The 41083-nt window shown below is 73.3% G+C and carries 41 protein-coding genes; 23 read left to right on the top strand and 18 right to left on the bottom strand.

What is annotated here, in order from left to right; genetic code table 11:
* A partial coding sequence (locus ACFUC1_RS08460) for an IS3 family transposase (RefSeq protein ID WP_379118598.1) occupies nucleotides 1–1143 on the top strand: 1143 nt, incomplete at its 5' end.
* On the opposite strand, the gene ACFUC1_RS08465 is transcribed toward ACFUC1_RS08460, so the two are convergent.
* Together ACFUC1_RS08465 and ACFUC1_RS08470 are read right to left on the bottom strand one after the other, a co-directional pair.
* Complete coding sequence (locus ACFUC1_RS08465) at nucleotides 1057–1467, bottom strand: hypothetical protein (RefSeq protein ID WP_379118600.1); 411 nt, start codon at nucleotides 1465–1467, stop codon at nucleotides 1057–1059. The two genes, ACFUC1_RS08460 and ACFUC1_RS08465, sit on opposite strands and share 87 nt — an antisense overlap.
* A 42-nt stretch (nucleotides 1468–1509) precedes the next feature.
* Nucleotides 1510–1881 (bottom strand): amidase domain-containing protein, encoded by a 372-nt coding sequence (locus ACFUC1_RS08470; RefSeq protein ID WP_379118602.1) that lies wholly within the window; start codon nucleotides 1879–1881, stop codon nucleotides 1510–1512.
* A 284-nt stretch (nucleotides 1882–2165) separates the two neighbouring features.
* On the opposite strand from ACFUC1_RS08470, the gene ACFUC1_RS08475 reads away from it, so the two are divergent.
* Nucleotides 2166–2720 (top strand): GNAT family N-acetyltransferase, encoded by a 555-nt coding sequence (locus ACFUC1_RS08475; protein WP_379118604.1) that lies wholly within the window; start codon nucleotides 2166–2168, stop codon nucleotides 2718–2720.
* 620 nt (nucleotides 2721–3340) lie between these two features.
* Here ACFUC1_RS08475 and ACFUC1_RS08480 read toward each other — a convergent pair.
* Nucleotides 3341–4240, bottom strand: coding sequence for a DUF429 domain-containing protein (locus ACFUC1_RS08480; RefSeq protein ID WP_379118606.1), 900 nt, complete (start codon nucleotides 4238–4240; stop codon nucleotides 3341–3343).
* A gap of 49 nt (nucleotides 4241–4289) precedes the next feature.
* On the opposite strand from ACFUC1_RS08480, the gene ACFUC1_RS08485 reads away from it, so the two are divergent.
* The gene (locus ACFUC1_RS08485) at nucleotides 4290–5522 is read left to right on the top strand and encodes a cysteine desulfurase-like protein (RefSeq protein ID WP_379118608.1); all 1233 of its coding nucleotides are present in this window, start codon (nucleotides 4290–4292) and stop codon (nucleotides 5520–5522) included.
* A gap of 28 nt (nucleotides 5523–5550) precedes the next feature.
* On the opposite strand, the gene ACFUC1_RS08490 is transcribed toward ACFUC1_RS08485, so the two are convergent.
* The 3 genes from ACFUC1_RS08490 to ACFUC1_RS08500 all read right to left on the bottom strand — a co-directional run bounded on the left by ACFUC1_RS08490 (nucleotide 5551) and on the right by ACFUC1_RS08500 (nucleotide 8145).
* On the bottom strand, nucleotides 5551–6930 hold the full coding sequence (locus ACFUC1_RS08490) for an NAD(P)-binding protein (protein WP_379118610.1): 1380 nt from the start codon (nucleotides 6928–6930) through the stop codon (nucleotides 5551–5553).
* Between the two features lie 112 nt (nucleotides 6931–7042).
* The gene (locus ACFUC1_RS08495) at nucleotides 7043–7405 is read right to left on the bottom strand and encodes a bleomycin resistance protein (RefSeq protein WP_379118612.1); all 363 of its coding nucleotides are present in this window, start codon (nucleotides 7403–7405) and stop codon (nucleotides 7043–7045) included.
* 29 nt (nucleotides 7406–7434) lie between these two features.
* Complete coding sequence (locus ACFUC1_RS08500) at nucleotides 7435–8145, bottom strand: DUF4386 domain-containing protein (RefSeq protein WP_379118614.1); 711 nt, start codon at nucleotides 8143–8145, stop codon at nucleotides 7435–7437.
* Between the two features lie 149 nt (nucleotides 8146–8294).
* On the opposite strand from ACFUC1_RS08500, the gene ACFUC1_RS08505 reads away from it, so the two are divergent.
* The 4 genes from ACFUC1_RS08505 (at nucleotide 8295) to ACFUC1_RS08520 (ending at nucleotide 14396) form a co-directional block, all read left to right on the top strand.
* Entirely contained in the window at nucleotides 8295–8996 is a 702-nt protein-coding gene (locus ACFUC1_RS08505) for a TetR/AcrR family transcriptional regulator (RefSeq protein WP_379118616.1), read from the top strand.
* A 151-nt stretch (nucleotides 8997–9147) separates the two neighbouring features.
* Nucleotides 9148–10107 carry an ABC transporter ATP-binding protein gene (locus ACFUC1_RS08510; RefSeq protein ID WP_379118618.1) on the top strand — a complete coding sequence of 320 codons (960 nt, stop codon included), beginning with the start codon at nucleotides 9148–9150 and terminating at the stop codon, nucleotides 10105–10107.
* On the top strand, nucleotides 10108–11592 hold the full coding sequence (locus ACFUC1_RS08515) for an ABC transporter permease (protein WP_379118620.1): 1485 nt from the start codon (nucleotides 10108–10110) through the stop codon (nucleotides 11590–11592). It abuts the gene before it with no gap.
* 2 nt (nucleotides 11593–11594) lie between these two features.
* On the top strand, nucleotides 11595–14396 hold the full coding sequence (locus ACFUC1_RS08520) for a bifunctional YncE family protein/alkaline phosphatase family protein (RefSeq protein WP_379118622.1): 2802 nt from the start codon (nucleotides 11595–11597) through the stop codon (nucleotides 14394–14396).
* 156 nt (nucleotides 14397–14552) lie between these two features.
* On the opposite strand, the gene ACFUC1_RS08525 is transcribed toward ACFUC1_RS08520, so the two are convergent.
* Nucleotides 14553–15446, bottom strand: coding sequence for a hypothetical protein (locus ACFUC1_RS08525; protein ID WP_379118624.1), 894 nt, complete (start codon nucleotides 15444–15446; stop codon nucleotides 14553–14555).
* Nucleotides 15447–15470: 24 nt separating this feature from the next.
* Complete coding sequence (locus ACFUC1_RS08530) at nucleotides 15471–15908, bottom strand: PPOX class F420-dependent oxidoreductase (RefSeq protein ID WP_379118626.1); 438 nt, start codon at nucleotides 15906–15908, stop codon at nucleotides 15471–15473.
* Nucleotides 15909–15965: 57 nt separating this feature from the next.
* Between ACFUC1_RS08530 and ACFUC1_RS08535 the strand changes: the two genes are divergently transcribed.
* The 5 genes from ACFUC1_RS08535 to ACFUC1_RS08555 all read left to right on the top strand — a co-directional run bounded on the left by ACFUC1_RS08535 (nucleotide 15966) and on the right by ACFUC1_RS08555 (nucleotide 20502).
* Nucleotides 15966–16943, top strand: a complete 978-nt coding sequence (locus tag ACFUC1_RS08535; RefSeq protein ID WP_379118627.1) for a DUF3626 domain-containing protein — start codon at nucleotides 15966–15968, stop codon at nucleotides 16941–16943.
* A gap of 138 nt (nucleotides 16944–17081) precedes the next feature.
* Nucleotides 17082–17831, top strand: coding sequence for a dienelactone hydrolase family protein (locus ACFUC1_RS08540; protein ID WP_379118629.1), 750 nt, complete (start codon nucleotides 17082–17084; stop codon nucleotides 17829–17831).
* 171 nt (nucleotides 17832–18002) lie between these two features.
* Nucleotides 18003–18926: a hypothetical protein gene (locus ACFUC1_RS08545; RefSeq protein ID WP_379118631.1), complete on the top strand. Its 924-nt coding sequence runs from the start codon at nucleotides 18003–18005 to the stop codon at nucleotides 18924–18926.
* Between the two features lie 13 nt (nucleotides 18927–18939).
* Entirely contained in the window at nucleotides 18940–19500 is a 561-nt protein-coding gene (locus tag ACFUC1_RS08550; protein ID WP_379118633.1) for a DinB family protein, read from the top strand.
* A gap of 9 nt (nucleotides 19501–19509) precedes the next feature.
* Nucleotides 19510–20502 (top strand): GTP pyrophosphokinase family protein, encoded by a 993-nt coding sequence (locus ACFUC1_RS08555; RefSeq protein WP_379118635.1) that lies wholly within the window; start codon nucleotides 19510–19512, stop codon nucleotides 20500–20502.
* Between the two features lie 11 nt (nucleotides 20503–20513).
* Here the strand turns inward: ACFUC1_RS08555 and ACFUC1_RS08560 are convergent, their stop codons facing one another.
* Entirely contained in the window at nucleotides 20514–21359 is an 846-nt protein-coding gene (locus tag ACFUC1_RS08560) for a class I SAM-dependent methyltransferase (RefSeq protein WP_379118637.1), read from the bottom strand.
* A 159-nt stretch (nucleotides 21360–21518) separates the two neighbouring features.
* Between ACFUC1_RS08560 and ACFUC1_RS08565 the strand changes: the two genes are divergently transcribed.
* Nucleotides 21519–22193, top strand: coding sequence for a winged helix-turn-helix transcriptional regulator (locus ACFUC1_RS08565; RefSeq protein WP_379118639.1), 675 nt, complete (start codon nucleotides 21519–21521; stop codon nucleotides 22191–22193).
* A gap of 125 nt (nucleotides 22194–22318) precedes the next feature.
* Here ACFUC1_RS08565 and ACFUC1_RS08570 read toward each other — a convergent pair whose 3' ends face one another.
* From ACFUC1_RS08570 to ACFUC1_RS08580, 3 genes are all read right to left on the bottom strand, one after another.
* Nucleotides 22319–24562 carry an FG-GAP-like repeat-containing protein gene (locus tag ACFUC1_RS08570; RefSeq protein ID WP_379118641.1) on the bottom strand — a complete coding sequence of 748 codons (2244 nt, stop codon included), beginning with the start codon at nucleotides 24560–24562 and terminating at the stop codon, nucleotides 22319–22321.
* Nucleotides 24563–24681: 119 nt separating this feature from the next.
* Nucleotides 24682–25233, bottom strand: a complete 552-nt coding sequence (locus ACFUC1_RS08575; protein WP_379118643.1) for an AAA family ATPase — start codon at nucleotides 25231–25233, stop codon at nucleotides 24682–24684.
* A 27-nt stretch (nucleotides 25234–25260) separates the two neighbouring features.
* A complete protein-coding gene (locus tag ACFUC1_RS08580; RefSeq protein ID WP_379118645.1) occupies nucleotides 25261–26451 on the bottom strand; it encodes a RimK family alpha-L-glutamate ligase in 1191 nt (396 codons plus the stop codon).
* 26 nt (nucleotides 26452–26477) lie between these two features.
* On the opposite strand from ACFUC1_RS08580, the gene ACFUC1_RS08585 reads away from it, so the two are divergent.
* The 4 genes from ACFUC1_RS08585 to ACFUC1_RS08600 all read left to right on the top strand — a co-directional run bounded on the left by ACFUC1_RS08585 (nucleotide 26478) and on the right by ACFUC1_RS08600 (nucleotide 28940).
* Entirely contained in the window at nucleotides 26478–26954 is a 477-nt protein-coding gene (locus tag ACFUC1_RS08585) for an ATP-dependent zinc protease (RefSeq protein ID WP_379118647.1), read from the top strand.
* Nucleotides 26954–27901, top strand: a complete 948-nt coding sequence (locus ACFUC1_RS08590; RefSeq protein ID WP_379118648.1) for a succinylglutamate desuccinylase/aspartoacylase family protein — start codon at nucleotides 26954–26956, stop codon at nucleotides 27899–27901. The genes ACFUC1_RS08585 and ACFUC1_RS08590 overlap by 1 nt, the downstream gene beginning before the upstream one ends.
* Nucleotides 27902–27915: 14 nt before the next feature.
* Nucleotides 27916–28425 carry a 2'-5' RNA ligase family protein gene (locus ACFUC1_RS08595; protein ID WP_379118650.1) on the top strand — a complete coding sequence of 170 codons (510 nt, stop codon included), beginning with the start codon at nucleotides 27916–27918 and terminating at the stop codon, nucleotides 28423–28425.
* 86 nt (nucleotides 28426–28511) lie between these two features.
* Nucleotides 28512–28940 (top strand): VOC family protein, encoded by a 429-nt coding sequence (locus ACFUC1_RS08600; protein ID WP_379118651.1) that lies wholly within the window; start codon nucleotides 28512–28514, stop codon nucleotides 28938–28940.
* Between the two features lie 5 nt (nucleotides 28941–28945).
* Here ACFUC1_RS08600 and ACFUC1_RS08605 read toward each other — a convergent pair whose 3' ends face one another.
* The 3 genes from ACFUC1_RS08605 to ACFUC1_RS08615 all read right to left on the bottom strand — a co-directional run bounded on the left by ACFUC1_RS08605 (nucleotide 28946) and on the right by ACFUC1_RS08615 (nucleotide 32387).
* Nucleotides 28946–29761: an SDR family NAD(P)-dependent oxidoreductase gene (locus tag ACFUC1_RS08605; RefSeq protein ID WP_379118653.1), complete on the bottom strand. Its 816-nt coding sequence runs from the start codon at nucleotides 29759–29761 to the stop codon at nucleotides 28946–28948.
* Entirely contained in the window at nucleotides 29758–30690 is a 933-nt protein-coding gene (locus ACFUC1_RS08610) for a phosphotransferase enzyme family protein (RefSeq protein ID WP_379118655.1), read from the bottom strand. Before ACFUC1_RS08610 ends, ACFUC1_RS08605 begins: the two co-directional genes overlap by 4 nt.
* A 68-nt stretch (nucleotides 30691–30758) precedes the next feature.
* The gene (locus tag ACFUC1_RS08615; protein ID WP_379118657.1) at nucleotides 30759–32387 is read right to left on the bottom strand and encodes a DHA2 family efflux MFS transporter permease subunit; all 1629 of its coding nucleotides are present in this window, start codon (nucleotides 32385–32387) and stop codon (nucleotides 30759–30761) included.
* A 263-nt stretch (nucleotides 32388–32650) separates the two neighbouring features.
* On the opposite strand from ACFUC1_RS08615, the gene ACFUC1_RS08620 reads away from it, so the two are divergent.
* The 3 genes from ACFUC1_RS08620 to ACFUC1_RS08630 are packed head-to-tail and all read left to right on the top strand — an operon-like array spanning nucleotide 32651 to nucleotide 35054.
* On the top strand, nucleotides 32651–33082 hold the full coding sequence (locus ACFUC1_RS08620; RefSeq protein ID WP_379118659.1) for an SRPBCC family protein: 432 nt from the start codon (nucleotides 32651–32653) through the stop codon (nucleotides 33080–33082).
* A 54-nt stretch (nucleotides 33083–33136) separates the two neighbouring features.
* Nucleotides 33137–34090, top strand: a complete 954-nt coding sequence (locus ACFUC1_RS08625; RefSeq protein ID WP_379118660.1) for an amidohydrolase family protein — start codon at nucleotides 33137–33139, stop codon at nucleotides 34088–34090.
* Nucleotides 34083–35054: a hypothetical protein gene (locus ACFUC1_RS08630; RefSeq protein WP_379118662.1), complete on the top strand. Its 972-nt coding sequence runs from the start codon at nucleotides 34083–34085 to the stop codon at nucleotides 35052–35054. Before ACFUC1_RS08625 ends, ACFUC1_RS08630 begins: the two co-directional genes overlap by 8 nt.
* A 65-nt stretch (nucleotides 35055–35119) precedes the next feature.
* Here the strand turns inward: ACFUC1_RS08630 and ACFUC1_RS08635 are convergent, their stop codons facing one another.
* A complete protein-coding gene (locus ACFUC1_RS08635; protein WP_379118664.1) occupies nucleotides 35120–35617 on the bottom strand; it encodes a DUF427 domain-containing protein in 498 nt (165 codons plus the stop codon).
* Between the two features lie 69 nt (nucleotides 35618–35686).
* Here ACFUC1_RS08635 and ACFUC1_RS08640 point away from each other — a divergent pair, with 69 nt between their 5' ends.
* The 3 genes from ACFUC1_RS08640 to ACFUC1_RS08650 all read left to right on the top strand — a co-directional run bounded on the left by ACFUC1_RS08640 (nucleotide 35687) and on the right by ACFUC1_RS08650 (nucleotide 37722).
* On the top strand, nucleotides 35687–36052 hold the full coding sequence (locus ACFUC1_RS08640) for a UBP-type zinc finger domain-containing protein (protein ID WP_379118666.1): 366 nt from the start codon (nucleotides 35687–35689) through the stop codon (nucleotides 36050–36052).
* Nucleotides 36053–36213: 161 nt separating this feature from the next.
* Nucleotides 36214–37317: a YbhN family protein gene (locus tag ACFUC1_RS08645; RefSeq protein WP_379118668.1), complete on the top strand. Its 1104-nt coding sequence runs from the start codon at nucleotides 36214–36216 to the stop codon at nucleotides 37315–37317.
* A gap of 69 nt (nucleotides 37318–37386) precedes the next feature.
* Nucleotides 37387–37722: a TraR/DksA C4-type zinc finger protein gene (locus ACFUC1_RS08650; protein WP_379118675.1), complete on the top strand. Its 336-nt coding sequence runs from the start codon at nucleotides 37387–37389 to the stop codon at nucleotides 37720–37722.
* 93 nt (nucleotides 37723–37815) lie between these two features.
* Here the strand turns inward: ACFUC1_RS08650 and ACFUC1_RS08655 are convergent, their stop codons facing one another.
* Nucleotides 37816–40146: a heavy metal translocating P-type ATPase gene (locus ACFUC1_RS08655; protein ID WP_379118670.1), complete on the bottom strand. Its 2331-nt coding sequence runs from the start codon at nucleotides 40144–40146 to the stop codon at nucleotides 37816–37818.
* The coding region (locus ACFUC1_RS08660; protein ID WP_379118672.1) for a hypothetical protein at nucleotides 40136–41083 on the bottom strand (948 nt) is incomplete at its 5' end. The genes ACFUC1_RS08660 and ACFUC1_RS08655, both read right to left, overlap by 11 nt.

Below are 41083 nucleotides of genomic sequence, written 5' to 3' on the forward strand. Positions count from 1 at the left end.
GGAGAACGTCCTCCCAAAACACTGATCCCGCTGGTCCAAGAGCTGGCCGCCGACACTGTTCCCGTCGCGGTGACCTGCCGGGTGCTGAACCTGCCGCGTTCGACGTATTACGACGCCTTGGGGCGGTCACCCTCTGCCCGGTCGGTGGCTGACGCGGAGCTGACCGCCACGATCACCGCGGTGCACGCCGAGTCCCGCGGCACCTACGGCGCACCGAGGGTGCATGCCGAGCTGACCCTGGGTCTGGAAGTGCGGTGTGGCCGCAAACGGGTCGCCAGGCTGATGCGGGCGGCCGGCATCGCCGGGGTCTGCCACCAGCGCAAACACCGGCACCGCCCGGCACCGGCCACCCATGAGGACCTGGTGCGGCGGGACTTCACGGCCACCGGTCCGGACCGGGTGTGGTTCACCGACGTCACCCAACACCGTGCGGCCGACGGGTGGGTGTACTGCTGCGCCGTGATCGACGCGTACTCCCGCCGGGTGGTGGGCTGGGCCATCGCCGACCACATCCGATCCGAGCTGGTCGTCGACGCCCTCGACATGGCCCGCTGGCAACGACGACCCGCTCCTGGGACCGTCGTGCACTCCGACCGAGGAAGCACCTACACGTCGTGGGTCTTCGGCCACGGGCTGCGCCAGGCCGGGCTACTGGGCTCCATGGGCCGGGTCGCCTCCAGCGTCGACAATGCGCTGATCGAGTCGTTCTGGTCGACCATGCAACGCGAGCTCCTCGACCGCCAGTCATGGTCAACGCGAGTGCAACTCGCCTCGGCGATCTTCGAGTGGATCGAAGGCTGGTACAACCCCCGCCGCCGCCACACCAGCCTGGGCAACCTGTCCCCAGCACGAGTTCGAAGCCCTTCACACCGTCACGCTGACAGCGGCATGATCACCACACCAAAACTGTCCGGGAAACCGGGGCAGGCTCCGTTCAGGTCGCAGGTCAACTTCTTCATCGCCCTGCACTTCATCCTCTTCATCATCCACCACACCCTGTCCGGTGGTGCTGACGGGACGGCCGAGCGGGCAAACGTGTCCGGTCGGCCTGTGTCTCTATCCGGCCTGGTTCAGGGGGCCGACCGGGTTGAACATCACATGCCAGCCGTCCTTCCAACCCAGCACCGTCCCGCCCGTCTGTGACAGGTACACCTTCGTCGCGAACGGCCGCCCATCCAGTGTTCCCTGCAGGCTTGCCCGAGGTGGAGAGTCCGGGTCGGAGGCCACGGAAACCTTGGTGATCGCGAGGGTGTGACCGCGCAGTTGGCGCAAGTCATCAGCGATGACATGGTCGATATCGGGCGTGGAGAAACCGGCGATCGCCCGCAACTGCGACTCCGATTGGGCGGCGAGCCCAGCCGCGTACGCCTGTGCCGCGGCCTGCGCTGTCTTCGTGCCCGGGTGCCGCCCTGTCACGTAGATGCCGACCAGCACCAAGGCGGGGACGATCACCCAGATGGCTGCCATGACCGGAAGTAGTGGCCGAGACTTCATGCCCGTATCCGCCTTTCAGGTCCGCATGGCGCTGTGCCACGCGTTGCTCGCCGACGATCCCGCAGTCAGGATCTCAGACAGTGGCTTGTTGAAGTAGCCGCCGGTGTGCTGGGTCATCAACTGCGTGTACGGGGAGTACCCGCTGTTGAATCCCGAGACCATCTGCCAGTGGTCGATCGCTCCGTCATGGCCGTAGTCATACCCGAGAAGATCGGCAGTGCTCATGTACGAGATGTAAGACAGGTAGGAGCAGCGACCGCTTCCCGTCGTCGCAAAGTCCTTGAAGTTGTTCGCCCCACCCCAAGAGTAGGTCGTGTCATAGGAGTAGCCGCCCGCATACCAGTTGGAGATCGAGGCGACCGGCCGCTCCGGCGAACTTGCGAACACTTCCTCGACTTCCTCAGCACCCCTTCCGAAACGCTCGCTGGGGCGTGAACCGGTTGCCCACCGACAGCGGCCGTGAGAAGACGCTCGTTGTTCGAGGCCAAGAAGTTCAATGCCGGTCCAGCGTCGATGATGAACGGTGGTGGCTCAGCCACGCTCGCCCTCGTCACTGGTGAGGGCGGACCAGTCGAAGTTGTCCGAGATCGTCTCCACGGGGCCGTCGCCGCTTGGCGCGATCCCAGCCTCGTCCAGTTCGGCCTGGACCACCTCGCGATACGGTCACCGTCGTGACCAACCCCATCTGGGACAACATCGCGCGCGGCCAAAGCGTTGACCTCGCGCGCTTTCAATCGACGGACTTCGAGGCGGTCCACGCCTTCGCGTCGAACCCTCGCGTGTGCCGATTCACGACATGGGGCCCCAACACCGAGGACGACACACGCCAGTTCCTGCGCGAAGCCACAGACACGGAGCCCACTGATGACGGGTACATGCTCGCGGTCCTCCGCGAGGGCGCGGTCATCGGCTCAGCCGCAGTCTGGACCACCAGCGGCGAAGACCGAAGCGGAGAGATGGGATACACCCTCCACCCGGACTACTGGGGCCGCGGATATGGAACAGACGTCGCCACCCTGCTGCTCCAACTCGGCTTCAACGCGCTCGGCCTAGAGCGGATCACCGCGACCTGTGACCCGCAGAACCTGGCTTCCGTTCGGGTCTTGGAGAAGGCGGGCCTGCGGCAGGAAGGCATCCTTCGAGGGCACCTCCTCGCGCGGGGAGCACGTCGGGACTCACTACTCTTCGCGCGCCTGATGACCGACGAATGGCCTGTGGATAAGTGACACGAGGTGTCACCGGGGACACCTCCTGTCGTCAGCGGTGACATCTCCGTGTCGCTGCACAACAACACAGTGAGAAGTTCTGGTCCACCGGTTGGCGGGCCAGGGTCTCGGCCCAAACCGGGTCGGGAACGAAGCCGGGGCGAGCGCTCCAACGCCCGCCCCGACTGAGGTCCTAGAGAACCTCGGTGATGCGCGGTCAAGTCTAGGACCTCTCTGTCGAGGGCCCCAAGGGGTCCGCAGAAGGAGAAGTTCATATGGATGCACGTCGTTGTCGCGTGAAACTCGTCGGTCGGTGGTGCGCCGGTCACGAGCTCTGCGCGGGCGTCCAGCGAGGCGTACCACCCGAGTTGCGCTGCGCTAGCGAACAGGCGGCGGGCTACGGGGTGGGAGGCGGTGTCTCGTGCGGATGTCGCACATCCCCGGACCTGATGGCACAGGTCGAGCGGGAGTTGCGGGACAACCTCGCCGCCTGCCGTCGACAGGGGTATGTCCTCGTCTCGGCTGCCTGAGGTTGGTGCCGGCTCAGGTTCTGGGCCGGCACCAGCTCCCTCGCGATCTGTCACCGTGCATGTAGCGACCCAAGCAGCGCCGCGTCCGGCTCGTCAGGCGTGCCCCCCGAGTCACACCCAGATGGCCGCCGGTATGCCGTCCGAGAAGGTCTCCGGGGGATCCGGCAGCGGGCGGGCCTCGCCGTTCACCCACCGGGCCGCTGTCCACGCGGCGGCGCAGGCGTCGAGGACGTCGTCCGCGGCATACCCGCTGCCCGAGAGGACCGACGGCGACGCGAGACCGGCGGCGCGCAGGGCGGCGAGGCGCGCGGCCCGGCCCTCGTCCGTCTTCTTGCCTGCGGTGATCGGAGCGCCGGCCATGGTGGCGAAGGAGAGCTCGGGGTGCGCCTCGATCACCCAGACCGTCGGGCGGCTGCGCACCCAGGCGTCGACCTCGAGGATCTTGGCGCGCAGCCCGAACGCCTGCGCCCCCACGCCCTGACCGGTCAGCGCGCGGCTCACCGGGTCGGCGGCGGACCGGGTCGACTCACCGTAGGCGGCGCGGGTCAGCGTCGTGAAGACCGAGGACGCCTTGCCCCGCAACGCTTTTCGTGCCAGGGCATCGGCCCTCCGGGTTGTCGAGTCGGGCAACCCGATCGGGATGTCGATCGCCACCGCCTGGATCGCCAGTGACCGGCGGACCGTCTCCACCAGCGCCCCGATGGTTGCCGCCACGGCGATCCGCGGGCGAGGGGTGCCGGGCTCGAGGATCGCCCCGACCCAACCGGCCTTGCACGCGTCGACGCCCAGCACGGGTGCCGACACGGTGAGCGGCGGCAGCGGCTGCGGCCGGGTGCCAGCGCTCGCGAGGGCCACGCTCGTCTCGAGCTCCGTCAGCGTGGAGCCCGCCTCCGCCAGCGCGGCCTCGACGGTGGCCGGATCGGGGGAGTCCGTCTCGAGCAGGCCCGCGAGTGCGGCTGCCTGGTCGGCCAGCTGCCGCGAGAGCTCACGAGCGTCCCGACCACCCGCCATGCAGATCCCGCCTCCCGTCGGACCGTCGATGGGTGAAACAGTGCCAGACATGCAGGGAACCCCCGAGCCCCAGGCTGCGCCCACCTTCGACGTCGAGGCGCTGCGGGCGCAGTTCCCGGCGTTGCAGGGAGGCGCGGCGCACTTCGACGGACCGGGCGGCTCACAGGTCCCGCAGGCCGTCGCCGACGCCATCTCGCGGCAGCTGACCAGCCCGATGTCCACCCGCGGTCAGGTGACGGAGGCCGAGCGGAACTCCGAGGCGGCCGTGCTGGGCGCACGTCAGGCGCTCGGCGACCTGATGGGCACCGACCCGCGTGGCGTGGTGTTCGGGCAAAGCATGACGGCGCTGACCTTCGACCTGGCCCGCACCCTGGCCCAGGACTGGGGGCCCGGCGACGAGGTCGTCGTCAGCCGGCTCGACCACGACGCGAACATCCGGCCGTGGGTGCTCGCCGCAGAGCGGGTCGGGGCGACGGTGCGGTGGGCCGAGTTCGACCCGACGACCGGCGAGCTGGCCCCCGACGCCGTCGGCGCCGTCGTCACGGACCGCACCCGGCTGGTCGCGGTCACCGCCGCGTCGAACCTGATCGGCACCAGGCCCGACCTCCCGGCCATCGCGGCACTCGCCCACGACCGGGGCGCGCTGCTGTTCGTGGATGCCGTCCACCTCGCGCCGCACGGGCTCGTCGACCGGGTGTCGATGGGGGCCGACCTGGTGACCTGCTCGCCGTACAAGTTCTTCGGGCCGCACTGCGGCGCCCTGGCCGCCGCGCCCGAGCTGCTCGAGTCGCTGCACCCGGACAAGCTGGTGCCGTCGTCCGACGCCGTGCCCGAACGGTTCGAGCTCGGCACGCTGCCCTACGAGCTGATGGCCGGCGTCACCGCCGCCATCGACGTGATCGCGGGCATCGTGCCCGGGGACGGCTCCCGCCGGGACCGGCTCACCGCGTCCCTCGCGGGGGTCGCCGCCCACGAGCTGCGGCTGCGCGAGGACCTCGAGCCACGACTGGCCGAGCTCCCGGGCGCCACGCTCCACTCCCGGGCCGGGGAGCGCACGCCCACGATCCTGGTGACCTTCGAGGGCCACGACAGCAAGGACGTCTCGCGCCAGCTCGCCGCCCGCGGTGTCAACGCGCCCGCCGGCCACTTCTACGCGCTCGAGGCGTCCCGGGCCCTCGGCCTCGGCGACACCGGCGGGCTTCGCATCGGCCTCGCCTCCTACACCGATGCCGGCGACCTCGAGCGCCTCCTGACCGGTCTGGGCGAGGTCGTCGCACGCTGAGGACGAGTCATCGGGCGGAGGGCCCAGGTCAGGTGGAGGCGGACAGCCGGGCCAGGGCGGCCAGGCCGCGGTCGGTGTGGGCGGCGAAGCGCTGGCGGGCGTCGTCGAGGAGGGCTGACCCGGCATACCCCGGCGGAACGCGCGTCGGGTTGAGCGCGACGCCGCTCTGCCACTCGGCGATGTCGGGCTCGGCGGAGAAGGTGAGCGTGTTCCGCAGACCGACGTGGTTCATGCCGGCCCACTGCTGCAACGAGTTGCCGAAGAAGGACGGCCGGCAGACGCGGTTCTTCTCCGCGTCGTCCTCCCGCGTCGCCTCGACGTAGCCGGTGAGGGCGGCGCCGAAGCAGGGGAACCCGGTCCGGACCGGCTGCAGCGTGATCGCCTCGGGCCGCCACACGGGCACCACCGGCGGGTTCTTGAGGCCGTCGGCGGCGCAGTGCACGACCACGGCGTCGTCGGCCACGGCGACCGAGCCGTCGTCGAGGACCAGCCGCCCCCGCTCGACCGATCGCAGGTGGCCCCGCCGGACGACGTCCTCGATGGTGCGCAGCTCTTCCAGCTCCCAGGTGGCGAGGGTCGGACCCTTGGCCATCGTCGGCCGCACCTCGCGGTCGATGCGCAGCAGGACGCCGGTGTCCTCGAGCCTGAGGAAGAAGTCGTCCAGGGAGCCCGCCTCGTGGGCCGCCTGCAGGATGTCGGCGGACGTGCCGAGGTAGGTGCCCGGGTCGGGCTGGACGACGGCCCGGTTGAGCATCCACGGTTCGCGGGGCCGCACCCAGCAGATCGCACCCGGGTCGACCCCCCGTGACAGCAGCCAGATGCAGGCGTCGGTCGCGGTCTTGCCCGACCCGACGACGACGTACTGGCTGGGTGCGTCCTCGAGCCGGGCCAGCGCGTTGACGGGCACCACGCGGGCGTCGTCGGCGACGTCGAACGGCGGCGGGGTCTCGGCCGGGATCGACGGCGCCAGGTAGCGGGCGTCGACCACGCGGCACTCGGGGCGGACCTCGAGGCGCCGGCCGGAGACGTGGGAGACGACGGTGCGGTCACCGAGGTACTCGCTGTTCGGGAGGAGCTCCACCCTGCCGGTGTCGACGAGGCGCTCGAGCACGCCGGCGTAGTAGGCGCAGATCTCGGGCTGCGCGGCGCGCTCCTGCAGGCCCTTCTCGGGGCCGCGCTGCTGCAGCCGGCCACCGCCGAGCTGGGTGGAGGCCACGCCGTAGAAGCTGGAGGACTGGTGCAGCCGCACGAATGGGTAGGCCTCCAGCCAGTGGCCGCCGACGCCGTGTCGCCGGTCGACCACGACGACGCGCGCCCGGTCGTCGTGGTCCACGAGCGCATCGGTGAACGCCATCCCCATGGCGCCCGCGCCCACCACGAGGTAGTCGGCGTCGAGGATCTGCGTCACGCGGTCACTGTGTCACCGAAGCGGTCCCGCGTCCTCCGGCCCGCGCCGTACCGCGGACCGCGACGGCCATCCCGGACGCAGCAGCCCCGGGTCGTGTGCCCTGCCGCCCCGGTCACTGGTTCTGGACGAGGCGGAGCAGCGTGCCGTCGGGGTCCACGAGGTAGCCGATGCGCACGCCCGAGTGCTCCAGCCGCGGTGGGTGCAGGCGCGGCCACCCGCGGTCGGTCTCCGGGATGCCCGTCGTGCGACACGTCTCGTAGAAGCCGTCGACGTCGTCGAGGCGCAGGCAGCAGCTGAACGAGCTCGTGGCCGGGTCGAGCCCCGGGTACAGGAAGAACTCGACCGTCACGTCGTGGCCCGTGAGGATCAGCCAGCCCTCGTCGCGGTACGCCGGCTCGAACCCCAGCTCGGCGTAGAACTCCGTCGTCGCGTCGAAGTCGCGGGACGGCAGGTTGGGGGTCGCCAGGTTGCCCATCCGGTCCTCCTTGGTCGTGCCGCCAGTCTTCAACCGCCGGCGCCGCGAAGGAAGGGCCCGATGGCCCTTGCCGAACGCTCGGGCCGCCGCGCCTCGCCCCCGTCGGCCGTCGGGATGCCGCGCAGCGCCAGGACCGAGGCGAGGCAGATCTCCCAGGCGAACAGCGGCACGGCCAGCGCGGGCCGCGGGGTCGTGACCCCGAACATCACCCCGATGTTCATCGCCGCGACGAGGACGGCGCCCACGATGCCGAGCAGTGGCACGAACCGCGGCACGAGCCGGCGGCGCAGGAGCAGGACCGCGAGCACGACCGCGTTGACGGGGTTGACCAGTCCCGGGCCGACCAGGAACGTCCAGTCGTGCACGAGGTGCAGCCCGGCCACGACGCCCGGGTCCAGCGCGGGCGGGGCCGTCGAGGCGGGTCTGGCCACCGCGGGGAGGATGGCGACCACCCCCGCGAGGATGACCGTCGCCTCGAGGGTGCGCAGCACGGCATACCCCAACGCGGCGCCGGGCCCGTGCGGGCTCAGCAGCGGGTACAGGGCGAGCGCGGTCCCCACGACGGCGAGGGCCAGGACGACCTCGAGCAGCCCGGCGGTCAGCACGGATCCCCGCCCGGCGAGGCCAGCGCCGGCGTCGAACGCCGAGCCTCCGTAGAGCGGCACGGCGGCGACCGAGGTCACCCAGGTGACGAGGTACAGCGCTGCGGCGCCGAGGGCGAGCCGGCGGGGTGCGGTCATGGTTCCTCCAGGTCGAATCGGAGGTGTACGGCGTACACCTCGATGGAGGGAACCGTAGGTGTACGCTGTACACCGCGTCAACCCCGAGCCCCTCGACCCCGAGCCCTGTCAACTCCGAAGCCCCGTCGACACCACCCCTGGAGGGCCGTATGCCGCGTGCCGGCCGGGAGTCCCTGTCCCGCACCAAGGTCCTGCGTGCCGCGGTCGAGCTCGCGGACGCCGAGGGCCTCGATGCCGTGACGATGCGGCGGCTGGCCGAGGTGCTCGAGGTCGTGCCCATGGCGCTGTACAAGCACGTGACGGACAAGGACGACCTCCTCGCCGGGATGGTCGACGTCCTCGTCGAGGACATGGCCGTGCCGCCACCGGCCGCGGCGACGCAGTGGCGCGACGGCGTCCGGGAGGCGCTGCACGGAGCCCGCCGGGTGGTGCAGGCCCACCCCTGGGCGCGCCGGGCGATCGAGTCCAGGACGGTGCGCACGCCGGCCGTGCTCGGCCACATGGAGCGGGTCAGCGCGGTCTTCCACGCCGGCGGCTTCACGCCGGACCAGACGCACCACGTCATGCACCTGCTGGGCAACCGGATCTGGGGGTTCAGCCCCGAGCTGTTCACGGGAGCGCCGGAGGCGAGCGGGTCCTCGGCACGTGCCCGCCGGGGTCGGGGGGCCGAGCCGGACCCGGCGGACTACCCGACCATCGTGGCCATCGCGACCGATGCGCGGGCGCGGCGGCCCGAGGCCACGAGCTGCGACGAGGACTTCGAGTTCGACTTCGCCCTCGACCTGCTCCTCGACGGCATCGAGCGACTGCGCCGGGCCCGCTGGTCGTCACCGAACCGGAGCCGCGGGTAGTCCTCGCCCCGAGGTCGTCGGTGCCTCTTGGCCTTGTCCCAGCCGGTTAACACCTCCTGACCCAACGTTTGCCGGCCGTTCTCCTCGGTGATGCCCGGGTGCCGGGGGTGCTCCCTAACGTCGCCGAGGTGATGAGGCAGAAGGCTTTCCGGTGACCGCGCACGCGGTCCGCGCACGCGGGATGACGACCACCTACGGCGACGTCGTGGCCCTCGACGGGGTGGACCTCGACATCTCGGAGGGCGGGATCCACGGGCTCGTCGGACCCAACGGAGCCGGCAAGACCACCCTGCTCGGGTCGCTGCTCGGGCTGTCGGTCCCCGACCGCGGTGAGCTCGAGGTGCTCGGCGTCCCGGTGTCCCGGGCCCTGGGGGTGCCGGCCGGGGTGACCGGCTTCGTGGACGCCCCGTCCCTCTACCCCTCCCTCACCGCACGCCAGAACCTCACCGCGGTCGCCGCGCTGCGCGGCGCCGGTCCCGCCGCCGTTCCCGCCGCCGAGGTCGACCGCGTCCTCGCCGAGGTGGGGCTCACCGACGTGGCCGACGACCGGTTGCGCGGGTTCTCCCTCGGGATGCGGCAACGGCTCGGGCTCGCCGCCGCGCTGCTCGGCCGGCCCCGACTGCTCGTCCTCGACGAGCCTACCAACGGCCTCGACCCGGCCGGTCGCCGCGGCATCCAGCGCATCCTCACCCGCCTCGCCGAGCATGGGGCGACCGTCGTCGTGTCGAGCCACCAGATGGGAGACCTCGCGGCGCTGTGCGACGAGGTCAGCATCCTGTCGGCGGGCCGGGTCGTCTTCACCGGGCCGGTGGCCGCGCTCACCCCGGGCACCGAGTGGCTCGAGCACCGGCTCGTCACCTCCGACGCGAAGGCCGCCCGGAGTCTCGCCCTCGAGGTCCGCGGCCTGTGGGTCGCGGCCGATGTCGCCGGCCAGCGTCCGCGTCCCGGCGAGCTCGTCGTGGGCGCGTCCGAGGCGGTCATGGACGAGCTCGTGGCCAGGCTGGTCCGGGCCGGCATCGCGATCCGCGAGCTGACGCCGGTCACCCCTCCGCTCGAGGCGGCCTTCCTCGCCCTGACCGAGGGCGAGCCGCGACCTGGGGAGGTGGCCTGAGTGAGGACCACCGACGCCTCCGTCGCCACGCCGCCCGAGGTGCGCCGGGGACCTGTGCGGCCCGAAGCCGCCTGGCCCGCGGTCGCCGCCCGCGGGCCCTCGCAGGCGGCAGCCGCCGGCCCGCCACCGGATGACGGGTCGTCCGCAGCGCGTCCACCTGCAGGACCCGCACCACTGGGCCACGCGCTGCGGTTCGAGCTGGTCAAGCTCCTCGCCCAGTGGCGGGTGCGGGGCGCGCTCGCGGCCTGCTGGATCGTGCCCGCCGTCTTCGTCCTGGCGGTCGGCCGGCAGACCCAGCTGCCCGCCGACACGGTGTTCGGGCGGTGGATGCACGCGAGCGGGTGGGCAGGGTCACTGGTCGTGCTGGGCTTCTGCTGCACGTGGGCGCTGCCCCTGCTGACCGCGCTCGTGGCGGGCGACACGTTCGCGGCGGAGGACAGGCTCGGCACCTGGCGACACCTGCTCCTCGTCGTCCGCTCGGCCCGGACCATCTTCGCGGCCAAGGCGCTGTCGGCGGTCGCGGTCGTGGTCCTCATGGTCGTGGGGCTGACGTCGTCGAGCATCGCCGGCGGGCTGCTCGCCGGTGCCGGTCGCACCCTCGTCGGGCTGTCGGGCCAGCCGGTGCCGGCCGGTCGCGCCGCGCTGCTCGTCCTGCTCGCCTGGGGCTGTGCCCTGCTCGGCGCCCTCGTGTATGCCGCGGTCGGCCTCCTCGGGTCGGTCGCCCTCGGGCGCTCGCCGATGGGCCTGGCGGCTCCCGCCCTCCTCGCCGTCGCGCTCCAAGGGGCCCAGCTCTTCCCCCTGCCGGCCGTCGTGCGGCTCGCCCTTCCCAGCCAGGTGCTGCTGGCGTGGCGCGGCCTGTTCACGGCGCCGACGCAGACCGGGCCGCTGGTCGCCGGCCTGCTCACGGCGCTGGCGTGGACGGCCGTGGCGACCGCCGCGGCATACCTCCTGTTCGTCCGGCGCGACTTCGCGAACCCGACCGACGACGGCACCGGTCGCCGCGCGGTCCTGCTGGGCGTGGCACCCCTCGCCGGCCTCCTCGCTGCCTCCACCGTCGTCGTCGCCGTCGCGACGCCCGCCCGCGGCTCGGGGGTCGAGCAGGCGCAGGTCGAGCGCGCCGTGGCCACGTCCTTCGCCCACCTCTACCGGCTGCAGACCGACGAGCTCCACCGGCCGCCCGTGACCGAGCAGCAGCTGGCCACCCGCGCGACGTGCGACCGCGCCGGGGGCCGGTATGCCGCGCAGGGACCGGGCAACGACTGGCGCTGCATCGTGACCTGGCACCTCCCCGGTGCGCAGGCAGTCGGCTCGGCCGTCTACCAGCTCGACGTCGCGGCCGACGGGCGGTTCGTCGCGGACGGCGACGGCCCCAAGGAGGTCAACGGCTACTTCGCCGTCCGCACCCCCTACGGGGACCAGGCCAACCCCCTCTGGCAGGTCGACGGCCTCGTCGACCTCATGGCTCCACCCCCCTCGAAAGGATGATCATGCAGGTCACTCGACAGCGCCGGCACCCCGCCGGCGCACCCTCCGCCCGCCCCGGGCGGGGGAGCCGCCGGCTGCGGTTCGCCGTCGCCGGCACCGCGGTGCTCACCGTGGTCGGCGGCGCGATCGCCCACGCCGACACCGGCGTCTTCGGCACCCGTACCGTGGGCACGCAGTACGCCGACGGGCTCCAGGTCTCCGACAACCAGGTCATCAAGCCGATCGGTGACCGCGTCATGACCGAGTACGGCAAGTTCATGGGCTCGACCCTGAGCCCCGACCACCGGTTCCTCGCCGCCAGCAGCATGGACAAGGGCGTGGCCCTGCAGGTGTTCGACCTGACCACGCGCAAGCTCGTCTACCGCGTCGGCAAGGCCAAGGGCGTCGACCAGGTGCTGTCCGACGGCACGGTGGGCCAGGAGGGCCCGACGTACTCGCCCGACGGCAAGTTCCTCTGGCTGCCGCAGCGCGACGCCATGACCCGCTTCCCCGTCAACCCCGACGGGACGCTCGGCGCGGCCACGCGCTTCGCCCTGCCGCAGGTGGCCGGCAACTCGGCGCTGCCCGCCGGCTCGCTCTACTCCCCGGACGGCTCGACCCTGTGGGTCGCGGCGAACGGGCAGAACTCCGTGCTCGCCCTCGACCCCGCGACCGGGGTCGTCCGGCAGACCTGGAAGGTCGGCACCGCCCCAAGGGCCCTGCACCTGGTCGGTGGCCGGCTCTACGTGAGCAACGAGGGCGGCCGTCCCGCCCAGCCCGGCGAGCCCACGATGAACTCCTACGGCACCGACGTCCCCGCCGACACCTACCTCGGGACCTCCACCACGGGCACCCTCAGCGTCATCGACCCGTCCAGCGCGTCGGCGCCCGTCGGCTCGATCGCCGTGGGCCTGCACCCGACCGCGCTGTATGCCGCGGGGTCGGCCCTGTTCGTGGCCAACACCGGCAGCGACACGGTCTCCGTCGTCGACACCCGCAAGGGCGCCGTCGTGCAGACCATCGCCACCCAACCGTACAGCGGGTCCTCGGTCGGGTACGCCCCCACCGGGATCGCCCTCACGAAGTCCGGCCGGCTGCTCGTGAGCCTCGGCCGGGCCAACGCCCTCGCCGTCTACAGCTGGTCGGGCGACCCGCAGGACCCGGTGGCCTACCGCGGCCTGCTGCCGACCGACTACTACCCCGAGGACGTCGCCACGGTCGGCGACCAGGTCGTCGTGACCAACACCCGCGGCATCGACGCGCGGGGCCCGGCCATCACGACCGACAAGGGCTACGGCGTCCCGGTCGTGAGCGGGCACGACACGCACAGCACCACCGCGTCCCTCACCAGCTTCACCATGCCGGCGGACTCCAGCCTGGGCCGGTACACCGCCGAGGTGTTCCACCAGAACGCCTGGGGCAACCACGACGTCCAGCAGGCCCAGGGGTCACGCGTCGCGGCCGTGCCGGTGCCGCGGCGGATCGGCGACCCGTCGACCATCAAGCACGTGTTCGTGCTGGTCAAGGAGAACCGGACCTACGACCAGGTCTACGGCGACGACACCCGCGGCAACGGCGACGCCTCGCTCGCCCAGTTCGGCAAGGACGTCACGCCGAACCAGCACGCGCTCGCGAAGCAGTTCGGCCTGTACGACAACGTGTACGACATCGGGACCAACTCGGCCGAGGGCCACAACTGGCTGATGCAGGGCGACGACCCGGAGTACACCGAGTCCAGCGCGGGCGAGTACGTCCGCAGCTACGACACCGAGGACGACGTCCTGGGCCACCAGCGGTCCGGCTTCCTGTGGACCTCGGTCGAGTCGGCCCACCACAGCGCCCTCAACTACGGCGAGTTCACGCAGTTCCTCACCAAGCCGGCGGGCGCCACGTGGCAGCAGTACTACTGCACCACCAAGGCCGTGGAGGGCGGGGCCGACCCCAGCACCCTCACCGACCCGAGCGTGAAGTCCGACACCGAGTCGCCCATCCCGTCGCTCAACGCGATCACCGTGCACGACTACCCGAAGTTCGACGTCAACATCCCCGACACCTACCGGTACCAGGTCTGGAAGCAGGACTTCGAGAAGAAGGGCCCGGCGGACTTCAACATGCTGTGGCTCTCCAGCGACCACACCGGTGGTGCGCCGGACGCCCGCGCGCAGGTGGCCGACGGGGACCTCGCCGTCGGTCGCGTCGTCGACGAGATCTCGCACAGCAGGTGGTGGAAGGACTCGGCGATCTTCGTGGTCGAGGACGACAGCCAGGACGGTGCGGACCACGTGGACGGCCACCGCGCCCCGGTGCAGGTGATCAGCCCGTATGCCGCCCACGGCAAGGTCGTGCACACCTACTACTCGCAGATCAACATGGTGCGGACGATCCAGCAGATCCTCGGCGCGCAGCCGCTGAACCAGAAGCTGGCCGCGGCGACGCCGATGTTCGACGCCTTCCAGGACAAGCCGGACCTCACGCCCTTCACCCAGGTGGCCAACCGGATCCCGCTCACCGAGGGCGTCACCCCGGCGCCCGCGTGCGGGGTCGACGCCCCGGCAGGAGCGGCAACCGCCGCGCCGTCGGCCCAGCCCGGCGCCACCGCCGTCGCACCGTCGATGAAGGGCGTGGCTGCGCAGTGGGAGCACTGGCGCGCGGCCCAGGCCTTCAGCGGCCCCAACGCGGTCCCGGACTCGGCCGGCCCGGAGCAGATGAACCGCTTCACCTGGTACCAGGCGCACGGCTTCGCGGTGCCGTACCCGGGTGACTCGAAGGTGTACGCACCGAACGACGTCCCGGGTGCCTACCTGCGGACCGAGGACGGTCGCTGACCGGAGGGACCACCCGTGCCCGCCAGGGCTCCCGGTCCGTGACACCTCCACCGGACCGGGTGGGACGGGGGCGGCGCCGAACCACGGCGCCGCCCCTGTCCGCCCCGCCGGGCAGGCCCACCCGGGACCGGGGCCGGCACGCGGCGGCCGGTGACGTCAGCGGGCGGAGTCTCGGACCTGTCGGCGCACCCAGTGCACGGTGTCGGCCACCTCGGGGCGCACGCGGGCGGGGTCGGTGAGCCAGTCGACCAGGACGTGGTCGTCCGGGGTCACCCCGGACAGCACGTCCGCGGTGGCCGCGGCGAGGAGGGCCCCGGTGCGCGGCACGGGGAGCTCGTCCCCCATGGAGTCGTCGGCCCAGCCGTCGGCCAGGGCCAGGAGGTCGTCGTCGACGTGCCGGCGCCGGGCGGTGGCCACGGCCTCGGCCGCGGCCGGCAGCGCGCCCACGGCCCCTTCGCCCGAGACCGCCCGGACCTCGGCCACGAGCTCGTCGAGGTGCAGCTCCATGAGCCAGGACGGCATGCCGCGGCCGGCGAGCACCCGGCAGAGCCAGGCGACCTGGCGCGTGGCCCGCTCCTCGCCGAGGTGGGCGAGGGAGATGAGCCAGGCCGAGTCGGTGCTGGCGAAGCGCGACCCGCGCTCGCCGTAGCGCAGCCCGTAGTACGGCATCGCGTCGAGCGACCGCTGCGCCGCCCGCACCGCGGCCCGCACGAGCGTGGCGTCCGTCGTCACCTCGTACGCGCCGGCGTCGGGGTTCACGAGGGCGGCGTCGACCCCGTGGCGGCCGGCCCGGCGCACGAGCCCGGCGGCCACGTGCCGCTCGCCCTCGGCGACGAGGCTCGCGACGTCCGAGCCGTGGGGGTGGCCCGGCAGCCGGCCCTCCAGCGCCGCGCGGAGCACCTCGGGGTCGGTCGAGCCCGTCGCGACGACGAGGCGCTCGACGCCGACCACCGCCGCGAACAACGCCGGGTCCTCCAGCGGCCCGGTGACCGCGCGGTCGACGTTCGCGAGGAGGAGCTGTCGTGCCTCGTCGGCACCGGCGTCGGTCATCCGGGCATTGTGTCGTGTCGCACGTCAGCCGCCGGACGGCGCCCAGCCGTACACGCGCTCCACGCGCAGGGTCACGAGCAGCCGGCGCTCGCGCACCATGGCGGTCCGGAAGTCGTCCCAGTCCGGGTGCTCGCCGTTGAGGGCGCGGTAGTGGGTCACCAGGGCGTCGACCGCCCCGTCTTCCCGGGCCGCAGCCACGGGGCCGAGCTCGGCGGTGGCCTCGGCCACGGCATACGCCCCCAGGTCCGGCGTCGTCACCATGAGGCTGGCGCGCGGGTCGCGGTGCAGGTTGCGGGTCTTGGCCCGGTCGTCGGTGACCGACACGAGCGCGGTGCGCGCCGCGGGGTCCCAGAGGTATCCGACGTTCGACAGCTGCGGGCGCCCGTTGCCGCGGATGGTGGCGAGGACCGCCCGCCTCGTCGTGCCGAGCAGGTCCCAGAGCGGCTGGTCGTCGGTGCTCACCCGGTCACCGTGCCACAGCGGGCGCCGGCGTGCCGGGCGGTGCGCCACAATGCCGCCATGACGCAGGGGGAGGCGCACGGGACCGTGCCCCGGAGCGCGGCACGCTCCGCGCCGGAGACCGACGAGACCGACTGGCCCGCCGGGGCCTCGGGAGCCGTGAGGGCGGTCGGGGCGAGCCGCTGGGCCAGGGCGGCGGTCGCCCACGTCGACGGTCTCGCGCAGGGTCCACCGCTCGACCGGAGCCTGCGGGTGACGGTGAACTTCCACCCCGACCGGGTCTCCCACGGGCTGACGGTGCTGGAGCACCTGGCCCGGGACGGCGTCTACCGGTCGCAGTTCGAGACCGGGACCAGCAACGGCGGCCTCACCGCCCACCCCGGGGGCGACCGGTGGCGGTGGGAGCAGCGGATCTTCGGGCACGCCTACGACGACGCCCCAGCCGCCGAGCGCCCCCGGTACGGCGCGCTCAACCACCGGCGCCGGAGCACCGGCGGCTCGCTGCGGTTCGGGTCGGCACACCTGCGGCTGGCCGAGCACGTGCTGGACCGGACGACGTTCTGCTTCCCCGACTCGGTGTTCGAGCCGGTCGACTTCGGGACCGCCCGGCGGTTCGACCTGCTGCGCCTCGCCGACGAGTTCGACGCCCGGCCGCTCACGGATGCCGTCGAGCTCAGCGAGGGCGGGATCCTCGACGACTACGTCGAGGCGCACGTGCACGGCCCGGTGGCGCTCGCGACCGACGTCGAGGCGCTCGTCCTCGACCCGGCCCACCGCGGGACGGCGACCGAGGCGCAGGCGCAGGCCCTCGGCACACCCGTCGAGTGGCACGAGGGACGGCGGCTCACCGTCGAGGAGCTCGAGCGGCACCCCGACTTCCGCGGACCGCGCGTCGTGGAGGTCGGGCGCCGGGTGGCCCGTGACGGCGTCCTGGACGCGGCGGTGGTCGGCGACGCCGCGCGCGCCGGTGGGGAGGACCCGCAGGACCTCAAGAAGGTGTGGCACCACGTCGCCCGGTTCGGCTCACCGGTGGCCTGACCGCCCGCGTCCGCATGGGCCGTCGTCGCGTCTCGCCCGCCACCCCGGCCGCGCGCCACCGCCGGTGGCTGCGGTCCTGGGCCCGCAGGACCGGAGGCCGATCGGCGCGTCCCGGGTTCGCGGGTTAACGTGCGGCCCATGGACCTTGTCACGATCGACGCCCCCGACGGACCGGCCGAGGCGTACATCGCCCGCCCCGAGGGCGGCAGCGGCCCCGGTGTGCTCTTCTTCATCGACGCGATCGGGCTGCGGCCGCGGATCGCCGAGATGGCCGACCGGATCGCCTCGTGGGGCTACGTCGTGCTCGCCCCCAACGTGCTCTACCGCAGCGGCACCGCCGCCGAGACGAGCCCCACCACCGACCTGCGCCAGCCCGGAGCGCGCGAGGCCTTCTTCGCGCACACCGGCCCGCGCATCGAGGCGATCACCGCCCCCCGCGCCGAGGCCGACATCCGCGTCTGGACCGACACCCTGGCCGGGCTCGAGGGCATGGACCCCGACGGCCCGTTCGGGACCGTCGGCTTCTGCATGGGGGCGCGGCTCGCCATCCGCGCGTCCGGCCTGGACCAGCGGTATGCCGCGGTCGGCGGCTTCCACGGCGGCGCCCTGGCGACCGACGCCCCGGACAGCCCGCACCTGTCCCTGGCGACGGCCCGCGCCGAGTACGTCTTCGGGCACGCCGACAACGACGGCTCGATGCCGCCCGAGCAGGTCGAGAAGCTCGGGGCGGCGCTGTCCGACGCGGGCCTCACCGCGAGCAACGAGATCTACCCGGGGGCGGCGCACGGCTACTCGATGTCGGACACGTCGATGTACGACGAGGCCGCGACCGAGCGCATGTTCACCGAGCTCGAGGCGCTCTTCGCCCGGACCCTCAAGTCGACCTGAGGCACCAGCCCCTGTCCGGGCGCGCGCCCGGCATACGCCACAGCCGCCTGCTGGCCCCCCAAAACGGCAGTTGCTGACGTGAAACGGCAGTCCCGGAGTCCCGTTTCATGCACGCAACTGCCGTTTTGCGCGCAGGCCCCGCGGGGTGGGCGGGGCGTCTATCGTCGTCGGATGCGTCGCACGCTCTGGCTCGGGCTGGTCCTCGTCCTCGTGACGGGGTGCGCCCAGGCGACCGACGGGGCGTCCCGCACCCCGTCGAGCAGCCCGACCACCCCGGACGGCACGACGAGCGCGACCTCCCCCACCACGACGACTGCGACCCCAGCGACGACCTCCACCACCGCCACGACCACCAGGCCCGAAGCCGGCCCGAGTGCCGGGCCGAGCTCCCGGCCGACGGCCGCAGTGCCCTCCTCGACCGGCCTGACCAGCCTGCGCGGCAACACCCGCAACGCGATCGCCTGGGCGCCGCTCTCGAACCCCTCGGACGTCCACGTCGAGGGATCGGTCCCCAGCTCCCGCGCCTGGTCGACGTCCAAGGTCCTCGTCGTCGCCGCGTACCTGGACACCGTCGTCGACGGCGACCCGAGCCGGATCCCGGCCAGGGAGCGCAGCTGGATCAGGGCCGCACTCACCGCCTCCGACGGCGACGCCGTCGTGGCCATCCGGGACGAGATCCCCGGCCGGCCCGGCCCCGCCATCGACCGCGTCCTGCGCAGCATCGGTGACACCACGACGTCCGCGCCCGACACCTCGCAGGGCTCGATGCAGTGGACCCTGCGCCAGCAGCTGCGCTTCATGGCCGCCCTGCACGCCGGCCGGGTCGTCTCCGCGGAGGCCAGTGCCTTCCTGCTCGGCCAGATGCACCCGATCGCCGCCCACGGGTGGGGGCTCGGCCGGATCGGGGCCTCCTCGTTCAAGGGCGGCTGGCTGCGCGCCGACACCGAGACCCGCCAGATGGGCATCGTCGGTGGGTATGCCGTGGCCATCATCACCGCGGGCGACGGCCCGGCGGTGCTCCAGAGCGACGGCGACTCCGCGCACGTGCAGCAGATGGACCGGCTGGCCGCCCTCCTCGCGACCCGCCTGCGCTGAGAGGATGCCGCGCATGGTTTCCGAGGCGAAGAAGTTCCCCGACCTGTGGGTCGACCCCGAGGACGACCCCAGGGCGTCGGCCGGCAGCTCGGCGACCGACGAGCGCAGTGTCCTCGTCGACTACCTGCGGCACTTCCGGATGACGTTCGAGCTCAAGTGCGACGGCCTCGACGCCGAGCAGATGGCGCGCCGGTCGGTCGAGCCGTCGACCATGTCGCTTCTGGGACTCCTGCGCCACCTGGCCCACGTCGAGCAGGTGTGGTTCCGGATCACCATGGAGGGCAACGAGATCCCGCGCCTCTGGGGCAAGGACCAGCACCGCGACGCCGACTTCGACGGAGCGGTCGCGGACGACGCGGTCGTTGCCGAGGCGTGGGACGCGTGGCGCCGCGAGGTGGCCCATGCCGAGCAGTTCGTCGACCGGGCGGAGAGCCTCGACGTCGTCAGCCTGCACCCGACCCGCGACCCGATCACCCTGCGCGAGCTGCTCGTGCACCTCATCGAGGAGTACGCGCGGCACTGCGGGCACGCCGACCTGATCCGGGAGCGGATCGACGGCCGCACGGGCCAATAGCCTGTCCGGGTGAGCGACGAGCAGCGAGACGACCCCGTCCAGCGGTATGCCGCGCTCCGGCCCGGCCTGCTCGCGGTCACCGAGGGCTTCACCGCGCTGGTGCGCGAGCTGCTCGACGACGCGGGCATCAACTACCTGAGCGTGACCGGCCGCACCAAGAGCGTCGAGTCGTTCGCGGCCAAGGCGGCCCGCACGGTCGACGGCCACCCGGTCTACACCGACCCGCTCACGGACGTCACCGACCAGATCGGTGTCCGGGTGGTCACCTACCTGCGCGGTGACGTCAGCGCGGTGGCCGACGTCCTCGCCGACCAGTTCAGCGTGATCGACGACCGCGACATGGGCCGCGAGACCGCCCGCCAGGGGCGGTTCGGGTACGCCAGCCGGCACCTGCTCGTGGCACCCGACCCGCTCAAGGCGCTGCCCCCGGCATACGAGGGGCTCAAGGGCCGCACCGCCTCGGTGCAGGTGCGCACGATCCTGCAGCACGCCTGGGCGGAGTTCGAGCACGACATCCGCTACAAGGGCACGGTGCCGCAGGAGCACGTGCCGGACCTCGACCGCCGGTTCACCCTGGCGGCGGGGCTGCTCGAGCTCGCCGACCGGGAGTTCTCGGAGATCCGCGACCGGCTCCAAGCGAGCATGGAGGGCCAGCAGGTGCCCTCCGGTCAGGACGACCCGCGGATCAGCGCGGCGGATCTCGCGACGTTCCTCGCCGGCCAGTTCCAGGGAGCGAGGTGGTCGCGGACCGACCACTACGCGTGGATCTCGGGGCTGCTGCTCGAGCTGGGCATCACCTCGCTCGACGAGCTGGCGGGGCTGCTGCGGTCGATCGACGTCGAGGGCATCACCGCGCGGATGGGGTACCGGCACTCGCCGGCCGCCGTCCGCCGGCTCGACGACGCCCTCCTCGCCGTCTTCGGCCAGCGGTACATCGGCCTGCACGGCAACGCGCACCGCGAGGCGGCGCTGCGGGCCAGGCTGGAGAAGCTCCGCGCCTGACCCGCTGCCCCTCAGCGCCGGGTGGCCGTCACGAGCAGGTACTCCCACGGCATCACGCCGTCCTCGAGGTGCCGGTCGCCGAGCTCCGCCAGGGCGGTGTCGAGGGCAGCCACCTGGTCGGGGTCGTCGGCGATGCGGCGGTAGGTCGCGATCGTCGGGCCGTAGTACGCCTTGAAGAAGTCACGGAACTCGGCGCCGTCGGCGAACCGGTCGACCGGCAGCTCCTCGCGCACCGCTTCCAGGCCCGTGACCCGGTCGCCGAACAGCCCGCGGACGTGGTCCTCGTCGCCCCACAGCGGCGGGGGCTGCGCCCCGGGCGGCGGCGGCGCGGCATACGGCCGCATCGTCGCGAACATCTGCCCGATGAACCCCGCGGGCGTCCAGCTGACCAGCGCCACGCGGCCGCCCGGGCGGCAGACCCGCAACAGCTCGTCGGCGGCCGGCTGGTGGTGCGATGCGAACATCACGCCGACGCACGAGGTGACCGCGTCGAAGGTCGCGTCGTCGTACGGCAGGCGCTCGGCGTCACCGACCTCCCACGTCAGCTCGACGCCCGCCTCGCGAGCCGTGGCGCGTCCGGCGTCGAGCAGCTCGGGCGTCAGGTCGCTCGCGGTCACGGCGGCGCCCGTTGCGGCGGCCGGTATGGCGACGTTGCCCGAGCCGGCCGCGACGTCGAGCACGCGGTGGCCCGGCCCTATCCCCGCGGCGGCGACGACCCTGGGGCCGAGCGCGGCGATCACCTCGGACGCGACGGCGGGGTAGTCGCCGAGCGCCCACAGGGCGCGGTGGGCGGCCTTGAGCGCCGTGTCGTCGGCGGAGGTGGTGGTGGTCCCGGCGGTGCCGGTCTGTGCAGTCATGGTGTCCTCCTCGCTGGTCCGTCTTGCCGGACCAGCGTGCGGCCGTGCGCCAGGCCCGCTCCAGTGCCGGATGTGTACCGGGAGCAGTTCTCGATCTGTACTAGCCGGGGGCTCGCCGCCGGGCGTCTACTGGGGGGCACGAGCCGAGGAGTGTGCGCGATGACGGGGTACGGCCAGTTCTGCCCGGTGGCCAAGGCCATGGAGGTGCTCGACGAGCGGTGGACCCTGCTCGTCGTACGCGAGCTGCTCATGGGCAGCACGCACTTCAACGAGCTGCGCCGGGGCGTGCCGAAGATGTCACCGGCTCTGCTGAGCAAGCGACTGCGGTCGCTGGAGCGCGCCGGGATCGTGGCCCGGTCGGTGCGGGGGCAGCGGGTCGTCTACGAGCTCACGGACTGCGGCCGCGAGCTGGAGCCGGTCGTGAACACGTTGGGGCAGTGGGGACTTCGCTGGATCGGCGACCTCGGCGAGGAGGACTACGACCCGCACCTGCTGCTGTGGGACGTCCGCCGCTCGATCCCCGTCGACCGCTGGCCGCGGTCCAGGACGGTCCTGCGGATCTCCTTCGACGACGTGGCCCGGCCGGTGTCCAACTGGTGGCTGGTCGTCGCCCACGGGGAGGTCGACCTGTGCGACTACGACCCCGGCCACGAGGTCACCGCGACGCTGGAGACGAGCCTGCGCACGCTGACCCGGATCTGGCGCGGCGAGCTGGTCTGGCCGCAGGCGCTGCGCTCCGGCGACGTGGTGGTCGAGGGCCCGGTGTCGGTGCGTCGCGAGGTGCCCGAGTGGCTCGGGTACTCGCTGCTGGCGCGTTCGCTGCAGCCAGCCTGACGCGTCCTCGCCCACGGCGCCGGCATGGGCAGGGGATCCGTTGGGACTCGGGTGGGCAGCGTCCGGAGCCCCGGGGCTGGGCGCGGGATCGTCTGGGGGCAAACGATGGGCTGGGGGAGTCAGGGTCAGAGGTACACGCCCCAGTGGGTGCCGACCAGTGTTCTCCCGGTCGTGAAGTGGCCGGTGCCGGTGCCGGCGTAGCGCCAGAGGTTCCCGGACGAGTCGATGGCGGCGATGTCGGCGTGTCCGGTGCCGGCGAAGTCCCTGAGCGCGAACACGGCCGCGAAACCGCCCCACCCGGTCCCGGCCCGCACCTTGGGGGCGAAGGAGCCGTGGCCGTTCCCGCGGAACAACCAGAGGGTGCCGGCGGAGTCGACCGCCATCAGGTCGGCCCTGTGGTCCCCGTCGAAGTCGCCGGGCGCGAACACCGTCTGCATCGTGTCCCAGCCGCTGCCGACGTAGGTCCGCGCAGGGATCCGCGGGCCGGCGGGTTGCAGCTGCACGGGATACAGGTAGAGGGCACCGGCGGGGGTGACCGCGAAGAGGTCCGGCACCCGGTCACCGGTGAAGTCGAAGCCACCCGCGAGGAATCGCATGGTGTCCCAGCCCTGCCCGTACCGCTCGACCCAGAACGAGCCGTGCCCGTCGCCCTCGCGCAGCTCCAACGTGCCGGTGCCGTCGACGACGAACGCGTCGCCGATGCCGTCCCGGTTCACGTCGCCCGCGGGGTCCGCGCGCAGTGACGACGGCGCGCTCTCGTACCAGGCGCGGCTGTCGTAGGCCACGCCCTGGCGGCGGTAGAGCCACAGTGACGTGTTCTCGGACTGCTCGTATGCCAGGAGGTCGTCGCGACCGTCCCGGTTGACGTCCCCGGGGCTGAACACGTGGTCGGACATCAGGGGAGTCACGGATGCGTGGACCTCCCGGCTGGGCACGCCGGGCGGTCCCATCGCCGCCACCGAGAGGCTGTAGGTGGTCGCGTTGTGCAGGCCGCTGACGGTGTACCGCTGCTCGGGCTGGGCGCCCGAGTTGGGGACCAGGATGGTGCGTCCGCCCGGGTTGACGACGAGCCGCGTCTGGGTGACACCTGCCGCGACCTCCGCCGGGTCGACCGTCCACCGGACCGTCGCGGTTCCCGGTCCCGGCCGGACCTCGAGCAGCCTCGGTGCCGAGGGCACCACGGTCACGTCGTACTGCGGCAGGTTGAACGCGTGCGAGCCCACCTCACCCGTGATCGGGTTGTACGTGGTGCCGTCGCGACAGTAGAGCAGGATGTCCCCCCGCGCGTCCTGCAGGCGCACCTCGGTCAGCCGGGACGTGCCGAAGCCGTGGCCCACCGCCACGGTGCCGGATGCCACGCCCCCCGCCTGGCCGCCTGTCGCCGTTCCGTCCTGCCCCACGTAGGTGACCGTCACCCCCACCAGCGGAGACCCGTTGGCGGCCGTGCTGAAGTCCACCTCTATCGGGCCGAAGGTCGGCGCCGCCGGAGCGGTGACGTGCAAGGCGGTGAGCTGCGGCGGGTTCAGCCCTTGTCCCGAGCCGGTGACGGTGAACGAGATGGTCGGGAAGTCCAGCGGGTGCGACGTGGGGCTCACCGCGCCTCCCGTCAACCGAGTCGTCCCGTCGGACAGGTAGGACGCGTCGTTGCCGAGGTTGTCGGTGATGTCGAGGGCCACCAGCTGGTACACGCCGTTGTACGCGAACGGCTTCAGGGGGAGGGTGAGCCGTCGGCCGGACAGGTCGGTGCCCGCCACGGACCGGAGGACCACGCCGTCGGACTGGGCGTGGGGGTCGAGGTTCTGGAAGACGAAGACCACCGAGTCCACGGCGTGGACCTCGTCGTCAGTCCAGGAGACCGTCACCGGGTCCCCCGGCTGGACCGAGCCAGGGGTGACGGCAACCGATGAGACCAGGGGCGCGGCATGGTCGGGTGTCGAACCCGAGACCGTCAACGACTGGTCTCGGAAGTCCATGAGGGCGGTGCACCCAGAGGTCGAGGCGACGGCTGGCGAGGAACAGGTGACGGATTGGCTCGCCGTGGTCGAGCTGGTCTTCAGGATCACCCGGGCGACGTTCCACGTCCCGTTCTCGACACCGTCGGGCACCTGCAGCGTCCCGGACCCCGTGGCGCCGGGGCTGAGGTCGGCGCGGTGGACGAGGCCGTCCGGTGAGATGTAGAAGGCGGTTGCCGAGAGGATCGGGGCGTCGGAGCTGGCGGTGTAGGAGATCGTGGTCTGCCCCGGTGCCGCCACGTCCCGGGCGGACACCGAGAGGCTCAGGAGCTGGGGCGGACCCGCCGCCTCCGCCGGGGAGACCACCACCCCCACCGCAGCCACCGCCGCAGCGACCAGCCACGCCACACGCCGCATCGTCCCCATCCTGCCCCCTGACGTCCCTGGGCCGCGGCGCGGCTCGAGCGCAGGCTAGGGCATCCGGCCTGGTCAGCGGAATACACGGACCGGTCGTGGGTGCGTCCTGAGCCGTGCCGTCAGCGCAGCGTCATCAGCAGGGCACGGTAGGTGCCCTCGACGTCGCCCTCCGTGCTCGGGACGACGACGGCGTCGGGGCGGTCGGCGACCGCTCGTTCGAGGGCCGTGTGGGTGCGCTCGAGCAGTGCGTCACCGCCCAAGGAGGTGACGATGGCCCGGATGTGGTCGTGCCAGGGGTCGTCCGGCTCGCGCACACCTCGACGGTGGAAGCGGGCCACCGACGCGCTCCGGGTGTCCATGAGCGCCCGCTCGACGAACTGGGCCCCGGCGTCTGTCGCCGCCTGCTCGAAGCGTCCGAGCTCGGTGGGGTCCACGAGGAGCTGTGGGAACACGACGTCGTGGCCGTGACGCAGGTACGCCCCGATCATCGCGAGGGCAGCCGGACGGATGAGGGCACCGGCCGCGTCGAAGTCCGTCCGCCACCCCCCGACGAGCGTCCTGAGCACGTCGACGTCGCAGTTGAGCACTCCGGGGTGCTCGTCGGCGTACCGGCGCGCGAGGGTGGACTTGCCGATGCCGGGTGGCCCGTTGAGGTGGATGAGGCGGCTCACGCACGCCACCCTAGGCGCCGGTGCGGGTCAGCCCTCGTGGATGGGCTGCTTGGGCAGCTTGCGCACCTTGGCCCGGCGGCGGCGGCGCTCGGGGATCATCGAGCGCATCTCCTCGAGCTTGCCGAAGCACAGCAGCCGGTCCTCGGCCTCGAGCCGCTGCCCGGGCTTGGGGTTGGGGACCACCTGCGTGCCGCGGTGCAGCGTCAGCACCGTGATGTCGCGGTCGGTCAGGCCCGAGTCGCGCAGCGGCTGTCCGACCAGGTCGGACGCCGAGTGCACGACGAGCTCGGCCACGCCGTACCCCGTCGACACCGTGAGCCGCTGGCGGACGTCGATCTCGGGGAACGCGACCTGGTTGGACACGTAGTCGATGATCGCGCCGGCGACGTCGAGCTTGGTCGCGGTCTCGATGCCCTGGAGCCCCGGCGAGGAGTTGACCTCCATCACCAGCGGTCCCTCGTTGCCCTCGAGCATGTCCACGCCCGCGACCCGCAGCCCCATGATCTGGGCCGCGCGCACCGCGGTCTGCTCGTACTCGGGGGTCAGCTCGACGCCCTCGACCGTGCCGCCCCGGTGCACGTTGGACCGGAACTCCCCACCCTGCGCCGTGCGGCGCATCGCTGCGACCACGCGGTCGCCGACGACCAGCGCGCGGATGTCACGGCCCCGGCTCTCGGTGACGAACGCCTGGATCAGGACGTTCTGCTGCGTGCTCTGGAGCGTCTCGATGATCGCCTCGGCGACCTTGATCTCGGGGGCGAGGATGACGCCGATGCCCTGCGTGCCCTCGAGCAGCTTGATGACGACCGGCGCGCCGCCGACGCGGTTGATGGCGGCGTTCACGTCGGCGCGGTTGCGCACGAACGTCGTGGCCGGCATACCGATGTTGTGCCGCGAGAGGATCTGGGTGGCGCGCAGCTTGTCGCGGGAGTTGGCGATCCCGTTGGCGGTGTTGGGGGTGTAGACGTCCATCTGCTCGAACTGGCGCACGACGGCGGTGCCGAAGTACGTGATCGAGTTGCCGATCCGCGGGACGACCGCGTCGTAGTCGGACAACGGCCGACCACGGAACTGCAGGTCCGGCTCGGGGCCGGACAGGTCGATCGCGAACCGTAGGGTGTTGAGCACCTTGACGTCGTGGCCGCGGTCGAGGGCCGCGGTGCGCAGGCGCTGGGTGGAGTACGTGCGGGGGGCACGCGAGAGGATTGCCAGTTTCACGGGGACGTCCCTGCCAAGATGGACCGGTGTCGAAGCCGAACCATCTAAGCACCCCCGTCGGGTGGCGCGAGTGGGTGAGCCTGCCCGAGGTGGGGGTCCCGTGGCTCAAGGCCAAGCTCGACACCGGGGCGCGCACGTCGGCACTGCACGCGTTCGACGTCGAGGAGCAGGACCGGGACGGTGAGGACTGGGTGCGGTTCTCCGTGCACCCGTGGCAGCGCTCGCCCCGGGACGCCGTGACGGTCGAGCGCCCGGTCCACGACCGGCGCACGGTGCGCAGCTCCTCGGGGCACCTCGAGGACCGCCTGGTCGTGCAGCTGGAGCTGTCCCTGGTCGGCCGGCCAGTGACCGCCGAGGTCACCCTCACGAACCGGGACGCGATGGGCTTCCGGATGCTCGTCGGCCGGGAGGCGCTGCGCCAGGGCTTCCTCGTCGACTCCTCCCGCTCCTACCTCGGCGGCCGGCCGCCGCTGTCGGTGCGGCGCCAGAACCGGGGTCGCTGATGGCCCGCCCCTCCTTCGCGATCGGCCCCGTCCGGGTCCGTGCGGGCAGCAAGCAGGACGTCGGCCTTCCCATCACCCGCCTCGTCACCGGCGCCGAGCTCAGCCTGCCGGTCCAGGTGATGCACGGCCGCGAGGACGGCCCGACCGTGTGGGTCAACGCCGCCATCCACGGGGACGAGGTGGTCGGGGTCGAGATCGTGCGGCGCGTGCTCGCCGGGCTGTCCCCGAAGACCCTGCACGGCACCCTGATCGCCGTTCCCATCGTCAACGTCCACGGCTTCATGGCCGGCGACCGCTACCTGCCCGACCGCCGCGACCTCAACCGGTCGTTCCCCGGCTCCCCGCGCGGGTCCCTGGCCGGCCGGATCGCGCACCTGATGATGACCGAGGTGGTCGCGCCCTGCGAGGTCGGCATCGACCTGCACACCGGCTCCGACGGGCGCACCAACCTGCCGCAGGTGCGCGCCGACCTCGACGACCCCAAGACGCTCGCGCTGGCCGAGGCGTTCGGGGCCCCGGTGATGCTGCACGCCAAGCTCCGCGACGGCTCGCTGCGCTCGGCCGCCCGGGAGACGGGGGCGACCGTCCTGCTCTACGAGGCCGGGGAGCCGTGGCGGTTCGACGAGTGGGCGATCACGGCGGGCGTCGTGGGCGTACGCCGCGTGCTGGCTGCCCTGGGCATGACCGATCCCGTGGACCTCGCCGAGGAGCCGAGCCTCCCCTGCCGCACGAGCGGCTGGGTACGCGCGCGGGCCACCGGCATCCTGCACCTCGAGGTTGGGCTCGGCCGCCGGGTCGGGCAGGGGGAGCGGCTCGGTGCCCTGTCGGACTCGTTCGGCCGGACGCTGCGGTTGGTCCGGGCCGACCGCGACGGCATCGTCATCGGCCACAGCCGGTCGCCGCTGGTCAACCGCGGCGACGCGCTCGTGCACATCGCGTCGGCCTGAGCTCGGGACCTGCCGTGCCGCTGCAGTCCGTCGAGCTCGTCCTCGACGCCGCGACCGACGCGGCGGTGCGCGGGCTGTGGCAGGCACTGGCGCAGGCCGGCCTGCCCAGCCAGGCCGACCACCGCGGCCCGACCAACGCCCCGCACGTGACCCTCGCAGCCGTGCCGGTCGTGACGGCCACGGCCGAGGAGGCGTTGGCGTCCCTGGCGGCCCGGCTGCCGCTTCCGCTCGAGCTCGCCGCCCCGACGCTGCTGGGCGAGCGGCGGCCGGCGCTCGTGCTGCCGGTGGAGCGTGACGGCGCCGTCGACGTCCTGCACCACCGCGTGCTCGGGGCACTCTCGAGCCCCTCGACGGCCGACGAGCCGCCCTGGGTCCCGCACGTCACCCTCGCCCGGCGGCTGCCGGAGGACCTCGCGCCGCAGGCCCTGGCCCTCGCGCGGTCGCTGCCCACGCCCACGGCGGGCACCGCCACGGCCCTGCGGCGCTGGGACCCGGAGGCGCGCCGGGCGTGGCTGGTGGGGTGACCCCCCGGCATACGTCATCGGGACCTCGTCGCCGTCGGTGGTGGCTCCTACGCTCGAAGGACCAGCCCACCACGAGGAGGTCGACGATGACGTCAACGCTCAACCCCTACATCGGCTTCAAGGACGACGCCCGGCAGGCACTCGAGTTCTACAGGGACGTCTTCGGCGGCGAGCTCAGGCTCAGCACGTTCGGCGAGTTCGGCCAGGCCGACCAGCCCGGCGCCGACGGCATCATGCACGGCCAGCTCGAGACACCCCAGGGCTTCACCCTCATGGCGTCGGACACCCCGCCCCACATGGAGTACCGCGAGGGCAGCCGCATCTCGGTGAGCCTGTCCGGCGACGGCGAGGAGCTGCGCGGGTTCTGGGACAGGCTGTCCGAGGGTGGCACGGTCTCGGTCCCGCTGTCGCAGCAGCCGTGGGGCGACGAGTTCGGCATGTGCACCGACCGCTTCGGCGTGGACTGGATGGTCAACATCGCCGGGGACCACTCCGGGGATGCCGCCCAGGGCTGATCGCGTCAGTCGCCCCGGCCCCGGTTGCGCTCCTGGAAGGCGAGCGCGGGGCCGGCCAGGATGCCGCCGTCCACCGGCAGGGTGATCCCGGTGACCCACGAGGCGTCGTCGGACGCGAGGAACGCGACGGCCGCCGCGATGTCCTCCGGCTCGCCGACGCGCCCCAGGGGGTAGAGCGGGACGAGGGCGTCCGGGTCCTGGTCGTCCCAGACCCGGGTGCGCACCGTGCCGGGGGCGACGACGTTGAACCGCACCGGCCGCTGCCCCTCGCCGACGCGGGTGGCGGAGTACTCGACCGCGAGGTTCTGCGCCAGGTTGGGCAGTGCGGCCTTGGCCAGCGAGTAGCCGACGTTGCCGAACGCGGCGAGCCCGTTCACCGAGCCGGTCATCACCACCGACCCGCCCCACGCAGAGGCGAGCAGCTGGGGCAGGGCGGCCTGGATGGTGCGGACCGTGCCGTGCAGGGTCGGCTCGAGCTGGAACGACCACGCCCGGTCGTCGAGCGCGTCGAACCCCTCGCCGGTGGCGACCCCGACGTTGCAGACGAGCACGTCGAGGGCGCCGAACTGCCCCACGACGGCGGTCACGGCACGCTCGAGGGACCCCGCATCGGTGACGTCGCACCCCACGGCCAGGACGCGGTCGCCCAGCGCGGCGGCGGCGTCCTTCGCCGCGTCCGGGTCGAGGTCGGCGAGCACGACGTTCGCCCCCTCGGCGTGCAGGCGCCTCGCGGTGGCGCGGCCGATGCCGTGGGCTGCGCCGGTCACGACGGCGGTGCGGCCGGCGAACCGGGCGAGGGCGGGCGCCGTGGGGGAGCTCATGGCCCGAGTCTGTCGGATCCGCGCTCGCCGAGCGCGAACGCCACGAGCCCGCCCGGTGACAGCTGGCCGGAGAGCACCTCGACCGACCAGCGGCGGTGTGCTTCCGCCAGCCGGTCCGTCGCCAGCACGTCGTCCGCGAAGTCGAGGACGTCGTGCAGCGCCCTGGTCGACTGGACGTACCGGAGCCGCACCGGGTCGAGGCGCACCGGGCCGTACCCCTCGACGAACGCCGCCTGGTCGGCCGGGGTCGGCGTCGCCAGAACTCCGCCGACCACGAACATGAGGTCCCACTCCGGGGTCGCGCGGGCGGCGTCGTCCCAGTCCACCAGCCAGACCCCGTGCGCGTCGTCGTCGGCCAGCAGCACGTTGCCCGGGTGCGGGTCGGTGTGCGCGACCACGGTGGGTGCGTCGGTCCACGCCTGCGTGTCGCTGGCCGCCGTGCGCGCGACCTCCCCGACCGCGAGCAGGCGGTCTCGCCCGGCCCCCCACAGCCGCAGCAGCGCGCCCACGTGGGGGTCGACCGCGCCCGTCGTCCCCAGACGCCGGTCGAGCTCGGCCAGCCGGACCAGGAGCGGCCCCGGGTCGTGGTCCACCGACGGCAGGGCCCGCAGCCCCGCCGTGTCGACCGGCACCCGGTGGACGGCGGCGAGCAGGGCGCCGAGCGAGCGCCAGTGCCCCGGCTCGAGACCCACGTCGAGTCCGCGCCGGTCGGACACCCACGGCACGACGCTCAGCCGCACCCCCTCGCGCTCGGACGTCAGCCCACCCTCGTGCGACGGAAGAGGCGCCGGGACCCCGGGGACACCGGCTCCCGCCAGGTGCCCGGCCACCGCGATGCCGGGCTGCGGACCCGTGCTGGTCTTCACGGCATACGAGCGGCCGTTGCCGACGACCCCGCGGAACAGGGCTGCACGCGCGTCGGCGCCCACCCCGACGGGGTGGACGCCGACGAGCCCGACGCCGAACTCCTCGGGGACCCGGCGCAGGAGGTCCTGCGTCAGTGGACCATCACCGGCGGTGCCCCCTCGGTGTCGGCGTCGTCGAGCAGGTGCGACTCCTCGTGCCGGCGCGGCAGGAACAGCGCGGCGACGAGCGACAGGCTCACCAGCGAGGCAGCCACCCAGAAGGTGTGGGCGTACGCGTCGGCCGCCAGCTTCGCGACCTGGCCGGCCAGCGCCTGGGCCGCAGCCTGCGGGCTGCCGCCGTGGTCGGCGAAGAACTGGCCGACGATGGGCAGCTTCGCGGCTGCCGCCTGGGCCGCCTTCGGGCCCTGCGTGGCCGCGACCTCGAGGTACTGACCACCCTGCGCCGCCAGCGGCCGGCTGTTGATCTGGTTGGTCAGGACGACCGAGAAGGTCGCCACACCCACCGAGCTGGCGATCTGCTGGGTGATGTTGAGCAGGGTCGACCCGCGGGCGACGTCGTGGTGGGTCAGCGTCTTCAGCGCCGAGGTCATGATCGGCATCATCGTGCTGCCCATGCCCAGCCCCATGACGAACAGCACCGGGATGAGGAAGCCCCAGTGCGAGGAGTCGGCCTGGATCTGGGTGAGGGTGAACATGCCGCCGATGATGAGCACGAGCCCGAACGGGACGATCCGCCCCACCGGGAACCGGTCGGCGAGCGCGCCCGCGATCGGCATGGTGAGCATCGCGCCGACACCCTGCGGTGCGACGAGCCACCCGGCGTTGAGCGGCGTCTCGTGCTGGACCTGCTGGAGGAACTGCGGGATCAGCAGCAGGCCGCCGAAGAACGACGCCGCGAAGATGAACATCGTGATGATCGAGACCGTGAGGTTGCGGTTGCTGAACAGCCGCAGGTCGAGCAGCGGGTGCTTCGGCTTGAAGCTGTAGAGCACGAACGCGACCATCAGGGCGAGCCCGACCAGGCCGGGCAGCAGGACCTTGGTGTGGCCGATGCCGCCCTCGCCGGGGATCGACGAGACGCCGTAGAGGAACAGCGCCAGGCCCGGGCTCATCATGAGCATGCCGACGAAGTCGAAGGACTCCGAGGGCTGCGGGTTGTCCTTGGGCAGGGCGAAGAACGCGTAGACGAGGGCGACGAGGCCGATCGGCGCGTTGATTAGGAAGATCCAGTGCCACGTGAAGTGGTCGATCAACCAGCCGCCGAGGATCGGGCCGAAGATCGGGCCCAGCAGCATCGGGATGCCGAGGATCGCCATGAGGCGGCCCATCCGCTTCGGGCCGGCAGCGCGGGTCATGATCGTCATGCCCAGTGGCATGAGCATGCCGCCGCCCAGGCCCTGCAGGACCCGGAAGCTGATGAGCATGCCGATCGAGCTCGCGGTCGCGCACAGCACCGAGCCGAGGGTGAAGAGCAGGATCGCCATCATGTACAGGCGCTTGGTGCCGAAGCGGTCGGCGGCCCACCCGGACATCGGGATGACGGTGGCGAGGGCGAGCGTGTAGCCGGTGACGGTCCACGCGACGGTGGAGTAGGCCAGGGGCTCGCCGCCGAACGCCGTCTGGAACGTGCGCAGGGCGACGTTGACGACGGTGATGTCGAGGATCGACATGATCGCCCCGAGGACGACGACGCCGGCGACCTTGAGGACGGCGGCGTCGATCTTCTCGGGGTACACGGGTGTCGTGGCTGGTGCTGACATCGGCACCTCTCCGGGTGAGGAGGGACGGGCGAGAGCTCGCGGCGGACGTCGCGAGGTCGGGGACCCCCTGCGCGACGCTGCGCCGGCCCCTCGATCGAGGCTAGTACCGGCCCCCGACAGCGCGCCCCCTCTTTTTGGACGGTCGACCCCGCTCGGCTGCGGGCCCACCCCGCTCGGCTGCGGGCCCACCCCGCTCGGCTGCCGGCCGGGCCCGCCCCCTCGCCACCGGGCGGGTCCGGCGCCGCCGGGTTAGCGTCGTCCCCATGGTCGACGTCGTCCGCTCCTTCCCGGTCAGCCGCCCGCCCGCCGAGGTGGTCGCCTACCTCGCCGACTTCTCCAACGCCGTGGCCTGGGACCCCGGCACCGTGCGCTGCGAACGCGTCGACTCCGGCCCCGTGCAGGTCGGCTCGCAGTGGCGCAACGTCTCCAAGGTGCTGGGGCGCGAGACCGAGCTCGACTACCGGCTGGTGACGATGGACAGCGACCACGTGGTCCTGCGCGGCACCAACAAGACCGCGACCTCCACCGACGACATCCGCGTCGTGGCGTCGCCGACCGGCAGCACGGTCACCTACTCCGCGCACATCGAGTTCAACGGGGTCGCCAAGCTGGCCGAGCCGCTGATGCAGCGGGTCTTCGAGAAGCTCGGCGACGAGACCGTGGAGGGCATCCAGCGCGAGCTGGGCGCCCCGTAGCCACCGTTCCGGTGCCCGTCGGCGCACGCCCGGGTATGCCGTAGCGTCGCCACCGTGACCACGTCACCACGCGCGCCGCGGACGGACGCCGAGGTCCCGGCATACTGGCGCGGCCTCGGGCTCCCCGGGCTCGCCGACATCCACGTGCACTTCCTGCCCGAGCGGATGCTGGCCAAGGTGTGGGCCTACTTCGACGAGGCGGCGCAGCACTACGGGCAGCCGTGGCCGATCCACTACCGGGACGACGAGCCCACGCGGCTGGCCACCCTGCGGGCACTCGGGGTGCGCGCGATCCCGTCGCTGACGTACCCGCACAAGCCGGGCATGGTGCAGTGGCTCAACGACTGGTGCGCCGACTTCGCCGCCCGCGTCCCCGACGCCGTCCACAGCGCCACGCTCTACCCCGAGCCCGGGGTCGGCGACCTCGTCGAGCGGGCGCTGGCCGACGGCGCCCGGTTGTTCAAGATGCACGTGCAGGTCGGCCGCTACGCCCCGGACGACCCGTTGCTCGACCCGGGGTGGGCAGCACTCGAGGCGGCCGGGGTGCCGGTCGTCCTGCACGCCGGCTCGGCCCCCAAGGACGGCGAGCACACGGGTCCGCGCCCGGTCGAGGCGGTGCTCGAGCGGTTCCCCGAGCTGGTGCTCGTCGTCGCGCACCTCGGCATGGGGGAGTACGACGCGTTCGCCGACCTCGCCGAGCGGTACCCGCGCGTTCACCTCGACACGACCATGGCCGGCACCGACTACGCCAACGCGTTCGCGCCGCTGCCCCCGTCGTACGTCGAGCGGCTCGGCGTCCTGGCGGACCGCGTCGTGCTGGGCTCGGACTTCCCCAACATCCCCTACCCGTACGCCCACCAGCTGGAGGCGCTCGACCGGCTCGGTCTCGGCGACGACTGGCTGCGGAAGGTGTTGTGGCACAACGGCGCCCGCCTCCTCGGGCTGGACGGCGCGGCGTCAGCGGAGGTGCGGTCCGAAGGCGCCGGGTCGGAGGCCCACGGTGGCTGACCGCGTGGCCGAGGCCATGCAGGACCTGTATGCCGTCGGGCCGGACGAGTTCATGGCGACCCGTGCGCGCCTGGTCGCCGACGCCAGGGCAGCCTCGGACAAGGCGGCCGCCACCGAGATCGGCAGGCTGCGCAAGCCGAGCCTGGCCGCGTGGGCGGTGAACCTCACGGCCCGGGAGGCCGAGGACGTCGTGGCCGACCTGGTCGACCTGGGGGAGCGGATGCGGTCGGCCCAGTCGCGGCTCGACGCAGCGGCACTGACCGGCATGCGCAAGGAGCGGGACGCCACCGTCGAGGTGTACGTGCGGGCGGCGACGCGGGCGGTCTCCGAGGCCGGCCGGTCGCTGAGCCCGGCCGCCCAGCAGGAGGTCCGGGCAACGGCGATCGCGGCGCTCGCCGACGAGCAGGCGTCCGCTGCGGTCACGTCGGGGCAGCTGACGCGCTCGCTGTCCTACAGCGGGTTCGGCGAGGTCGACCTGGCCGAGGCCCTGGCGCGAACCACGGGCGGCGCGATCCTCACGGTGGTTCCCGGGGGGCGCGGCGCCCGTGCTGGCGACGGCCGCCCCGGGGGTGTCCGGAAGCCCCGCGACCAGCAGCTCGACGACGACGCGGCGGGGTCCGGGGCCGACGGCGACGGGGCCGACGGCGACGGGGCCGGCGGTGAGGGGGCCGACGGCGACGGGGCCGGCGGTGAGGGGGCCGGCGACAGCGCGGCCGAGCTCCGGGCGGAGCGAGAGGCGGAGCTGGCGCAGGCGGAGCGTCGGCTGGCCGACGCCGAACGCGCGGTCTCCGTGGCCAGGGAGCGCGCCGAGGAGACCCGTGAGCGTCTCGCCGTGGTCGAGCGACAGCTGGCCAAGGCCCGGGAGGCGGACGAGCGCGCGCTCGAGGCGGTCACGGACGCCGTCCGGGAACGCAAGCAGGCCCAGGCTGCTCGGGACGAGGCGCGCAAGGCGCTCGCCGACTGACCGCGTGCCGCGTCACCACCTGTGCGTGCCCGGACCCGGCTCGAAGAGCCGATCCTCCCGGCGCGTCACCAGCCGTGCGTGCCCGGACCGCCCTTGAAGGGGCCGACCACCACGTCGGTCACCCAGCCCCCGTAGAAGCCGCCCTCCTGCGGGCGCACCGTCTCCCCGTCGACGACGCACCGGTCGACCGCGCCCGGCATCACGGCATACGCCCCGGCCAGGACCTCGAACCCGCGGGTGGGCTCGGGGTACGTCCACACGGCTCGCGGTGCCACCACGTCCCCGGTGACGAGGTCGAGGTAGGCGGCGCGGCCCTTCCACTCGCACCACGACGAGCCCTCGGCGGGACGCAGCGCGCCCGGGGCGAACGCGGCGGACGGCAGGTAGTACGTCGGCGGGTGGCTCGTCTCCAGGACCCGCCACGAGCGGGTCGTGTCGGCCACCCGGACGCCACCCAGCCACACCTCGACGTGCTGGCTGCTGGGCTCGACCCGCGGCGGGCGGGGGTAGTCCCAGACGGACTCCTGCCCCGGGCCCGGGGGCAGCGGCGTGGGGCGCTTCATGGCGCCACGGTAGGTCGCCGCGGGCGATCCCGCCGGTTGCGTCCTACGGTGGGGACAGGAGGTGGTCCGATGACCGAGCAGCAGGCCGACACCCCCCGGGACGGGATCGACCCGGGCGTCCCCCCGAGCGGCACGGGATGCGTCGAGTGCCTCGAGAGCGGCGGCTGGTGGGTCCACCTGCGCCGGTGCGCGCAGTGCGGCCACATCGGGTGCTGCGACTCCTCGCCCTCGCAGCACGCGACCGCCCACCACCGGGAGACCGGGCACCCCGTCATCACGAGCTTCGAGCCGGGCGAGGACTGGTTCTGGGACTTCCCGAGCGGGCAGGGGTTCCTCGGCCCGCGGCTCGCGGACCCGCAGAGCCACCCGGTGGACCAGCCCGTCCCCGGCCCGGCCGGCGCCGTCCCGGCGGACTGGCGCGACCACGTGCACTGAGCCAGCCGTAGGGGCGACCGCGGCCGGCAGGCCGCGGCACCACCGGCCGCCGGACCTCTCGTCGCCTCAGGGTCGACCCTGAGGGGACTAGTCCGTGGTGGGGGTCGAGATGGGTAGAAAGCCGGATGCGCCCGCATGCGCCCGACCGTCACCGTGGGGCCATGGCCCTCCACACCGAGCCGCACCCGTCGACGGCGACGACCGCAGACCTGCGTCGTCCTGCCGCGCGGTACCGGCTCGCCCGCCGCGCACCGGGGGGTCGCGGCGGGGGGAGGGCCGCCAGGCTCCTGCTGTCCGGTGGCCTGGCCGTGGGCATCCTCGCCATCGCGCTGCCGAAGGTGGCCGGCGCCGGCTGGTCGCAGATCGCGGCGGTCCTCGGCGGCCTCAGCCTGCTGCAGGTCGCGGTGCTGACCGTCGTCTGGCTGGCGGGCCTGTGGGCGCAGACACCCGCGCTCACCGCGGCCATGCCGGGCCTGTCCCACCGCCGGGCGCTGCTGCTCAACCTCACCGGCTCGTTCGTGTCCAACCTGCTGCCGCTCGGTGGGGCGGCCGGCACCGTCGCCAACTGGCGGATGGCCCGGTCGTGGGGTTTCACCACGGCCGCCTTCGGCCGCTGGGCCGTCCTCACCAACCTCGTCGACACCCTCCTCAAGCTCGTCCTGCCCGGACTGGCGCTCCTCTGGCTCGGCGTTGCCGGCGTGGAGGTGTCGAGCAGCGTCAGCACCGCGGCATACGTCGGGCTCGGGCTGCTCACCGCCAGCGTCCTCGCGGTGTGGCTCGTCGCCCGCGACGACCGCGCGGTGCGCTGGCTCGGCCGGTGCGCCGACCGCGTGGTGGCGCGGGTGCGGTTCCTGCCGCGCGCCGAGGAGGGGTATGCCGAGCGGGCCGCGTCGTTCCGCCGCGAGAGCGCGGGCCTCGTCGCCGCCGGATGGGGCCGGATGGTCGGCGCCAAGCTCGCGTACTCCGCGCTGCAGGCGCTGCTCCTCTGGGCCGGCCTGCGGATGATCGGGGCCGACGTGCACCCGGCGGTCGTGGCGGCGGCGTTCGCGGTGGAGCGGATCCTGACGATGGCCGCGATCACGCCGGGCGCGTCGGGGATCGTGGAGCTGGGGATGGTGGGGGTGCTCGTGGCGTTCCGGGTGGAGCCGGCGCTCGCCGCAGCCGGGGTGCTGCTGTACCGGGGTTTCATCTTCGGTGCGGAGATCCCGGTGGGCGGGCTGTCGATGCTCGCGTGGTCGCTGCGCCGCCGGCCGCTGCCTGCCTAGGCTCGTCGGGTGACGCCCGACCCGAGACCGCACGCCGACCTCGCCCCGGAGTCGTCCCCCGCCGGGCTGCTGGCGTGGGCGCGCACCCGGCTCGAGCAGGAGCGCGAGCAGACGCTGGCCTCGCTGCGCGACCGGGAGGCCGACGTCGCCGCGATCGTCGCGGCGTCCGAGGGGTCGAACGCCGACGACGAGCACGACCCCGAGGGCGCGACGATCGCCTTCGAGCGCGCCCAGGTCGACGCCCTCGCCCGGCACGCGCTGGCCCACCTCGAGGAGGTCGCGGCGGCGCTGCGCCGGGTCGAGGACGGCAGCTACGGCACCTGCACGGTGTGCGGCCGGCCCATCCCGAGGGAGCGGCTCGAGGCCAGGCCCACCGCGACGACCCACGTCGCCTGCGCCGGCTGACGGCCGTCGCCCGCACGCCTGTCACCCGTCATCGGCGATGCAGATGTGACGGACACGCCACGCCTGCACCCCCGATCCCGCGGGGACCCGGCGTCAGCGGGTCGGCTGGAAGCCGCGCAGCCGCAGGCTGTTGGTCACGACGAACACCGACGAGAGCGCCATCGCGCCGCCCGCGATCATCGGGCTCAGCAGCCCCGACGCGGCGAGCGGGATCGCGGCCACGTTGTAGGCGAACGCCCAGAACAGGTTGCCCCGGATCGTCCCCAGCGTGCGCCGGGCCAGCCGGATCGCGTCCGGGGCCGCGCGCAGGTCGCCCCGCACGAGCGTCAGGTCGCTCGCCTCGATCGCGACGTCGCTGCCGGTGCCCATGGCCAGCCCGAGGTCGGCCTGGGCCAGCGCGGCCGCGTCGTTGACGCCGTCCCCGACCATCGCCACGACCCGGCCCTCGTCCTGGAGCCGGCGGACGACGTCGACTTTGTCCTGCGGGAGGACGTCGGCGACGACCTCGTCGATGCCCACGGCCCGGGCGACCTCGTGGGCCGCGGCCTCGTGGTCGCCGGTCAGCAGGACCGGGTGCAGGCCGAGGTCCCGCAGCCTGCTGACGGCCTCGGCGGAGGTGTCCTTGACGGTGTCGGCGACGGCGACGACACCACGGGCGGTGCCGTCCCAGGCCACGACGACGGCCGTGGCGCCACGTCCCCGGGCGGTGTCGAGCGCGCCGGCGAGCTCCGGCGGGACCGCGACCGACCAGTCCTCGAGCAGCTGCGGGCGGCCGACGACGACGGCGTGGCCCTCGACGACGCCCTGGACGCCGAGCCCGGCAGTCGAGGCGAAGTCCTCGACCGGCGGCAGGTCACCGGCCTCGGCGGCGCGCGCCGTGATGGCGGCGGCGACCGGGTGCTCCGACGCGGCCTCGACCGCGCCGGCCAGTCGCAGCACCTCGGCGGCGTCCTCGCCGGTCGCGGCGACGACGTCCTGCACGGTCATCCGGCCGGTCGTCACGGTGCCCGTCTTGTCGAGCACCACGGTGTCGACGCGCCGGGTGGACTCCAGCACCTCGGGCCCGCGGATGATCAGGCCGAGCTGGGCGCCGCGGCCGGTCCCGACCATGAGGGCGGTGGGGGTGGCCAGGCCGAGGGCGCAGGGGCAGGCGACGATGAGCACGGCGACGGCCGCGGTGAAGGCGGCGGTCCAGCCGGCACCCGTGCCGACCCAGAAGCCGAGGGTCGCGACGGCCAGGACGATGACGACCGGCACGAACACGGCGGACACGCGATCGGCCAGCCGCTGGACCTGGGCCTTGCCGTTCTGCGCGTCCTCGACGAGCTGCGCCATCTGGGCGAGCTGGGTGTCGGCGCCGACCCGCGTGGCGCGCACGACGAGGCGGCCGCCGGCGTTCACGGTCGCGCCGATGACGGCGTCTCCGGGGCCGACCTCGACCGGCACGGACTCGCCCGTCACCATCGAGGCGTCCACCGCGCTGGTGCCCTGCTCGACCTCGCCGTCGGTGGCGATCTTCTCGCCCGGGCGGACGACGAACCGCATCCCCACGGCCAGCTCGGACACGGGTACGCGCTCCTCGCGCGCCGATTCGCCCTCGCCCCGAAGGACGCTGACGTCCTTGGCGCCCATCTCCAGCAACGCCCGCAGGGCGGCGCCGGACGCGCGCTTGGCCCGCGCCTCGGCATACCGGCCGGCGAGCAGGAAGGCGGTCACGCCCGCGGCGGCCTCGAGGTAGATGTTTCCCGCACCGTCGGTGCGCTCGAGCGTGAAGCGGAACGGGTGCGTCATGCCCGGCTCGCCGGCGGTGCCGAGGAACAGGGCGTAGAGCGACCACCCGAGGGCCGCGAGCGTGCCGACCGAGACGAGGGTGTCCATGGTCGACTGCCCGTGCCGCAGGTTCGTCCAGGCAGCGCGGTGGAACTGCCAGCCGCCCCACACGACAACCGGGGCCGCCAGGACGAGCGAGGCCCACTGCCAGTAACGGAACTGCCAGGCCGGCACCATCGCCAGGACGATGACCGGGGCGGCCAGGGCCGCTGAGACGAGGAACCGGTGGCGCAGGGCGCGCAGGGCGGTGTCGGTGCGGTCCTCCTGGCCGCCGGGGACGGGCTCGGCGGCGGTCTCGCGCGGTGCGGGGACCTCCGCGGTGTAGCCGGTCGCCTCGACGGTGTGCACGAGGTCGTCGGGCGTCAGGGTGTCGGGGAACGTCACGCGCGCCTTCTCGGTCGCGTAGTTCACCGAGGCAGTGACGCCGTCGAGCTTGTTGAGCTTCTTCTCGATCCGGGCCGCGCACGACGCGCAGGTCATGCCGCCGATGACGAGCTCGACGTCGCGGGTCGTCGTGGCGGTGCCGCCGCCGGACGCCGCGTCCGAGCTGGACGGACCGGGCGTGGGGCCGGTCGTGCCGGTGTCAGTGGCCATGGGTGGTGGCCTCCTTCCCGGCGACGACGGTGAACGCTGCGGTCCGCACGACGCCGCCGTGCTTGAAGTCGAGGTGCAGCCGGTAGGTGCCGGCGCTCGGTGCGGTGGTGTGGAACACGATGCCGGGACCCGGTTGCGTGCGCCCGTCGCCGGGCTCGCCGTCGGGGTGGACGTGCAGGTATGCCAGGTCCCCCTGGCGCAGGGCCACGAGGTGCCCGTAGGCCGCGAGGTACGGCTGCAGGTCGGTCACCGGCCGGCCGGCCCGCGACACCGAGAGGGTGAGGCGCGAGTCACGTCCCGGGGTCAGCGACCCGTCCAGGGTCACGGTGTACCCGTCGACCGTCGTCGTCGTGCTCGGCAGCGGAAGTGCTTGCGGGACGAACGGTCCGGGCACGAGGAGGTCCGTGCCCAGCGTCGTGGCGGGCGCCTCCCCGGCCGGGTCGAAGTCGGCGAACAGGCGCCACGGCCCCGGCGTCAGGTCGAGCGTCGTCGACCATTTGCCGTCGGCCGCCAGGGTCGGGTGCACGTGCTGGAACCCGGTCTGGTCACGACGCACCGCGATGAGGTGCAGGTCCTTGTCGTGCGAGGTGGTGTAGGCCTTCAGGGGCTGCGCGTCCGCGTCGAGGACGCGGAACGAGACCGTGGCTGCGCGCCCGGCCGCGGTGGTCGAGTGGTCGAGGACGAGCCGGAAGCCGTTCTCGGCGACCTGGAGTCCTCCGGGCAGCTCGGTGGCCGGAGCGGCCGCGTCCATCGCGGCGTGGCCGCCGTCGGCGTGGTCGTCGCCGCTCGCCATGCCGTCGTGGCCGGCGCCGTCGGCGTGGGCACCGGCGGGAGCCGCCGGCACACGGGGGTCGGCGAGGTGGCCGACGCCGAGGGCGGCGCCGAACGCCACGGCCAGGCCGGCGCCGAAGGCGCCGACCCGGCTCGCGGTGTTCAC

This window comes from Pedococcus sp. NPDC057267, from assembly GCF_042668795.1.
Classification (GTDB): Bacteria; Actinomycetota; Actinomycetes; order Actinomycetales; family Dermatophilaceae; genus Pedococcus.

Bases quoted from the DNA above. Each gene is read 5' to 3' on its own strand.
- ACFUC1_RS08465 (WP_379118600.1), bottom strand. From the start codon at position 1,467: ATGGCAGCCATCTGGGTGATCGTCCCCGCCTTGGTGCTGGTCGGCATC.
- ACFUC1_RS08480 (WP_379118606.1), bottom strand. From the start codon at position 4,240: ATGGCGGGTGGTCGGGACGCTCGTGAGCTCTCGCGGCAGCTGGCCGAC.
- ACFUC1_RS08485 (WP_379118608.1), top strand. From the start codon at position 4,290: ATGCAGGGAACCCCCGAGCCCCAGGCTGCGCCCACCTTCGACGTCGAG.
- ACFUC1_RS08495 (WP_379118612.1), bottom strand. From the start codon at position 7,405: ATGGGCAACCTGGCGACCCCCAACCTGCCGTCCCGCGACTTCGACGCG.
- ACFUC1_RS08500 (WP_379118614.1), bottom strand. From the start codon at position 8,145: ATGACCGCACCCCGCCGGCTCGCCCTCGGCGCCGCAGCGCTGTACCTC.
- ACFUC1_RS08505 (WP_379118616.1), top strand. From the start codon at position 8,295: ATGCCGCGTGCCGGCCGGGAGTCCCTGTCCCGCACCAAGGTCCTGCGT.
- ACFUC1_RS08520 (WP_379118622.1), top strand. From the start codon at position 11,595: ATGCAGGTCACTCGACAGCGCCGGCACCCCGCCGGCGCACCCTCCGCC.
- ACFUC1_RS08525 (WP_379118624.1), bottom strand. From the start codon at position 15,446: ATGACCGACGCCGGTGCCGACGAGGCACGACAGCTCCTCCTCGCGAAC.
- ACFUC1_RS08535 (WP_379118627.1), top strand. From the start codon at position 15,966: ATGACGCAGGGGGAGGCGCACGGGACCGTGCCCCGGAGCGCGGCACGC.
- ACFUC1_RS08540 (WP_379118629.1), top strand. From the start codon at position 17,082: ATGGACCTTGTCACGATCGACGCCCCCGACGGACCGGCCGAGGCGTAC.
- ACFUC1_RS08545 (WP_379118631.1), top strand. From the start codon at position 18,003: ATGCGTCGCACGCTCTGGCTCGGGCTGGTCCTCGTCCTCGTGACGGGG.
- ACFUC1_RS08550 (WP_379118633.1), top strand. From the start codon at position 18,940: ATGGTTTCCGAGGCGAAGAAGTTCCCCGACCTGTGGGTCGACCCCGAG.
- ACFUC1_RS08560 (WP_379118637.1), bottom strand. From the start codon at position 21,359: ATGACTGCACAGACCGGCACCGCCGGGACCACCACCACCTCCGCCGAC.
- ACFUC1_RS08565 (WP_379118639.1), top strand. From the start codon at position 21,519: ATGACGGGGTACGGCCAGTTCTGCCCGGTGGCCAAGGCCATGGAGGTG.
- ACFUC1_RS08570 (WP_379118641.1), bottom strand. From the start codon at position 24,562: ATGCGGCGTGTGGCGTGGCTGGTCGCTGCGGCGGTGGCTGCGGTGGGG.
- ACFUC1_RS08590 (WP_379118648.1), top strand. From the start codon at position 26,954: ATGGCCCGCCCCTCCTTCGCGATCGGCCCCGTCCGGGTCCGTGCGGGC.
- ACFUC1_RS08600 (WP_379118651.1), top strand. From the start codon at position 28,512: ATGACGTCAACGCTCAACCCCTACATCGGCTTCAAGGACGACGCCCGG.
- ACFUC1_RS08605 (WP_379118653.1), bottom strand. From the start codon at position 29,761: ATGAGCTCCCCCACGGCGCCCGCCCTCGCCCGGTTCGCCGGCCGCACC.
- ACFUC1_RS08615 (WP_379118657.1), bottom strand. From the start codon at position 32,387: ATGTCAGCACCAGCCACGACACCCGTGTACCCCGAGAAGATCGACGCC.
- ACFUC1_RS08620 (WP_379118659.1), top strand. From the start codon at position 32,651: ATGGTCGACGTCGTCCGCTCCTTCCCGGTCAGCCGCCCGCCCGCCGAG.
- ACFUC1_RS08635 (WP_379118664.1), bottom strand. From the start codon at position 35,617: ATGAAGCGCCCCACGCCGCTGCCCCCGGGCCCGGGGCAGGAGTCCGTC.
- ACFUC1_RS08640 (WP_379118666.1), top strand. From the start codon at position 35,687: ATGACCGAGCAGCAGGCCGACACCCCCCGGGACGGGATCGACCCGGGC.
- ACFUC1_RS08645 (WP_379118668.1), top strand. From the start codon at position 36,214: ATGGCCCTCCACACCGAGCCGCACCCGTCGACGGCGACGACCGCAGAC.
- ACFUC1_RS08655 (WP_379118670.1), bottom strand. From the start codon at position 40,146: ATGGCCACTGACACCGGCACGACCGGCCCCACGCCCGGTCCGTCCAGC.